Here is a 49,574-nt window from a genome sequence, read left to right on the forward strand (position 1 = left end):
ACCGAACATGGAGCCGCCGTAGCCGACGAGGGGGCTGTGGTCCCCGCGCAGGCGGGGGTGAACCATCGTCCACCCGCGCATCCTGAACTACCAGAGCGTGGTCCCCGCGCAGGCGGGGGTGAACCGGCCGGACTCAAGGGCACCCGCTGCTACCACCAGTGGTCCCCGCGCAGGCGGGGGTGAACCGCGTACGCCGAAGATGAAGAGCTTCAGCTGCACGTGGTCCCCGCGCAGGCGGGGGTGAACCGACTCCGTGGCATTGCGATCCGTGCGAGCAGGCGTGGTCCCGCGCAGGCGGGGGTGAACCGTTCCGCGCCAGCGCCATCAGACCCATGTGCGAGTGGTCCCCGCGCAGGCGGGGGTGAACCGACCGCCGGGTTCGTCCTCACCGAGGACGGGGGGTGGTCCCCGCGCAGGCGGGGGTGAACCGTCGATGGATGAGGTCACTGCGCTGCGCGACGTGTGGTCCCCGCGCAGGCGGGGGTGAACCGCCCTGGACCTGAGTGCCGGCGCCTCGGTCATGGTGGTCCCCGCGCAGGCGGGGGTGAACCGCAGTACGGAACCCCGGAGGCGACCTCATGACCGTGGTCCCCGCGCAGGCGGGGGTGAACCGAGATCGACCGGATCTCCGCCAATCCCGGGCGCGTGGTCCCCGCGCAGGCGGGGGTGAACCGGCGGCAGTTGGAGTGATCGACATGCCGAAGGGGTGGTCCCCGCGCAGGCGGGGGTGAACCGGACAGTTCCGTCAACGGCACTGCAACGGCACTGTGGTCCCCGCGCAGGCGGGGGTGAACCGGCCGCGACGGTCCTCGTGGCCGTGGCTTCCGGGTGGTCCCCGCGCAGGCGGGGGTGAACCGCGGATATCCACGGATTCCTGTCCTACGTCCTGGTGGTCCCCGCGCAGGCGGGGGTGAACCGCGTCCTGTGGGTGTTGGAGTACGGCCGCGCCCGTGGTCCCCGCGCAGGCGGGGGTGAACCGAACGCGATCAGCGCGGTCGCGGGCGCGGTGCTGTGGTCCCCGCGCAGGCGGGGGTGAACCGAACCGGATCGACCCCCGGGTCTACACGGCTCACCGCTCCCCGCGCAGGCGGGGGTGAAGCGGCCACATGGACGCTGCCCTGCACCACAACCCCCTGGTCCCCGCGCAGGCGGGGGTGAAGGGGGAAGCGTACTGGTTGGTGGCGGGGGCGTGGGCGTGAGGTTCTTGGGCTTGAACGGTCGGAGTATGCGCGTCAGTTGGTTTTTTCCATGTCTTGCAGCCGTTGGTGCGGAAGGCTTTGTTGGTGGCTGCGATGGTGACGGTCTCGGCTCCTTTGGATGCGTCGGCGCTGATCACGTCTTTGCCCTCGCCGCTGGTCTTGTTCAGTCGGGCCCAGGTGTAGTAGGTGATGGGGTCGCCCTGGGGGCCCTCGCTGTGGTAGGTGCCGGGCCGGATGTCCCGCCCGATGAGGGAAATGCCGTCACCCGGGATCTGCCCGGCCTTCGCGTGGCCTGTGTCCTCGGAGCGTGGCGGAGCTGCCGTCGGCGGCAGCGCGGCGGTCTCGGTGCGCGTGGCTGTCACCGTGGGGGAGGCGCCCCCGTCGGAGGAGGAGTGCCCGACCGAGCCGGCCAACGCTCCGATCAGCAGCCCCACCGCGGCCGCTGCTGTATGCGTCAGCCACGGCCGGATCCGCCTGCTCCTCGGCTGCCCGTCCTCGCCGTCGGGCCGCTGTATCGGTCCATGCGGAGGCCCTCCAGGCACTCGCCACTCCATCCCCACAGACTGAACCCGCCACCCCGCCCGCGCACGCCAACCCGCCGCAGCGCCACTACTGCTGGGTTCCTGTGAGGCAGGAAACAGCCATCCGGCGCAGCGAGGAGACGCGGGTGCGGTGACCAACATCCCGTCACAGGCTGGTGTTGAGACTGTCGAGGGGAGCAGGTATCGGTTCGGAGCCGAAAGCCTCTGCCAGGGGCAGCGCCGACACTGGCGTGAAGTCGGGGGACGGCGGGGTGCAGCATGGCTGGTGCCTGCGCGGTGAGAAGGATTTCCAGGCCACGCTCTGCATCGCGTCCGGCGGAGCTCCCGCGCCGGCTGGCCGTACGGTGTCTTCGGTACCCGCTCGGCAACGCTCCCCGGCACGGGTAGCCGTATGGACTTTTTGGCAGGTGATCCTGGCCCCCGCTGGGCCGTTCAACCGCGGGTCTTCGCCGTCGACCCTGAGGCCGGCGGGGGCTCTTCGGCGGCATGGCGGGCCCCCGGCTGCGGCAGTACCGGAGCCGGGAGATGTGCATCTTGTATTTCGTTACCGTGGTGTGCACCGGGGGCGTCGTCTACAGCGAGGTCTGGTCCTCACCGTTGAAGCGTTGGTCGCGGCAGCCATCTCGCATCGATCCCGTGATCTTTTGCGCACTCTCCTGCAATACCGCCCCACTGTGAGGCACGTGCGAGCAGCTTGGTCGGGCTTGGCCCGTACGGCTGGTGGGGAGGTGTCGAGTGCTGGCGGTGCTGAGCGCCGTTGGAGCGGAGGCTGTTGGCGATGTTCTGACGTCAGCGGTGATGGGTGAGATGGTGGGAGCCGTGGAGTGAGGGGGGAGATGTTCGATCCGGGACTTGCTGGCCAAGAAACGGCAAAGCGGTCTTGATGTAGCAGCTCAGGAAGCCTGATCCCCGCGCAGGCGGGGGTGAACCGGGCGAGTCGCCCGGGACCGCGCGGCGGAGGAGCTGATCCCCGCGCAGGCGGGGGTGAACCGGGGATCATCGCAGGCGCGCAGGCCTCGGGCGCCTGATCCCCGCGCAGGCGGGGGTGAACCAGGGCGATGATGTGCATCTACGGCGGCGCGGGCCTGATCCCCGCGCAGGCGGGGGTGAACCGCAGGTCTGACATGTCCTACACGGGCACGTGGACTGATCCCCGCGCAGGCGGGGGTGAACCGACCGCCGAGCGCGCCCGCAACCTCTACCTCCTCTGATCCCCGCGCAGGCGGGGGTGAACCGGCCGGCGGGACCGCGGCGGACTGGCGAGCCCTCTGATCCCCGCGCAGGCGGGGGTGAACCGCCCAGGAAATCCACGGAATTGGTGACCAGGACCTGATCCCCGCGCAGGCGGGGTGAACCGAACGTGGCAGAGCAGGCGTTGTGGACGCGGTGCTGATCCCGGGCGCCTGGGCTGTGCTGTTGAGCTCACATTCGCCGGCACCCTCGCGCCCCTTTTGCCTCTCTACAGGTATCCGCCGTTGGTGAGCGGTCGGCTGGGCTCGCGAGACTTCCTGTCTAAAATGCTGGAGCCTCGGTGCAGTTCGTCAGTGAGTGAGGAGATTCCAGTGGTCCCTAGTGGCACGCGTCAAGAACTTGCAAAGGGTCTTTAGCCTCGCAGGTCAGGAAGCCCCGCTCCCCGCGCAGGCGGGGGTGAACCGGTGATCCTGTGACCGGCCGCGAGTACGCACGCCCCGCTCCCCGCGCAGGCGGGGGTGAACCGCCGCACTGGGCGAAAAGCCTGCCCCAGGAGGGCCGCTCCCCGCGCAGGCGGGGGTGAACCGGGCCTGTACATGGTCGAGTCGGCCGGGTACCAGTGGTCCCCGCGCAGGCGGGGGTGAACCGGATCCGCTTTATCGTCCGAATCCCACGTCGTAGTGGTCCCCGCGCAGGCGGGGGGTGAACCGACGAACCCGCGGTTCAACGCGCCGAAGAACTTCCGCTCCCCGTGCAGGCGGGGGTGAACCGAACGCGACCGCGTCGGCGCCGGCCGACCACATCCGCTCCCCGCGCAGGCGGGGGTGAACCGGCGGCTTTAGCGTCATGGCGGCCCACTTTCCCCCGCTCCCCGCGCAGGCGGGGGTGAACCGGGCGTTACGGACTGGACCAAGGTCGCCCAGGGCTGCTCCCCGCGCAGGTGGGGGTGAGCCGGGTCGGGCCAGGCGCGGGCGCTTTGGCGGTGTTGTGGTAACGGCAGGCGGTAGTGGTTCGGGGCGGGATTGCGGTGAGCGGCTGTGTGGGGGAAGCGGCCGGTGTTCTCGTCAACATCCCTGGGGGCATGGCCTGTTGTGAGGCCGGGGGTCTGGCCTGGTGTGTTGTGGCGTTGTCAGTGGCGTGTGGTGGAGTACTGCCCTGCTGCTGGGCTCGGGTGGGGGAGTGATGGTCGATACACGCTTATGGGGAAAGTCTGATGGGCTGCCCATGCCGTATCCGTTGGTAGGGCATCTGGTGGACACGGCGGTGGTGTGCGGGACGGTGTGGGATTCGGTGCTCTCGGCCGCCCAGCAGCGTCGCATCGCCGAGGCGCTGAAGCTCGGGCCGGAACAGGCCCGTGGCGTGGTGATGTTCTGGGCGGGTCTGCACGATCTGGGGAAGATCACGCCGGGTTTCCAGCGGCTCGCGGCTCGGACCAGGCCGGCTGCCTGCGGCTTCCTCGACGAGGCGGCGTATGCGAACGGCGTGCTGTCCGGGGGTGGTTCGGGGGCTGTGCGGCATGAGTACGCCACCCACCGCGCCTTGCCGCAGCTGCTGGCACGGCTGGGATATCCGCAGTCGGGCGGGCGGCTCGCGCGGCTGCTGCTCGCGCAGGTGCCGCAGGTGCTGGGCGGGCATCACGGCCGTTACCCGCAGGGGATTGAGCTGCGTGATCTGCAGGACCCGCTGAGCGTGACACGGGAGCTGGGGGCTGGCGCGTGGGAGGGGCAGCGGTGGGAGCATGCGGCGGCGCTGCACGAGGTGCTGGGCCGGCCCGCGGTACCCGCCTGCGGGGCGTTGCCGGTGGAGGTGGCTGTGGTCATCGCCGGCATGGTGATCGTCTCGGACTGGATCGCCAGCCAGGAACATGTCATCCTCCGCCAGCAGAAGTGCCTTGCCGGCCGGGCGGATGTGGGATCCCGTGCATCACTGGCTGCCCATGCGCGCGCTCTGGTGGGCTCGGCGCCGGTCTTGTTGGAGGAAGCCGGCCTGGGGCGGGCGGCCCTGCGACGCGGCACCTTCGCTGAGCTGTTTCCGGAGATCGCGCGTCCGTACGGTTTGCAGAAGAGTGTGGAGGCCGGGCTGTCCGGGGCGATTGACGGCCCGGGGATTTTGCTGGTGACGGCGCCGACGGGGGAGGGGAAGACCGAGACGGCGTTTTATGCGGCGTCGTTGCTGAGCGCGGCGTGTGGAACGAGCGGGTTGTTTTTTGCCTTGCCCACGCAGGCCACGGCCAACCAGATGTACGGGCGCATGGCCGCTTTCGCGTCGGGCACCTTGCTGGAACCGGCGGCGTTGACCCTTCTGCACGGCGCTGCCGACTTGTATGAACCGTACGGCGATGCGGGCCAGGGCGGTAGCGAGCCGCGCGTGCTGTCCGAGCCCGAGGGGGCAGGCGGGGATGAGGGAGTCTCGGTCGAAGCCAGCCGGTGGCTGCGACGGCGGGGACGGGGCATCCTCGCGCCGCTGGCTGTCGCCACGATCGACCAGGCCCTGATGGCGGTGCTGCCGCTCAGGCGCAATGCCCTGCGCCACCTGGGGCTTTCGGGCAAGACGGTGGTCGTCGACGAGGCGCATGCCTTCGACGCCTATACGCACGCTTTGCTGCTGCGGTTGCTGGAGTGGCTGGGGGCGATGAGGGTGCCGGTGGTGCTGTTGTCGGCGACTCTCACCGGCCAGACCGCGCGCGGACTGGTGCAGGCCTACCTGACGGGCGCGGATCCGCGCGCGGTACGACGCGAGGTGCCCAGCCCCGCCTATCCCGGCTGGCTGTTCGCTTCCCTCAGCGGGCGTGTCATCGAACCCGCGCAGCCGGTGCGCAGCGAGCGAGAGCGCGAGCTGCACGTCGACGTCCGGCACGTCACCCACACCTACGATCCGTCCCTCCAGGAGGGCCGGCTCGTTGCCCTCCTGGAGGTGATCGAGGGCGTGGTGGCCGGTGGCGGCTGTGTCGCGGTCATCTGTACGACGGTCGCCGAGGCGCAGCAGACCTATCAGGCGCTGCGTGCGCATTTTCGGACACGTTTCGGCGAGGGGTATGCAGGCTGGGACGACGCGTCGGTGGGGGACCGCTCGCTCGGCGACGCGCAGGCGGGCCCCCGGCTGCGGCTGCTGCACGCGCGCTTCCCCGCCGGGCGCCGCTCTGAGCTCACGGCAGAGGTGGAGGCGTGGTTCGGCCGCACGGACAAGCCGCACGTGCGCCGCCCCCAGGGTCCGCGCGGGGCGGTGCTGGTCGCCACCCAGATCATCGAGCAGTCACTCGACATTGATTTTGACTTGGTGGTGTGCGACCTGGCTCCCATGGCCATGCTGCTGCAGCGAGCGGGCCGCGTCTGGCGTCACCACGCTCCGCAGCCTTGGCGTCCGGCCTGGGCGCATCGTCCTCGTCTCGTGGTGCTGGCACCCGTCGCAGGCGATCGGAAACTGGCGGTGCCCAAGGCGTGGGGGGATGTCTATGATCCGTCCTTGCTGCAGCGCACGCTGGAACTCCTGGAGCAGCGCAAGGGGACTGCCGTGGCTGTTCCGGGCGATGTGCAAGAGCTCATCGACGCGGTGTACGCGGAGGAGTTCGCCTCCAGTTCCCCAGAGCAGCTGTTCGAGCGTGACTGGAAGCGCCTGGCCGACGGCATGGCCCGCAGGGCGCTGGCGGACATGGTCATGCTGCCCGCCCCGCACAAGGTCTCGTCGCTGCATACCCTGACCACCAGCAATGCCGACGAGGACCTGGTGCGTACGCGTCTTGGGGTGGAGTCCGTGCAGGTCCTGCCGGTGTTCGACGATGGGCAGGAGCGGTGGCTGGACCAGGAGTGCACCGTGGAGTTCCCCATCGCCGGGAGCGGCCCCAACGGCCGCTTCACCACGGGGGACGTGCGTACCCTGCTCGGCTACGTGGCGCCGCTGGCGCACGGACGCTGGCGTGCCGCATGCGGTCCGGAGCACGCACCGCCCGTCTCCTGGCGTGACGAGCCGCGCCTGGCCCGGCTCATCCTGCTTCCCCACCGCATGGAACCCGGTGGCACGCTGCTGGGGGCCAGGCTGGGGGGCGACGAGATCACTTGCCACCGCGACCTGGGGCTGGTCCTGCAGCGGGATGCGTAGCCCGTGGAGCGGCGGCAGGAGCTGGTCAGCGCAACCTGTCACCTTCGGTGCAGCGCAACCTGTCACCTTCGGGAAAACGCGGCACGATCAAGGGAGTTGGGCATAGCGTCGGGACGTACTCCGGAGGCAGCCCGCCTGCCTGGCAAGCCATGCCAGGTGGGCGGGGCTGCTCGACCCCCGCCTGCGCGGGGACGGGCTGAGTAGGAACTTCCCAGCTCACCCGGTCACTGGTTCACCTCCGCCGAACGCTGCGGAGAGATGACCTCAGGGTACGACGGTCCCCGCCCGCTCTCGCGGACTCCGGAGGATCCGCGCGCCGGCCTGAACGTTCCGCATTCCCGTTTCATGATCGAGGTGTTGGCTCGTATGCCTCCCGATGACGGTGTCCCAGATCCCTTCCCCCTGGCCTTACGGCCGTGGGCGCCGGTGTTCGCCGGAGAGTCCACCCGGCGCGTCGGCCTGCTCGAACTCTTCCTTGACGCACACCGGTTCGACGGCCTTGCGGTGGCGATTCCTCCCGCAGCATCGGGCCTGATGCGCATGCTGTGCGCGATGGCCGCACGGATCACGGGCCTGCACGAGGCAACCGACAGCAGCGATTGGCTCGATCGCCGCTATGCCCTGCTGGAGGACTCCTGCGGCTTCGAACCCGACGCGGTCAAGCGCTACTTCGACACCCATGCTGTCGGCCTGCGTCTTTTTGATCCGCAGCGTCCCTTCCTCCAGGATCCCCGGCTAGACCAGGAGTGCTCTACCTCCTCGGGGGTGAACAAGCTGGTACTTGCCCGTCCGGCGGGCAACAACCAAGTGTTCTTCGGGCACTTCACCGACGCTGACCAGGTCGCGCTCGCCCCGGGTGAGGCGGTGCTGCATCTGATCGCCCAGTTGTATTACGGGCCGTCGGGGCAGTGCACACCGCGCACTGTCGACGGGCAGCGCTACGGCAACACCATGGCGGGGCCGCTGCGGCGGGTCCTGTCGTGCCATCCCCTGGGCCGGTCCCTGTTCGAGACCCTGGTGCTGGGTATTCCCGAACCCGGCACCTGGCCCCAGGCCGAGGGCGGGATGGTGGATGGCTGCCCTTGGGAGCGGGAGGTGCCTCCCGACCCCTTGGCCCCGCCCGAGTCGGCGGCGGGCCTGTTGTCCCTGCTGACCGAGCAGTACCAGCACGCGGTCCTGCTCCAGCCGTCCGAGGACGGACAGGGCGTGGTCGACGCCACCATCACCTGGGGCCTGCGGCACAACCGGCCCGCACACCGTGACCCCTACCTGATCTGGGACGAACGCAAGGACGGGCAGATCTATCCCCGCGACGCGGCGGCAGAGCGGGCCTTGTGGCGTGACCTCGACGCACTGGTGCTGCTGCGCCGCGGGGATAGCGGCCGAAGGCCACTGATCTTCGACGGGTTGGGCGGCGACCAGCTGCCACCTGCCGTGTTCCGGGAGCTGCGCGTGGTGGCCTACGGCTTCGACCAGGACGGTCAGACACGGGACCGGACCTACTTCAGCGCCACGACCCCCCGCCTGTTCGCTCTGCTGAACACCAGCGACAGCGACACGGACACGGCGTTGGCACACGGGGCCAAACAGGCGCGCGAAGCAGCCGAGAAAGCAGCCTGGCATCTGTCGACGGCGCTGCGCAGCGCGTGGCGCACCTACACCACCCCCTTCACCCAGGAGCACCCCACCCAGCAGGTGATGACCTCCGCCCAGCCCGCAACGGGCGGCGGAGCTAAGAAAACCAAGAGCACGGGGCCGTGGCCGGACCGGGCGCTGGCCGCATACTGGCCGGCCGCCGAGGAACTCTTCTGGAACCTGATGGAGGGCGCAGACTTCACCGCCGTCGTCCGCTTGTTCGGTGAGATCGCCCTGCACGTGTATGACGACACCACCGCCTCGGTGGCAGCGCAGCCGCGCGGCGCCCGAGCGCGTGAGTCGGCGCGAGGCCTGGTACGCACGCTGCTGGACCACGGCCGTGACCGATGATCCCGACTGCCATGCAGTGCGGCATGGACGTGGGCCCTCTCGGGCCACCGCATGCCCTGTTGTGGACACTGAACAGTTAAGGACTCGCCGATGAGCCTGAGTGACGACCAGCCTCCCCAGCCAGCGACCGACCACAGGCCCGCACCGCAACCGCGTGCGCCAGCCCTCGCCGACTGCGACACCTTCGTCACCAACGTCCGTGCTGCCTGCGCCAGCCCCGGCACCCAGCAGGCGCTCCGCCGCGCGCTGGCCAAACCCGTGGACGAAGTACCTGCCCGCACTCACGCGGCGCTGCTGCGGGGCGGCCTGATCCCCGACTCGGCCCGCGGAGCCAAAAAGCGCGCCTACTACGCAGTGGCCGCCCTGATCGCCGCACGCCCACGCGCCGAGCGCCAGACCGACACTGACACCGCTGCGCCTGCAGACCTGGGGGAGCCGGCACACGAGCAGCCTGCGCAGCCGTCCGCCACCACCGAACCCGTGCCCACTCCCGGCGCCCCGCCCACGGCGTGGGGGGCCAGCCTGGGGGCCAGCCTGGCCCAGGCCGTGACCCGGCACGGCCCGGAGGCCATCAAGGAAGACGGCGCCGAGGCGCGCCTGCACCTGATTGTGCGTCAGGACACCGACGGCCTGCACCGCATGCTGCCCGGCGTGCTGCGCCACCTCGGCTCCGCGGGCACACCGGTCGACTACGGCCGGCTCCTGCACGACCTGGGCCGCTGGCCCTACGCGCGGGAGGCGATCGCCACTCGATGGCTGGAGGACTACTACCGCACCCTGCGCCGCGCCCGCGAACCCCGGCCGTAACCGTGCCCCGTCCCGCTGCATCTCACCACCGCACAGACTGAGGAACCCGCGATGAGCACACACGACGCCCCCACGACAGCCCTGCCCGGCCTGGGCCGGCCGCGTTTCGTCGACATCCACATCCTGCAGACCCTGCCCTTCAGCAACGTCAACCGCGACGACCTCGGCTCACCCAAAACGGTCACCTTCGGCGGCACCACCCGCACCCGCGTCTCCAGCCAGGCGTGGAAGCGCCCCACCCGGCTGGCCGTGGAAGCACAGATCGGGCATCAGGCGCAGCGCACCCGGCGCCTGCCCGTGCAGATCGCCAAGATCCTCACAGCGCGGCAGTGGCCCACCGACCTCGCCGAGCTCGCCGGCGCCCAGATCATCCGCTCCACCGACTCCAAACTCGGCCTGGACAACGGCGACCGGACCACCACATCCCTGCTCTTCCTGCCCGACACCGCCGCCGAGATCCTGGCCGGCATCGCCGAAAAGCACCGTGATCAGCTGGAAGCGGCCCTGGGAACCAAAGCGGCAGCCAAGCCCCTGCTCCCCAAGGACGACATCCACGAGGTCCTGCGCTCCCGCAACGGCTCGATCGCCCTCTTCGGCCGCATGCTCGCCGAAATCCCCGGCGCGGGCGTCGACGGAGCCGTCCAAGTCGCCCACGCCTTCACCACCCACAGCACCTCGGTCCAGGCCGACTTCTTCACCGCCGTCGACGACATCGACCAATGGGCCACCGACGCGGGCAGCGCCCACATGAACACCAGCGAATACAGCAGCGGTGTCTTCTACCGCTACGCCACCCTCGACCTCGACGACCTCACGCGCAATCTCGCCGACGCCGCTCTGGCCCGCACCCTGGCCACCGCCTTCGTCCATGCCTTCATCCACAGCATGCCCAGCGCGAAGAAGACCTCCACCGCCCCGCACAGCATCCCCGACCTCGTCCACCTCGCCGTGCGCACGGACCGGCCCGTCTCACTGGCCTCGGCGTTCGAAAAGCCAGTCCAGGCCACTCGGGAAGGCTGGGGCCAGCCCTCCCGCGACGCCCTTGCCACCTACGCCAGCCGTCTGACACAGCTACTGGGAACGACCGCCGTGGCTCACCACGCCCACGCAGGCATCAACGAGGATCCACTGACAGGACTGGGCACTCACGTGCAGTCCTACACCGAACTCGTCGACCAGGCCCTCGACGCCGCCTACGCCACCAGCGAAGACACGGCCTCATGAGCGGGTTCCTGCTGCAACTGGGCGGCCCCCTGCAGGCATGGGGGGAACACAGCGCCTTCACCGACCGCGACACCGTCTCCCACCCCACCCGGTCCGGACTCATCGGCATGATCGCATCCGCCCTCGGCATCCCCCGCGCCCATGCCGTCGCCGATACCCCAGCAGACAGCCAACTGCCCATCGCCTTCACCCGGCTGAGCCATCTGCGCTTCGTGGTGCGCTGCGACCGCCCCGGAACCCGCCTGCGCGACTTCCACACCGTCGGAGGCGGCTACCCCGTCCACCGCACCGTCCCCACTGCCAAAGGCACCCGCAGGGCAGCCGCATTCGCCACCATCGTCTCCCAGCGCACCTACCTGGCCGACGCCGTCTTCACCATCGCTGTCACCGCCCCAGGCGACCCGGACCTCGCCGCTGCCTGCGCCCGCGCGCTGAGCGCCCCGCACTGGCCACTCCACCTCGGCCGCCGCTCCTGCCCGCCCAACCCCCAGCTGCTCCTGCGCAGCGACGTCCCCGACCCCGTCACCGAGTTGACCAAGGTGCCGCTGGCCCGCCCCGCCCCCGACGCCCGCCACGACACCACCGCCGGCCCCCCGCAAGGTCCTGCCACCGTCTCCGTACGGTTCACGGCAGACACCCCCCTGCCCCCCGGCCTCGCCCCCACCCTCACCACCAGATCGTCCACCACCACCCTCAACGACGATCCCGTACGCCTTCGCGTACACGACCGCGTCTACCGCAGCAGGCCCGCCTACTCTGCCCACTACCCTCTGCCCGCCACCTTGTGCCAGGGCTACGGCCTGGACTACCTCCAGGCCCTCATCACCTACCTGCACCCCGGCAACTCACCCGCACCGCACGAAACGAGCACCCCATGACACCCACAGCACCCCCCGCCACCACCCAGGCCTGGCTCACCCACATCAGCCTCAACCCCGCCAGCCGCGCCGTCCAGTACGACCTCGCGCACGCGGACGCGCTGCATCGCCGGGTCATGACGCTGCTGCCGCACCACCTCGGCGCCAGCCCGCGTGCCCACGCAGGGCTCCTCTTCCGCCTCGACACCGACGCCGCCCCCACCCTCCTCGTCCAAAGCCGCATCGCCCCCGACGCCAGCCGACTCCCGCACGGCTACGGACACACCCAAGTCCGCGAAATGCACGCCCTCTTCAGCGCCCTGCGCCCCGGCCTGAGCGTCTGCTACCGCATCCTGGGCAACACCGTGCGCCGATGCGGCCGCAACAGCACCGCAGGCCGTTTCAAGCAAGCCATCGCCCTCCACGGCGACGACGCAGCCCAGTGGTGGAGCGAACGCGCCACCGCCGCCGGACTCACCCTGAACACCCTCCTCGCCGAACCCGCCGAAACCCTCACCACCCGCCACCCCCAGAACACCACCCCCCACCCCAGCCGGCCGACAGCCCCGCTCCCCGCCACCACCGCACCACCACCCCACAAGGTGGTGGTACCCCATCAGGCCACCCTCTTCCAGGGCACAGCCACCATCCACGACCCCCAAACGGCCCAGGAAGCCCTGCTGCACGGCATCGGCCGCAGCAAGTCCTACGGATGCGGACTCCTCAGCCTCGCCCCCCACCACCCTCACGGATGACACCGCACACCATGGCCAATTCCAACCCGCCACACGACCACACAACGGCACGCCGCCGCATCGCCGCACCCACCCTCGCCATGCTGCCCCGCGTCGGCGACTCCCTCTCCTTTCTGTACGCGGACGTGGTCCGCATCGTCCAGGACGACACCGGCGTCTGCGCCGAAACCACCACCGTGGAAGGCGAGACCACCCGCGTCTATCTGCCCACCGCAGCACTCTCCTGTGTACTCCTGGGTCCCGGAACCTCCATCACCCAGCCAGCACTGGCAACCTTCGCCCGCCACGGCACCACCGTGGTCTGCAGCGGTTCCGGCGGCGTCCGCTGCTACTCCACCACCACCTCCGACGCCCTCACCACCCGCTGGGCTCGAACACCAAGTCCACCAATGGTCCGATCCCGAACGCCGTCTGGACGTCGCCCGGAACATGTACCTCAAACGATTCGACACCCCCGTCCCCGCCTCCACGCCCCTCAACACACTCCGCGGCCTGGAAGGACAGCGCGTCAAGACCCTCTACCGCCTCCTCGCCCAGCAGCACCGCATCGGCCGCTTCCGCCGCAACTACGACCCCGCCGCCTGGGACGACCAGGACCCCGTCAACCTGGCCCTGTCCTCCGCCAACACCTGCCTGTACGGCATCGTGCACGCAGCCCTCGTCGCCCTCGGATGCTCACCCGCCCTCGGCTTCGTCCACCAAGGCAAGCAGCACGCCCTGGTGTACGACATCGCTGACCTGTACAAAGCAGAACTCACCATCCCGCTCGCCTTCTCGCTGCATGACTCGCCCCACCCCGAAGCCATGGCCCGACGCAGCTTCCGCGAAGGACTGCGCCTGTACAAACTCCTGCCGAGAATCGTCGCCGACGTACAGTCACTCCTCGCTCCCGATGAAAGCCGCCCCGTCCCGGACGGCCACGAAGTTGACCTTGTCAATCTCTGGGATCCGGAAGCCGGTTCAGTTCCTGCAGGAGTCAACTATGCAAGGACCGCAGACGCATCGTTTGTTGCGTCTCCTGAACCCCCAGGAGCGTCGAACGAGCCGGACAGGCCGACAGGGGGATCACTGTGAGTCCCGGTAGCTGGGCATCGGCAACAGCCCAACCTGTCCTGAGAGGGAAGGCGGCTGGACAGTGCCGAACCTGACAGTCCTGTCCGCCACGGCGGTCCCCGACCATGTGCGCGGCGCGCTGACCCGTTGGATGATCGAACCCGCTCCAGGGCTCTATGTCGGAACGCTCTCCGCACGTGTGCGTGACGAGCTCTGGCGGGTCGTCAGCGCCTCCATCGGTGACGGAGCCGCTGTACTTGTTCATCCAGAGGCCAACGAGCAGGGGTTCACGGTGCAGACAGCCGGCGAACGGCGCCGCGTCCCTGTAGATCTTGACGGACTCACACTGATCGCGTTCCGCCCGGAGGAGTGTCAAGAAATAGCAAACCGAGGGTAGAAGCCCAGGTCGGCAAGGGTGGTCCCCGCGCAGGCGGGGGTGAACCGCAGCGTCACCGCGGCTCACCTCCCTTGGTGTCGTGGTCCCCGCGCAGGCGGGGGTGAACCGCACGGTCCGCACTACACGCGCAGCTCGACCGGGTGGTCCCCGCGCAGGCGGGGGTGAACCGCACTACATGGACGTGCTGGCCGACCTGGACCGGTGGTCCCCGCGCAGGCGGGGGTGAACCGGTGCGTTCGGACACGAACACGGGGTGGGAGTCGTGGTCCCCGCGCAGGCGGGGGTGAACCGTCGGCCTGTTCTCCGTGGGCCTGCGTGTGCGCGTGGTCCCCGCGCAGGCGGGGGTGAACCGGCGGCGGGCATCACCGTCGACGTCATCGTCGGGCCGCAGACCTGGCGTCTCATCGGCTGAACCCGCCGGATTGCGCCGCACTTGGCGCGGCGTGACGATGGAGGAAAGGGCCTGTTCCAGCGGCAGTCCGCTGCTTACCGGGTGTCGCGCCATGATCGCGGCGGACCGTCTGCTCCGAGCTTCCCCGAACCCCTGGACACGCAGGTCGGAGGACGACGGACATGGCGGAAGAAAAGCGCTTCACCGTGCAGGTGAGCAAGAGGGGAGACCTCGGAGCCCCGAGCGACCCCCAGGACCGCAGGACGAACGTCACGGTGCGCCGACCGTACCGGACGGCTCAGGCCGCCGACGTGCTCGTCGAACGCGAGGGCCGCGAGGGCGTGCGTCCGGCTCCTGGCCGGGCCACGGAGTCCGGGAAAGGCTGAGGACCGGAGGGAGAGGCACGATGCTGCAGTATCTGAACCGGTGCCCGTTCGTGGTCTCGGTGGCCATCATGCGGTACACCCCCGGCTGCCCGGACGGCGGAGACTGGACGAAGGAAGGCTGGTTTAACATCCCACCGGGCGGCACCGCGATCCCGTACGGCGACGATCTGGACGACGTAAACGCCTGGTGGTGCGACTTCATCACGGGCGGTGGGCTGGTGTGGCCGGGCTCGGGGATCATCCGCGCCCTGCCGTTGCGGGCGTTCGACTGGTGCGAATGGACGGCCAGCAGCGACTCCTTCGACGCCGACATGTTCCTGTTCAACGTGGACGACAACGAGGACCAGATCTTCGCCATCGTCCCCTGAGCCCTGAGCCCTGAGCCCTGAGCCCTGAGCCCTGAGCCCTGAGCCCTGAGCCAGGCGGTGCCGCGGTGCCGCGGGGTTTGGCATGCTGGGACGTCAGGGGCATTTAACCTTTGGGCAGTTGGCGTGATCACGGCTTAGAGGCAATACCGGTGATTTAGGTTCTTTTGGTGCGCCTGCTTGTGGGTTTGGTTGGTGGCGCCAGGGTGACGGTGTGGGTGTTGGCGGTAGCCGTCGTCGACCCAGACGTTGCGCAGGGTGGGGTGGGCGGCGGCGACCTGGTCGAGCAGGCGGGTGCCGGCCGCCGAGTCCTGCACGCTGGCGGCGGTGACCACCACCGCCAGCAGCAGGCCGAGGGTGTCGGTCACGATGCTGCGCTTGCGGCCCACGATCTTCTTGCCCGCGGCGGTGCCCTGGCTCGTGGCGGGGACGCTGGTGGAGGTTTTGACGCTCTGTGCGTCGATCACGCAGGCTGAAGGCTCGGGTGCACGGCCCTCCTGTCGTCGTACCAACTCTCGCAGCAGGCCGTTGAGCTGGGCGAAGATGCCTTCCTTCTGCCACCTGACGAAATATCCGTAGACCGTCTGGTGGGGCGGGAAGTCGTGCGGGAGATAGGCCCACTGGCATCCGGTGCGGTCCACGCGCAGGCGGGGGTGGCCCGGCCGAGGTCACCATCTTGGACTGGACGGTCACGTGGTCCCCGCGCAGGCCTGCTTACAGCTGCTGCAGCTGCGAGGGGGGATGTCCAACCAGTCGACTTGCTTGCCCGTTCGCGTGATGTCATGCCCGGCCATGGATTCCTCTGTGGTGAGGTCGGGTGTGCCTGTCCTGGTTTGCTGTGTTTGTGGTTCTCGGATCTGTGCGCGGTCGGCGGCTGTTTTTTGCTGGCCGGGGCGAGGGTGCTTCGGTCACGGTGTAGGTGTTGCCGGTGCACGTGTTTGCTCCGCTGTGTGTGATGTTGTCGGCGTGGCCGCGCGGTGAACACGGCTGTGGATTCCTGCCCGTTGAGGTTCGGTTTCGTGGTGTTGGTCGGTTGGGTGTGGGGTTTCCTGGCAGGTGTGAGTGGTGTGGGGTCTGCCGCACGATCGGGTGACATCTGAACTGGCTTGCCCTGTGGGGCGGGTGGGAAGGATGTCGCTGTGCCCAAGCCTTATCCGCAAGAGTTCCGCGAGGACGTCGTGCGGGTCGCGACGAACCGTGGCCCGGGCGTGACGGTCGAGCAGGTGGCCGCCGACTTCGGAGTGCATGCGATGACGCTGTGGAAATGGATGCGTCGCGCGGACATCGACGACGGGACCAAGCCCGGAACGACCAGCCAGGACAACGCGGAACTACGGGAAGCACGTCGGCGGATCAAGCTGCTGGAGCAGGAGAACGAGGTCCTGCGCCGGGCTGCGGCCTACCTGTCACAGGCACACCTGCCGGGAAAAGGATCTACCCGCTCGTGAAAGAGCTGGCCACGGGCGGAATTCCCGTCACGGTCACGTGCAGGGTTCTGAGACTTGCCCGCCAGCCCTACTACCGCTGGCTGGAGCGGCCGGTGACCGAGGCCGAGTTCGAGCAGGCCGCACGCGCGAACGCGTTGTTCGACGCTCACCGCGAGGATCCGGAGTTCGGCTACCGATTCCTGGCCGACGAAGCCCGCAGCGTGGGATCCGGCATGGCCGACCGGACCGCATGGCGGATCTGCCGGGACAACAACTGGTGGAGCGTGTTCGGCAAGAAGCGCGGCAGAAACAAGAAGGCCGGCCCGCCGGTGCACGACGACCTCGTCCGCCGTGACTTCACCGCGACCGGACCCAACCGGTTGTGGCTCACCGATATCACCGAACACGCCACCCGCGAAGGGAAGTTGTATCTCTGCGCGGTCAAGGACGTCTTCAGCAAGAGGATCGTGGGCTACTCGATCGATGAGCGGATGAAGTCCCGCCTGGCCGTCACAGCCCTCAACAACGCTGTCGCCCGGCGTGGACACGTCGACGGGTGCATTCTGCACAGCGATCGCGGGTCGCAGTTCCGGTCACGGAAGTTCGTCCGGGCCCTCGACCGGCACGGGATCGTCGGCTCGATAGGGAGGGTCGGGGCGGCAGGCGACAACGCGGCCATGGAGTCCTTCTTCAGCCTGCTACAGAAGAACGTCCTCGACCGCCGATCGTGGGCCACCCGCGAGGAACTGCGGATCGCGATCGTGACCTGGATCGAGAGGACCTACCACCGGCGCCGCAGACAAGCCTCGCTCGGCCGGCTGACCCCCGTCGAATTCGAGACCGTCATGACCCCACCGGCCCTTCAGGCCGCGTGACCGAACCTGTCACCCAAACCTGCACCAGACCCGTGTCCTGTCGGCTGTATTGGGTGGGGTGGTTCTTTGGAGGCGCCCTGGGTCGACGGACGCGTGGGTGTGGCCCAGCCGGTGTGTGCCTGTGGTGGTGGTGTGTGACTGCGTCGGGCCGTCAGCTGTAGCTGTTTGTTGTGCCACTGTGTGCGTTCAGTGTGGTGGTGTTGTCGTCTGCGGTCGCCGGTGCCGTCTACGCTCAGACGTTTTGCTACGTCGGTCCAGTCGGTGGCGGGGTGTTGGCAGTGGGGGCCGGGCTGGCCGGTTCCGGTGAGGGCTTTGGGTGTGAGGTGGAGGAGTTCGCCTTGGCGTTGGATGAGGCCGAGGTGGGTGAGTGTGGTGAGTTGGCGGTAGGCGGTGGCGCGGGAGATGGAGGCGGTTCCTTGGAGTTCGGCCAGTGTCTGCCCGTCTCGTTCGGCCAGTGCTGCCAGGATGGCGAGTCCGCTGCCGCCGAGTCCGTGGTGGGCGAAGGCGTCCAGGCTCATTAATCGTCGGGCGGTGTGGGTGTCGAGGTCGGCGTTGCTGTCGGTGTGCTGGGGTGGGTGGTGTCTCAGTATGAGTCCGCTCATGACCCCCCCCAGCCTGCGGCCGTTCGGGGGTGGGCTTGTGGTGAGACGGGTTCAGGGTTCTGGCGGGTTGGTGGTGGGGCGGGCTGAGGGGGGTGGTGGGGGAGAGGAGCATCCAGCGGGCGCCGTGGGTGGGGGTTCCGTGGTCGAGTTGGCGCAGGAGTCGGGCGTGGCGCAGGCGTTGGTTGGAGCGGCGGGCGGTGGTGCGGGCGCATCCCATGCGTTCGGCGAGGTCGCGTTCGGACAGGGTGTGGTCCCAGCTACCGGCTAGGGCGCAGATGTCGAGGCGGGCGATCAGGTTGCGTAAGTCGGTTTTGGCGGCGGTGCCCGGCCAGGGTGTGCGTTCGATGCGGGTGCGCAGGGCGGCCAGGGCGGCGTGGAAGTCCTGCCGGCCGCACAGCGGGTCAGTGCTCTGGATGTGCTGTTGTGCGCCGTCGAAGGCCCGGTGTAGCCAGGCGACAGCGGTGTCGTAGCCGCGGCGGTGCTGCAGGGCGCGGGCGGGCGCTCCGGCTGTGTAGGGGCCGTCCAGGAGGACTTGGACGAACGCGGCGCGGCTCCAGCCCGCGTGGGCGGCACTGGTGGCGAGGGCGCGGGTGGTGGCCCAGGCGTGGTCGGAGGCTGTGCTGTTGTGGCCGCCGCGCTGCAGGGTTGGGCGGGTGTAGGCGCCGTGCGGGTCGCCTTCGGTCAGGAGCTGGTGCATGCGCGGGGACAGCGGGCTCAGCGGATCGAGCAGACTCGCGGGCCGGGTGGAGGCCCGTTGTCCGGCGGGGGCTTGTGGCCGGGGGCGGCCGTGGGGGTCCTTGGGCGCGGCGGGGGTCTGCGGGGCGGGCATGTTGGCGCGGGTGGTCCGCTCGTGCAGGGGTGTGGGGGCGGCTGTCGCGGCTTCGGGCACCGTCATCGCGGCCGCCCAGAAGCCGTGCACCGGGTCCGTAAGCCGTCGGCAAGCGCGCTGCAGTCGTGGCCCGGACACGGGCCGTTGTGGCATCCGGGCATGCCAGGATCGCCGACAAATGCCGGTATTCTGGGCGGCGGTGAGCGGTAGAGGGCACCGTGGTGCAGCATGATGGTGATCCGTTCCTGGCGGGGTGGAACGTCAAGGCCCCTTCAGCGGGGCGTGAGGTCCGAACGGGAGTGGTCAACCGCTGTCCCGGGGCCGGGGGATGCAGGGCCCCGGGTTCTGACGGGGGGTGCGGGCCCAGGAGTTAGAGCCTTTCATGCCTGTCATGCGCGGCAACCGTATGCGCCCCGGCGGCGCTTCAGCTATTGCCCCTGTGCACCATCGAAGGCGGTTGCTCTGTCGCCTGTGCACGAGAGACGACGTTTCGTTTCCATCCACGCACCATGCACGACAGCCGGGTTGCCGTTGTGCACCACGACCCGCGCCGAGTGCCCGCCCGCCTCGCCGCCGCAGCCCCGGCGCACTCCTGCGGCGGACGCCCGCCGTGCGCGCGAGGGCGTGTATCGAAAGTATTTCCGGAGCGGTCGTCGGGCCGCTCCGCTACGGTGCGGCCATGGCGAACTTTGTGCTGATTGCAGGTGCGCGACTCGGATCGTGGGCGTGGGACGGGGTGGTGCCGCATTTGCGTGCGGCAGGCCATGGCGTCCACCCGCTGACGCTGTCCGGTCTTGCTGAAAAGCAAGGTGTGCCGGCTGGGCAGCAGACCCACGTTCAGGACATCGTTGAAGAGGCCGAGCACCAGGACCTGCGTGAAGTCATTCTGGTAGGTCACAGCTACTCGGGTGTCCCAAGCGGTCAGGCCGCCGGGCGGATCGGCGACCGGCTAGCGCACGTGGTCTTCCTTGACTCCAGTGTTCCGGCCGATGGTGAACCGTTCGTCTCCGCCTGGCCGGACGGCGGGGCGATGGTGAGGGCATCGATCGCCGAGAACGGAGGGTTCTGGCCGGTCGCGCCCGCGGCCCACTTCGAGGGCCACGGTCTCACCGATGAGCAGATCACACGGATCGTGGGCGGTTCCACGCCGCACCCGGGTGCCACGCTGACCGAACCCGCCATGCTGGAAGTGCCGCTCGGCGACCTCCCGGCGACCTACATCAAGTGCACGCTCGGTGACCCCGAGCCGAGCGACGACGTAGCCAAGCTGCTCACCAGTGGGCATTGGCGGCTTATCGAGATGGACACCGGCCACTGGCCGATGTTCTCCCAGCCACGTGAACTGGCGCAGGTCCTCCTCGACATAGCCGGGGCGTGACCGCAGGCCCATGCGGACTCCTTGCCATCCTTGTATCAACTGCCCTGATCACAGCCACTCGTTGATAGCCGTGACGAGGACAGTCGCCTCGTAGCGGACTGCGAGTTTGTCGTACCGCGTGGCTACGGCTCGGTGCCTTTTGAGGCGATTGATGCCGCACTCGACCGCGTGCCGAGCCTTGTAGTCCTGCGGGTCGAAATGCGGCGGCCGACCGCGCGAGCCGCGTTTCTTGCGGTTGCGGGCCTGGTCGGCCTTGTCGGGGATGGTGCAGCGGATCCCGCGGCGGCGCAGGTAGGCGCGGTTCTGGCGGGCGGCGTATGCCTAACGCGTGCTGTACCAGGAGCTCGTGCAAGCCCTGGTGGGCCTCGACCGCCCACATCGGTGGCTCGGCCAGGGCAGGCATCTCGGGCGCCCATCCACCGCGAAGAAGTGCTGGCGGGCCAGGTCCGCAAGCATCACGCAGAGCCGCAGGTCCTAGCCGCGCTCGTGACCGCTGCCGGGCTGGACGAAGACTGGTATCACGATGACGCAACTGCCTCAGCGGTGGGGGATTGCGGGAACGCCTGTGGTGTACCCGGTGGTTGAGGCACGATGCAGCGGTGAATCAGCCAAGTCCCGTGCCCGTCCCTCCGCCAGCGTCCCAGGCCGGCGTCGAGCACTGGTACAGCACCACCCTGAACGTATGGCAGACCGCGGCCATCGTCGGCGCAGTGATCGCCCTTGGTCCAGCCCTGCGGACCCTGTGGCGTACGACGATCGGCTGGCGCCGGTATCTGCTCAGCCGTCTGCGTCAGGTCGCCCCGGGCGTGCAGCAGATCTTCGTGGAGAACCTGTTCGGCGCCCCGACGTGGAAGCATCCGGTGGCCGCCGGTCTCACAGTGTACGTGTGGCCGCTGTCCGCAGTGGGCTATCTGACGACGTGGGCCAATGCGTCGGGCACGGTGGTGATGTACGGGATCACGACCCGTAGCCGCTGGCTGCGGCCCCGGATCCTCATCGCCGACGGCGCCCGGTTCCGCCTCGGGAAAACGCGGCTCTCCGCGGTGGACAGCCCTCAGAGGCCTCAGAGCGTTCATGCCTCTGTCGGTGCCCGACGGTTCACGTACTTCGAGGAACACTACTTCGGCAACATCTCGGGCTATCGGCACTGGTTTATCGGCGTGAACGCCGCCGGGTACCAGCCCGTCGCACCCGTGCAGGTCCCCGTGGACGAGGACACGGAGGCGAAGAAGGGGCCCGATCTGGAGCGGTTCCGAGCCCGAGCCCTGATCAACACAGTGGTCGTGGTGGGGATAGGCGCGCCCATCAATACGCCGACTATCTTCGTGGAGCACGGATTCGGGCCGGACCAGGACATGGTCCGGCTGACCCAACCTGGATACCACGCGGTCGAGAGCCGCCCGATCCGGGTGTTGGTGGCGGTACGGGACTGGCGTGCCCGGCGTTCGTGGAGACGCCAAGAGCGCCGTCTGGCTCGTAACACGGAGCCGACCTGACACGGGATTACTCGTGGTGGTCATGCAGAGGTGAGATGTGTACGACTCCAGGGCTCGCTGAGCCTGGTGAGGGGAGTAGCCCAGCTCCGGCCCGGAGCTGGGCTACTCCCCTCACTCAGACGTGGATGCGGGAAGGTCCTTCCACCGTTCACCTTTGCCAGCGGCGCGGCAGCAGGCTGCGCCAGCTGAACCGCAGGCGGGGTGAGGGGACGCGGGGGAGGGGTGCGTGCGGAGGCGGAGGCGGCAGGGTGGGGCGCGGAGGCAGCGGTGCGGGCGCGACGCTCTCCGCAGCGGTGGTGTCCGTCGGCGGTGCCAACGGGGCCCCGTCCCCCGCGACATCCTCCGGCTCAATGGGGAGCAGGGCGGGTGCGGCGCTTTGCTGCCCGTCCGCCAAGCGCTGGGCGTGTTCGCGGGCGAGGCGGCGGCGGTGTGCTTCACGGCCGTTCTGCGCGTTTTCCAGGGCGGTCATCAGGCCGAAGGAGGCGGTGGGACGGAAGCCGGTGTGCTGTCCCAAGGTGAGCAGGGGCAGGGGGATCAGGCCCCACCAGGCGGCGCCGTCGGCGGGGTAAGGGTGGGAGATCTTCCAGTCCCGCGACCAGGAGGCCATTTCCCCGCTCCAGTCCTCGCCTTCGAGGGCGGGATGGGTGCCGGGGTGGCCACCGTAGGGGATGAGGACGGTGTCCTTGGTGATCCAGCAGACCGCGCCGCCCGCCTGGATGAGCTGCCGCTGGACGGGGGTGGGTCGCACCTTGTGGTGGGTGTCCGGGGTGCCGTGGGGGCGGACTTTGACGGTTCCGGCGGCCATGTATTGCTGGGTGTCGTCGCGGTCGAAGAACCACCAGTGGGTGGCGTTCGGGCCGTACTGGGTTTGTACGGTATGCAGGCGGGCATCTGCCACGGCTTTGGTGAGCGGGCGGCGCGGCCGTTCGATGATGACCGCTTGGTCGCCGTGGTGGATGACGAGGGCGGGGGGCAGCTCCCAGCGCTGTCCGGCGAGGCGGGGGTCGATCTGGAGGCAGGCGGTCGCGCCAGGCAGGGCGTGCCCCAGCTGGTCGCGCAGGTCAAGGATGACGGTGAGGTCGGCCTGGACGTCGGCCTGGTGGGGGCCCGGGGCCGTGCACTGCTCGGTGCCAGGGGCGTTGTAGTCGTGGCGGAATCGGGGCGTGAAGCCGGAGTGGGGGGTGGCCGGGCCCGTGAACGTCAGCGTCGCTCCGCAGGCGCAGCACCGGTAGCGGCCGCCGGCCTTGCCGCGGGGCAGGCGGCCAGCGGCGCCCGGTTCCCGGCGCAGGTCGATGACCCTGCCGTCGTCGCCGGTGTCGATGGCGAGTTCGCTCATGCGGGGCAGTTTGCTGTGCGTACGCCCGCAGCGTGATCGTTTTGTGGGGATCGTCAGCTGCCCGGGACTGGCGGTGCGGGCGGAGACGCGGCGGGACCGGGTGGCGGCGGACGCGGTAGGACGGGTCATGCGGGGCAACTCCCAAGGGACGTAAGGCGGGTTGGGGGCCGAGCGGTTCTGGTCATGAGCCTTGCGCCCTGCTGTGTGTCCGGCACTTTGTCCGTATCCTTCGACCAGGTGAACTCCGGACAAGGACCTCTTTGTCCGGGACACGGCCGGACAATGCCGGGGGGCGTCATGGCGGGTGCGAAGGGCCGGGGCCGTGGCTGGCGGCCGTTGCGAGCGCAGACGCACCAGGCGGCGGAACTGGCCACGTTCCTGCGGGCGCTGATGGACGAGCACGGCATCACGGTGCGCGCGCTCGCGGAGGCGACCCGCTGGGGGAAGTCGACGATCAGCGACAACCTGGACGGGCGGGTGCCTTCCAAGCAGTTCGTCACCGGCCTGGTCCAGGCGGTGGTCCGCGAGCCCCGCAAGCGCGACATCGACCTCAAGCAGGCCTGGGCGCTGTGGGAGGCAGCGGACAAGCCGCCCGCGCCTCCGTCACCGCACTCGGGGGCCAGCGGCGGAGCGCTGGCGGTACGGGCCACCCAGGAGGAGCTGATCTCCCTCACCCGCCAGACCCTGGACTTGGAGCGGGAGCGGGCGGGCACCCACCAGCTGGTCCTGCTGCTGATGCGGCTGGTCTCCACCCTTCAGACCGAGGTTGCCCACGCCCGGGAAGTGCCTGACGCCCGCGCGAAGCTGAAGGCGTTAGAGGACCAGTTACATACCGCCCAAGTGGATCTGGAACGCGCCCGGCAGGCTCGGGAGGAGGCGGAACTCCTGGCCGACCGCGCCCAGCAGCAGAGCACCGCGCTCCAGGAGGAGCTCGCCCAGCTCCGCGCCGCCGCGCCGCCGATCACCATCGCTTTCCGCCTCGGTCCCCAGGACCTGCCTGCGGAACTGCAGGAGGAGTACTTCCTGGCCGATCCGGACCGGGCGCTGCGCACCGCCGAGGCGATGCTGGTGAAGGGAGCTGAACACCGTTCCGAGCTGGAGGGCTCCATCGCTCCGGCGGACCCGTGGCAGGCTCGGCAGGTGGGCGAGGGCTGGCTGCTGGTGGCGCTGGTGCTGGGCCGGGTCCTGGGCTGTCTGCTGATGATGGTGGGCGCCAGCCTGCACTATGCGCTCAAGACCTGGGTAACGTCGTCAACGGTCTGGCTGGGCTTCCCCGACCTGCTGGTGCTCGTCGGCATCGCGCTGCTGTACGACCCATGGGACATCGTCTGGGACACCGCGCGCCCGCTGCTGCTGCGGCTGATCGGCGACCGGGACGAGCCAGTGGTGTGGCCGCTGACGGTGGAAGAGGCGCTGACTCGGGCCTTGAGGCTGCCGTGGGCAGTGGCCGCGGCCACCGCCACGGTGCTGAGCCTGGCCACGGTCAGCTGGTGGTCCCTGTGGCTGCTGGCCGCCACCGTCCCGGCCGCCCTGGGGACCATGGCGTACACGGTGCTGGGGCGCAACCGGCCCGTGGTAGCGCTGGTCGCGCCGGTGTTGTCGAGCGGGCTGGCTGTGCTTCGGCCGTTGCTGCCAGGCCCGGCTGCGACCGGGGCTATGCCCTCCCAGACCACGGCGACGGAACGCTGACAACAACACGTCACCTGGGGCTCTCCAGCTCGCTGCCGGGAGGCCGTGTCATCCGATGGTCACCGTCACGTTGTACAAGCCGCTCGCGCCGACGGCCGTGGCGGTCGAGCACCGGCGAGGGGCGGGGAGGGCTGGCCTACTGCGTGCTCTTTGTCGTTCAGGGCCCTTGTCGACGTACGCGCGGACCAGACCGGCCACTTCGGCCGCGGTCAGTTCCCTGGTCCAGCGTCGGCTGCAGTGCGAGGTGCAGCTCAGCAAGAAGTACTGCGCCGAGCCGTCGGCGTACCGCGCGGCGACCGCGACCGACCATGCGCGGCTCGCGCGCTGTGCGCTGCGCAGCGTCGTCGCGGACGCGGGTGGTGGCTGCGCATCCGCTGCCGGGCCGGGCAACTCGGGCCCGGACCATCGGCTGCGCAAGTCGGACCTGCGCACTCGACACCTCGCCAGTGCCGCTGCGCAGCCACACGTTGGCGAACAGCTGCGCATAGCGCGCTGGATCGGCGGCTGCCGCACTGCGCATCGGCGGGGCCTGGCCGGGACGGCTGCCTGAACTGACGTCGGGCTGCAGATGAGGGCGACTGCCAGCGCGACGGGGTCCTGAGGCGACAATGGCCAGGGCGGCCAGGCGGGAGGGTCGGACGCGGTGCCGCAGCGCGACGGGGTGGCTCTGTGCAGCCTTGCCGGAGGGCATGGTCAAAGATCCAGGCTAGAACGTGTAGTTGCTGACGTCGAAGAAATCCGCTGCCCCCGACCACACCACCTGCCACCAGACCCCCACCACGGTCACGAAGAGGTCACAGGAGTCGTGGTCGAGGTCATGGTCGGCCCCACCATGGCCCCCACCACGGCCCGGGCCCGGGCCTACGGGAAGGTGTACCAGCAGCGCGCGGTCCCCAGGTCGGCCGCTGGGGGCGAACATATGCGGTGCCGCCACCGCATCCGCGTGCCCGCGCGCTGGTGGAAGCCAGCCAGACCGGCTGAACGGCCGTGCCGTGTGTCATGCGGAACTGCGCATCGGAAGATCAGGACTCTTCGACTGGTTGCGCAGCCATGACGTGCACGGTGACTGCGCAGACTCCATACCCGGTTGCACAGACTGATTGCGCAACGCCCCTCCGGAGCTGCGCAGTTGAGCTACGCCCAGGGCCGCGCAGCGAGGGGACGGTGGCGTGGTGGGCCCGACCATGAGCCCGGCCACGGCAAACAGAGGTTCCCGGTGGTGGCTCGTGACCATGGTCGGGGCCCGTGGCCCCAACGGGTGGAGCCAGCCCGCCGCGGTCTGCCACCGCCTCCACAGCCGTCCGCACGGCCTCCTGTTCCGGGTGGGAGTCGGCGTACCCGGGACTCTTACCCGTACCAGGGACGGCGGCTGCTGTCCGGCGGTGCCTGTCCTGTCAACGCAGCACGCGGCCCCGACCGGTTTGTCGACCAAGAGGGCCCGACCACGGTCACGAAAGGATTACACATGTCCTGGTCGGCCCGACCACGACATTTCGACTACGTGGAGTCGCCCCTGTGAATGCGGATCTTTCGGCCCGGGCCGCCGTGAGCGCATCGATCTGCCGTTTGGCTTCTGGTCGCTGGTGGACACGGGGGTACCCGATCGTCATCTCGGTGCGGATGAGCGGCTCGGCGAGGCACTGTCGCGTCCGCGCCTTCGGCCTCGACGGTGGTCGCCAGATCGCCGCCGGTGTGGGCGCAGGCGAGGGCGGCACGGTAGCCAGGCTGGTCCCGACATCGAACCGGGCGGCGCCGGGGCACCGTCGTCCGTGCCGCATCACGACCACCACGACACTCAGCAGGGTGCTGGGCAGCCTGGGGCGTCTGGTCACCAGCTGCTCGCCGACTGGTCGGCGGTCGCGTGGTCGGCGGGCAGGGAACCGACTGGGGTCGCCCCGGTCTGATCCGGGTTCGCGGCACGCAGCCAGGCAGCTTCGTCGGCGTCCCGGCCCTGGGCAGGCGGCCGTCTCTCCCCCCTTGCCGGTCGGTTTGAACGTGGCTGCTTGTGCTCATTCACCACACCCGCAGAACGATCGACAGCCTCGTGCACCGCCCTTCAGTCCGGGCGTTCACCGCCTTCCTGCCCCATCTATAAGGGCCTGCGGCCGCTTGTTGGGCGGGCGGGGAATCGGAACCTGGCGTGGGGGCGGTTGCCGAGCGCACGGCATCGGCTGATTGCTACGGTCCTGGCTATGACCGCGACTGTGTCCCGCGTAGTTGATCTCCGCAAAGAGCCGATCGAGGAAGCACTGGACCGTGTGGAAAGTGCTTTGCACGTGCGCCTTGACCGGGCGTCCGTCGTACGCAAGCGCCGGTCGGTGGGGGCGCGCACGGACCGGGAGAGCTGGGTACGTATCGAAAGGCGCGGGCTCGACCGGATCGGCTCGCAGGGCGGGGACGGGACCGCGGCTGCCGAAGCCCTGCACGGGGTCGCTAAACCTGCGTGGTACGGCAGCGTGGCGTGGCGGGATGCGGAGGAGCCAGTGATGTGGCGGGCCGATGAGACCGCGCTCCTTTCCGGGCAGCCTGTCGGTTCGGCGATCGCGAGTGAGGACCCGGAGCTGCCGGACGCATGGTGGGCGGCGCTGAACGCGTCCCTCGGTGCGCTGGCCGCGCAGCACACCTACCGCACTGCCACCCCTGACACCGAGGCCATCACGCAGGAACTGGTCACCCAGACCATCCACGGCGTGTTCGCCGGTGTCGACACCATGGTGGACGAGTGGACGCCTGCGCACGCGGATCTGAACTGGGCGAACATGACTGCGCCGACGTTCTGCCTGTTCGACTGGGAGGACTGGGGGCTTGCCCCACGAGGGCTGGACACGGCCACTCTGTGGGCTGCCTCCCTCGCGGTCCCGGCTCTGGCCGACTGCGTCCGCCAGGAGCGGCGTAGCGATCTGGAGAGCCGGGACGGCAAGCTCATGCTTCTTTTCGCCGCAGCGAAGATCCTTGGTCCACATGCCCACCCGGAGGACCCACGCCTGACAGCAGCCCGCGCCGTGGCAGAGCAAACGGTGCGGGAACTTCAGTCAGCCTGACGACTGCGCAGCAGGTCGCGGTACTGCCTGACCATCGCGTGATCGACCTCGTACGTCAGGCAGGAGGCCGATTCCTTGAGATGGCCGAGGTCGTCTGTCCCGAGGGCCACGGCATCCACCACCGGGAGCTCGAAGGCGGTACGAAGCGCAGCCTGCACCGGCGTGGCCGAGTCGGCCTCACGCAGGAAGGTCCGCGGGTCGAACGCCTTCCAGACCGGCGTGGCCGTACTCCCGCCGAGCGGGCTCATGCCCCAGACCGATGAGGGCTGCCATTGCTTGGCGAGGAGTTCGGCGGAATCCAGGATGTCGATCCCGACGAGCAGGCCGCAGCGCAGCATCAGTACCCCAGGGCTGGGAAGTGTGTTGACCTGGCCGAGGAGGGGGCGTGGGTCCCAGGTGGAGACGCCCCACCCTCCGCACCGGCCTGCGGCTGCGGCGTCGGCGAGCATGCCGCACGCCTCGGCCAGCGCATCGCCTGTCGGGGCGGAGTGCTCGGGGTTGTGCAAGAGCACCCACTCCGGCTCGCGTCCCAGATCCCGCACCGCCTCATCAACCGCTGTGCTCAGGCGGGCAGGGTCGAGTGAATGGCCATCGGGGAAGTAGCCGACCTTTGTAGACACCGAGAACCTCGGCAGCAGATCGCCCGCCACTCGGGCAAGAGTCTCGTGGGAGCGGAACTGGAAGTAGACGTAGGCGGTATCGAAGGCGGTGACGCCGAGATCCAGTGCACCCGTCAGCAGACGGCGTTCGTGACGAGACCGGTGTAACCCGAGGACAGTTCGTCGGTCAGTGGCGCGCACAGATCCTCCTTCACCAAGATTTCCGCTACGTCGTACGCCTCGGCACCGACGACGGCCGCGGCCTCGTCCAGCACGATGGGCTCCCCGCTGAGGAGCACCCGGATCGCGGGGAGCGCCTTGGCTGCCAGAGTGAGCCGCTTCCCGGCCGCGATGACGTGCACGGTATTGCCGCTGGTGTGGATCTGAGGAGGGAAGTGGGTGGCGCAGACCACGGTGTCGAGGGGCCCGAAGATGTCGAGGAACGGCACATGGCGGCCCGGGGCCGTGTTGTGTTCGTACGCCGTAAGGAAGTCTGCGGGCGGGCGCTCGACGACGAGCCGGGCAGCTGCCTCCATCAGGGAGGCATGGCCGGCTGCGTGCTGGCGGTCGAGGTCGTGGCGGAACACTTCGTGTTCACGGCACCAGTCGCCCAGCCAGGCGAGCCAGCTCGCGCCGGTGCGCTTCGTTATACCGAAGGTGACGTGAAGGCTGTATCCGCTGCCCTTCTCCGCGCGGGTGGCCTGATGCCAGTGGCCTCGCGGAATGTGCATGATGTCGCCGGCCCGGAGCACGCCATCGAAGAGCACGGTGTCGCTCGGGATGCTGTTGGGGTCGGCGTCCCGGTACATGGGAGCGGTACGGGTGGTCTCGCGGACCTGCCACTTCTTCTCGCCGGCGAGCTGGATAACGATTACGTCGTGGTCGTCCCAATGCAGCGGGAAGCCGGAAGCCTCATTCGTCGTCAGATACGCGTTGACCTGGACCCGCTCGTGTGACCACCACTGCAGGGCGCGGCAGGCCACCTCCATGGTCGGGTCGAAGACGTTGAGCTGGTCCAGGATGAGCGTGGCGCCCTCATCCAGCAGCCTGCCGAGCCGGTGCATGTTGACCATGGGAATGCTCTGCCCCCGCGGGCTGACGGTGTCGGTGACGTACACCGCCGGATGGACCTCTTCGCCCTTTTGGAAGACCCGGAATTGCGGACGGTTCAAACTGCGCCGCATCGCGATGTCCAGCAGCCGGTTGGGGGTCAGGACTCGTGACAGCAGCCCCGTGTCGTCGCAGCGCCCGCACACGAACGCCTTCCCGACCTGCTCGGCCCCCTTCCAGCCCAGCGCGCCTTCGATGGCATTGATCAACCGGTGCTCCATGACTACCTCCTTTTGATGGGACGGATCACCAGTGGAGGCCCGCCCAGGACGGGCCTCCACCTTCAGCGAGTTACTCGACGTCGGTCAGGTTGCCGTCGCCGCCCGGCCAGGGGGCATCCCCGGACGATCCGGCGTTGTCGGAACGGAGGCTGTCGTAGCGGTCCTGGACAGCGGCCAGTTCCTCAACGGCCAGCAGCAGACCGGTCTGAGTCGACTGTGACGGCTCGGTGTGCTCTGCCATGTGGTGCTCCTTCCATCTCGGTTCCTCCACCCGGATGCGGGCGAAGTTCTCAGTGAACTGCCCCCACTGCGCCGCGTGAGGACTGCTTCCGGTCAGCCATGCCGCCGGCGGCTCCCTTCTCCTTGCTGATGCAGCAAGGCCGCTGCGGTGCGGGTCAGCCGAAGGCCGTGTACAGAAACCACATGAAGAGGCCCCAGGCGGCGACGGCCAGGAGCGCGACTGCGCAACCGGTGAGGACCGCTATCGGCGAGAGAGGCGACTCTGGCTCGGGTTCCTCTGACAGGGGGGTGGCCTGCTGTGTGGGCGCGCGCCATGCACAGTGGGCAGTGCGGATGTGAGGTCATCGCGAGGTCACTCGCTCCTTGTCACTGGCTCGGCTCAGTGGGAGGGAGCACCGCAGGTCAGTTCAAGGGGGCCGGTGTTGTTCCACAGGGCGGTCACACAGGCGTCGAGGCGCCGGAGCAAAGGTTCGCTGACCAGCGCCGCGCTGTCGTCCACGCTGACCATGCGCCACGCTGCGTTCCGGTGGGGGACGAGCCGGATGCGGGCCAGATCATGCTCACCGAGGGTGGCGCTGTGGAACGTGTACGCGACACGGCTCAGCCATGGTGCGCCATGACTCCAGTCAACAGCCAGGAGTCGGCCAAGTGGGACGTCGAGACCGAGCTGGTCGCGCAGGGCCCGGCCTGCAGCCTCACGCGGCCCCTCCCCGGCGTCACTGTCGATGCCGCCACCGGGCAGCTCCCACAACTGGCTGCGGGAGGAGGTCGGCTGGAGCAGCAGAGCACGCCCGCCCGAATCGGTCAGCACAATGTTCACCTCAGCGAGCACCTTCGGACGATGGGCCTGGTAAAGATCCATGTCGACGGCGACACTCTGCTCCACAAACGAGCGCAGACCCCGCTGAAAGCCGGCGGGAGAGCCGGGCTGGACACGCCCACCCACCAGGTAGGCGATGGAGCCGGAGTGCCACGCGTCGACGGCCGCGCGCACCCGGTCGACGACAGCTTCGGGGAACAGAGGGATCGCATCCTTGGGCGCCAGCCACTGAGCGGTCACCGGTGGCGGGGTCTGCGTAGCGCGGCGGGCCTGGTGTTCATCGAGCGGACCGAACAAGTAGAGGTGGCACACGACCGACAGGACGGGAGACCACTGTTCGCAGTCGACGGCCAGCAGTCTCTTCGCCTGGTAGGGGTGTACGTCGAAGTGGCTGTACAAAGTGTTGGCCAGCTCTGCCTGCGGGGGATGAGCACCCGTGGACTGGACGACGGGAAGGCTCACCGCGGCTCCGCCGCTGGGCCGGGGATGCGTCAGCACGAGTATCCGCCCGCGAGTATCGGTGACCAGCGCGGAGGCAAGGACGGGCGGCGACGTTTCCCGAGCAGTGGGGTCAATGGCTGTCTCGACTGTCGAACGCTTTGTGGAAACAGGCTGGTAGGCGGACACGAGGACGACTCCTTGAATGGTTCAGCGAGCGGAGGGCAGAGCAGCCTTGGCCGAGGGGGCCAGGTGGTGACCGGCGCTGCCGCGGGAGGCGTTGAGGACGCCATAGGCCCAGCCGAGCGTGATCAGGTGACATTCGTTGGCTGCGTTCCACCGGGCACGTAAGCTCTGCAGCCTGCGCTGCAGGGCGGTCATCGACAGGTGGCAGTGCGCGGCGACTTCCAGGTGGCTGTCCCAGGGCGAGCCGCCACAAGATCGCCACCTCGTGCGGCTCGGCGCCGCTGTTGGGGGGTGCGGCGGGTACGGGTCGGGGCATGAGGTTGAGGACGTAGCAGGCGTGGATGAAGGCGTAGCGGTGGCGCACGCCGAGCCGGTGGTTGGCGGTGGACTGGGTGGTCGAGACGGTGCCCGTGGCCAGATCCAGGTCGGCGGCGGCTTCAGCAGTGTCCCGTCCTTGCGCGAGTACGGCGGCGATCCGCAGTTGTGCTGGTGTGGACAGCAGTTTGGATCGGAGATTTAACGTCATGCGGGCGGTTTCTTTCTCCTCGTGAGAGGTGGGCAGGGGCGTTCAGGCGCGGGTGAACCAGCGGGCCTGCTCTGCGTCGGTGACGGTGTGGCGCTGGTGGTCGATCTCGATTTGCGCCAGCTGCGCGTAGTGCTCCACCACCTCCTCGCCGAACGCCTCCCGGGTGATGGGGCTGTGGCGGAACGCGGAGCGCGCCTGCTCGAACGTGAGCGGCACCAGCGGTGCCTGGGAGGCTTCGAAGGCGTTGGAGACACACTGCCGGGGCGGGACGAGGTCGTGGCTGATCCCATGGACGATGCCGGCCACAGCGGCGGACAGCGCCAGATAGGGATTCGCGTCCGCCCCGCCCAGGCGCACCTCCAGGTGGAGCCCGTCGCTGTGTCCGACGATGCGCACCGCGCAGGTGCGGTTGTCGAACCCCCAGGCCATCCGGGTCGGGGCGAACGCCTCGCCCAGGTACCGCTTGTAGGAGTTCACGTTCGGCGCATAGAACGGGGCAAGCCCCGGCAGGGCCTCCAGCAGACCCGCCGCCGCGCTCTTGCCGATCGTTGAGAGTTCGCCGTCGGGGGTGGGGAGTATGGGGGTGCCGTTGCGGGTGAGGGACCGGTGGAGGTGCAGGCCGCTGCCGATGCCGGTCTCGGGCGCGGCCATGAACGTCGCCGTCATCCCCGCGCGGTCGGCCAGCGTGCGCGCGGCGTGCTTGAAGACGAGATGCTGATCGCAGGCGCTGAGCGCGCCGCTGTGGGGGAAGGTGACCTCGACCTGGCCGGGGGCGCTTTCGGTCTTGATGGCCTCCACCGGCATCCCCGCCTTCGCCAATGCGGTTTGGAGGCGGCGGAAGTAGCGGTCGAGACCAGGGGTGTGGTCGAGGGCGTAGTCCAGATTCACGTCCGCTGCCGGAACGAGTCCGCCGGGCCCGATGCCGGTGGTGGGGGTGTAGGTGCCTTGGTAGAGCAGGAACTCGGTCTCCAGGCCGACCTGGGCGTGCAGGCCGTGTGCGGCGAGCCGGGTGAGCTGGGTGCGCAGGACCTGCCGGGGAGCAACTTCGACCGGGGCGTCTGCTGCGTCTACCGCGTCTCCGAGGACGAGCACGGTGCGCGGCATCCAGGGCACGAGACGCAGGGTTGCGAGGTCCGGGACGACACCGGTGTCCTCGAAGCCGCTGTCCCACGAGGTGAGGTCGAAGCCGTGGCGCGGACTCATCTCGACATCGGTGGCCAGCAGGTAGGCGCACATGTCCGCGCCGTCGAGTGCGACCTTGTCCAGGAAGTGCCGGGCCCCGTACCGCTTGCCCTTCAACTGCCCTTGCGAGTTCGGCAACGCGTAGAAAACGGTGTCGATCAATTCGGCATCCACTGCATCCCGCAGATCGGGCAGTGTCAGCTTCCCGATGACCGCGCGCTTCCGCCGCGCACGAGCGGTATCAGCGGACGGGGCACTCAGACGGGGAACCTGTGAGAACGAGCGCGGAGTCGTGGGCATCAGACGATCTCCTGCTGGATCTTGGACAGTTCCTTGTCGGCGGCGACGGCCGGCACCTTGTAGTGGCGTCCGGCGATGCGCCACCACGCGGCGGCCAGCAGTAGGGCGGCGGCGAGGGCGATGGGGGCGTAGTTGAAGGTGTCCACCGTGACGAGCCCGCCGGTCGCGGGCTTCGATTGCGGCAGGCAGAACAACACCGTGACGACAGCGACCCACGCGACGGCGATGGTGCCGATGGGAATGCTCCAGCGGCCCAGGTTCCACGGGCCCGGGGTGAAGCGGTCGCGATGGCGGATCCGCAAGTAGATGGGAATCGCGTACGCCGGGGTGATCCCGATGACGTTGATTGCGACGACCGCCCCGAACGCGGTCGGACTGTAGAGCGAGGGCAGCGCCAGGACGGCGGCGACCGTGACCGACAGCCACACGGCTGCCCGTGGGGTGCGGCTGGCGTTGTCGGTACGCGTCCACCACTTCTGCCCGGGTAGGGCGCCGTCGCGGGAGAACGCGAACACCATCCGCGAACACGCCGCGGTCTCTGCATTCCCGCAGAACAACTGGGCGACAATCACGATCAGCAGCAGCGCCTTCGCGCCGCCGATGCCGAGCGCGTCGATGAAGATCTGCGCCGGGGGGACTCCGGTGCTGGTGTTCTGTGTGCCGGTGTAGTCCTGGATGGCGAACGTGAGCCCGACCAGCAGCACGAGACCGGCACCCCAGGACCAGACGATGGACCGCACGATGCCGCGCGGAGCCGCGATGGAGGCGTGGGTGGTCTCCTCCGACAGATGCGCCGAGGCGTCGTAGCCGGAGAATGTGTACTGCGCGACCAGCAGACCGATCGCCACCACATACAGACTGCTGGACCAGCCGGTGCCATTGACGAACCTCGTGAACACGAAATCAGCGGACTGATGATGGGCGGGGACGATCGTGAGGGCGCCGACGATGACGGCCACACCGACCAGGTGCCACCACACGCTCACCGCGTTTAACACGGCGACCAGGCGGACCCCGAACAGGTTCAGCACAGCGTGCAGGATCAGGACGCCGAAGAAGATCCACAGGGTCTTGCCGGGAGTGGGCTGGAAGCCGTACTGGAGGTCGAGGAAAGCGCCGGTGAACTGGGCGCACCCGTAGTCGATGCTGGCGATCCCGCCCAATAACCCGAGCAGGTTGAGCCAGCCCGTGTACCAGCCCCAGCGGCGTCCGCCGAGGCGGTCAGCCATGAAGAACAGGGCACCGCTGGTGGGGTAGGCGCTGGTGACCTCCGCCAGCGCCGCGCCGACGAACAGCACCATGCCGCCTACGACGATCCAGCCCCAGATCATCACCGAGGGGCCGCCGGTGGAGAGGCCGTAGCCGTACATGGTCATGCAGCCGGTGAGCACGCTGATCACGGAGAACGAGACGGCCGCGTTGCCGAACGCGCCCATCCGCCGGAACAACTGAGGCTTGTAGCCCAGGTCCCGCAGGTGTTCATCGTCGGCGTGCACACCGGGAGGTTGTTGATGTGTATATGACATGTTGGAGCCTCTGGTTCCTGATGTCGGAGGGATGAGGTGTCAGATGGGGCGGAGGCGGTGCTTCGGAGGGGCGGCTGTGCGGGTGCGGGTGGTGGTCAGGCATTGGGCGCGGGCGCGGACAAACTCCCGCACCGCCGACTCCGGACGGTCCGGATCGTCACAGACGTACGCCCACGGCAGCCGGGTGGCATACCGGTCGAGCGCCCGGAACGCCTTGGCCGCATCCGCGTACTGATGCCCCGCCCACAGCGCGTGCGCCAGATAGTTGAGATCCACCACCGACGTCGAAGGAGCGGGCTCTTCATTCCAGCGGTAGAAGGCGCGCCGCACATATTGGTTCACCGGCTCACGCGACCACTGGCGGTGCTGCAACGCATCCGCCGTCCCGTCCTTCCGGTGGCGCCAATAGCTCTCCATGTAGGCATACAGCGGCAGCATCCGCAGCGGCGAACCCGCAGGCTCCCTCGACACCGTCCACTGCGCAAAGTTGATCGCATCCGCCACCGACGTATGACGGCAGGCGTAGAAGAACTGCATCATCCGGTGGAACGCCTCCCGGTTACCTCCCGGATCCCGCTCCTCCACCCGCGCCAGCAGCCCCCACGGCCCAGCCGGAAGCATCTCCTCCCACGCCACACGCCAATGCTCCGAATACCGCAGACCCGTATCCGCCTGGGCCAATGCAAGCAACGCCACCCACGGCACCGGATCCGCAGGCACTCGACGCACCGCGACCAGACACGCATGCCGCGCCGCCTGCTCCAAAACGGGCGCCTTCGCGTCTCCGCCGCGATGAGCCTGCAATGCCCGCACCACCGCAACTCGGCCACGCATCACCAACGCATCCGCGCTGTCCGGCTCTTCCGCCCCCCACGCCTCGACGGCATCCGTACGGGCCGCGGTCGCCGCCAGCACCTGCATCCGTGACGTCCGCAATGCCCAGTCGCCCCCGGTCCGCGCGAGCAGATCCCGCACTGCTAGCCAGCGCCCCATTTGGAGATCCGCGAGCACGGCCCGCAGTTCTTGGTCGAAGCCCGCCGGGTGATAGACCGGGGTGAAGTCTTGCAGGCCCGTAGGCTCGCTGCGGTTTCGCATCACCTCACCCCGCCAGAGTGGCCGTAAGGCACGTCCGAAGAGAAGTGCGTGATGCAGCGGGACAGACCGTTGATCTCTACTTGTGTTGTGCGTGAGTGATCGCGCCACCGGGCGGCACCGATGACGTCCTCGTGGGTGTCATACGAGCGGCCGTCAACCGCGATGCGGTGGATGCCATTGGGCTGGTAGCCGAACTTGCGAGAGATGGCTCGGGAGGCGGCGTTGTCAGTGAACGCGGTGGAAGTGACGCGGGAGGCTTCGAGGCCGTCGAAGGCAAGGGTGAGGGCGGCGGCGCGCATCTGCGTGCCGTAGCCCTGCCCTTGGAACCGGCGGCTGAGCCAGAAGCCGGTGCGGGCTTCACCAGTGGTGGCGAAGTTGCGGGCAGAAAGGTTCTGCTGGCCGATGACCTGGTCGTTTCGGAAGACGGCCAGGAGCAGGCGCCAGTTGTCCTGTGTCCAGTCCCCTCTTGCCCACCAGTGGTTCTGGACGACGTTGCGGGCGCGTTCGGCCGGTGGGGCGGTGGCCCAGGGCTGCGGGAAGTAGACGGCGCCGTCCGGGACGACGCCGTCCGCCGTGACCTGGGCAAGGGCGTCGAGTTCGGAGTCTGAGGGAAGACGCAGGACGAGGTCGGGCGTGGTGAGTGTGAGAGCAGTGAGGGGCCAGTGGTGCACGGGGGCTCCGAAAGGGTCAGGGCCCGTCGAGTCCGAAGACGGTTCCGAAGGGGTCGACGAGTTGGCAGATACGTCGGCCGGGCTCGACGTCGAGGGGGCCGCGGTGGTGGGTGCAGCCGGCGTCGAGGAGACGCTGGCGGTCGGTGTCCAGGTTTTCAACTGACCAGTAAGGGACGGTGCTTCGTCCGTAGACGTTCGCCTTGGGGGAGGCGGGGTGGAAGCCGAATTCGAGTCCGTTGAGGTCGAGCCAGGCGTAGACGGAGGTGCCGTTGACGTCGAGCTCGACCTCGGAGTCGAAGATCTCGCCCCACCAGCGGGCGGCGGCTTCGGGGTCGTCGACGAAGACCATGACGGTGCGGATACCGTGCACTTGGGATTCTCCTTGGTTTGGGGAGTGGCACGGTACCGCCGTGGCGATTACTCGTGGACGCCGTGCAGGGAATGGAGGCCGGTCGCGGCGGCGAACGCCGTCAACGCGCGTGTCAGGCTCTGGTCGTTCCACTGAGCGCCGAGGTCCCGCACGTGGTGCAGGTAGGCCTGGCGTACCCAGCGCGGGGATCGGCAGCCCTGGCCGCGTGCGATGTAGGCGAGTGTGATCAGGTCGGGCAGGCCGGTGATGTCGGGACGCAGGGTTTCGGCATCGACCAGAGCCAGGTGCCCTTTGCCACGGCGCCGGACGTGATCCGGTTTGAGGTCCAGATGACCGAGCGGCACGTGTTCGGGGCCGTGGGCGTCGGTGACCAGTTGCAGGAGCCGGTGCCAGTCGTCAGGACGGGTGATCCACCCCGGGGGTGGGGCGTTGACGGCCTTCCCGGCCTGCCAGCGGGCCATGGCTTCGGTCATGGTGGGGTGCCAGCGGGCAGAGGAGGTGTGGATGACCGCGACCGCACGTACCAGCTCGCAGAAGGCATCAGTGGCGGCCAGGGCGACGGCCTGGTCGAGGTAATCGACCAGCAGCGTCTGCGACGTGTCGCAGGCCCGGTAGAGGTGCGGCAGAACGCATTCGTCGGCTAGGAGTTCGTAGGCGAGGACTTCGCCGAAATAACCGGCTTGGTCCGCGTGCCGCTTCAAGACCCGGTCGGGAGGATCGCCGAGGGCGAAGGCGGCTGTCCGGTAGCGGGCGGTGAGGCACCGCACCGGCCCCGGCGGGCTGCTGTAGCGGCGGGCCAGGATCACGTGTGCCTGCCGCTCGGCGGTGGCGGGGTCGGTGGCCAGAGGGTTGGGTAGCCAGCCCTGCGGCCGTGCCTTGGCGGCGCCGTCCAGCGGCCCGGCGTGGGCGGTGGTCACGCTGATATCTCCTGATGGATGCCGAGCGTGGCCAGGCTGCGGGCGTAGCAGCGGGCGGCCAGGTCGGGTCGCTGGTGCTCGCCGTAGATCGCGAAGAGGGCATAGACAGGGGAGTCGAGGTGCTCACCGATGTGCCATCCCTGGTACGAGCCCCCGACGATATCCCAGATCTGGGCACGTCCCAAGAACACGGCAGCGAGGTCCTGGAAGTAGATCTCGATACCGAAGGGGTAGGCGGCCATGGCCTCCTCCCGGTTGGTTGTCTCCACCTTGTCCCAGTGGGGACCGGTGATGTTCCAGGCGTAGGAGTCGACTTCGTCAGGTCGCCCGGGTGGGTCGAGCAGACGGAGAACAGCACGGTGAGCCTGGAGAGGCCCGCGAAGGTAGTCGTGGATGCTGGTGGCCAGGGCTCCCGTGCGCGTGGCGATCAACTCACGTGCCAGCCGGGGAAGTTCCTGCGCCACGAGATGTTCGGCCTTCCCCCACTCCTCCTTGTCCAGGCTCGGAGTGACCGGGGTGGGCTCGACGCGCTGTGGGGCGTCCAGGAAGGCCGACAGCGCGGCTAGTTCCGACTTCTCCGCCACGGGGTCAGGGGTGACCCAGAGCGCGCGCGAGACGGTGATGGAGCCGCCGCCCGCCGGGACGGTCAGGCGGTCGCCTGGACGGGGGCCATGGACGTGAAAGAGGTGCTGGAGGTCGTTGGCGGCGGCGGCCAGAGCCTTGTGATCGGCATAGAGGAAGGGGCCGTGAGGGCTGCGCGGTGCGGTGAAGCCGTTGCCGCACAGGGCGACGTCCCGCACCCCGTCGAGAGGCTTGAGGTAGTCGATGAGCAGGGCGTGCAGGATCTGGAGCCCAGTGGTGCGGTTGCGAGGGCCGTCCAGGCCGGGTAGAAGATTGTTGTCCGCGCCAAGGGCACCGTACGGGACGGTCTGGGCGTTGTTGGAGACGACGGCGAGACGTGGCGGGGCGAGGGTGCCCTGGGCCAGTTGCTCGATGTACAGGTCGGAGACGTCGGCGTCGACGCCGATGAAGACGTCGTTGCCGGTGGTTCCCGAGAGCCGGACCAGCGGCTGGGCCACGCGCTTCTCCCAGAAGAGAGTGTGAGCGCCGGCGGGGTAGAGGGTGATCTCGATGTCCCCGATGTCCAGCGGCTGGGTGTGGTCGACGCGGTGCACGGTCAAGCCCAGGGCTTCGATGGCGTCGGTGACCGCGGCGGGGGTGGAGATGCCGGTATAGATAGGGACCGTGCGCGGGAGGAGGCTGAGGGAGGGGAGGTGGAAGTGGTCCAGGTGCTCGTGGCTGAGGATCACGGCGTTGGGAGCGGGCATACCCTGCACGTCCACGCTACGGGGCGGCCAGATCTTGAACTCCAGGCTCCCGGCTCCGAAGGCGGGCGCAAGGATTGGATCGAGGAGGACCGAGGAGAGGCCGTCGCTGATGTGCCACGTCTGGTGACCGAGGAAGGTCAGTTCCAGGCCGACGGGAGTGGCTGTCATGTCGAACTCCTTTGCACGGGCGGAGAAGGTATGAGGTGATGCGGAGGGGGACACAGCAAGATCCCCCTCCGCGGCGGACTGTGAACAGGCCGGACTACCGGTGGTAGGTGACCGGGGAGTTGCTGGTGGTGCCGGTAGCAGCGAACGCCGTCACGCGCTTCTGCAGTCGGCGGACCGCCTCGGCCGTCACCGGCGCCGTGGGCTTGGCCTGGGACTTCGCCTGTTTCATCAGGTACCCCTCTCACTCGACGTCACAGCGGTGCGGGTGCAGCCGCTGGTTCCAGCTGCTGAGTCAACTCCGCTGACTGCAGCCCGAACAGGGCATTCCGCTGGGCAGGTTGTGGGCATCCAATAGGCAGATTCTCGGTAGGCTTTGCGCCGCCCAACTCGACCAGCGGACGGCGATGATGGCGAACAAGACCCTGCAAGGCCTCAGACGTGAGCGGCGGTGGACTCAGGCGGAGACCGCGAAGCGTGTGTGCGATCAGGTCGTGGTCGAGACCGGGCGTAGCCCTGGACTGGATGCGGCCTGGATCTCCCGGTTGGAGCGCGGAGTCATCTCCTGGCCGTCTGGCGACTATAGGGCAGCCCTGTGCAAGGTGTTCCAGGTCAACTGCGAAGCACAGCTGGGGCTCTACCCAAAGGCTGTCACCGAGGGACCAGGAACAGAGGCGCAGAGCGGTACGTCCTCCGCGCAGCTAGAGCTAGAGACGCTCGAATCTGATGCTGAGCTGTCCTCCCACATGGCCAGGTTGGCCGCTATAACCAACGTCAACGCTCTCGTACTCGAGCAGCTCGACGCCGACCTGGACCGGCTAGCCCGGGACTTCGTCAGCCGCCCACTTCCTCTCCTGGTTCCGGAGATCCGCCACCTGCGTCGGGAAGTCTTCCGATTAGTCGAAGGCCGCCAATACCCGAACCAGGCCCGCCATCTCTACGTAACGGCTGGATGGCTGTGTGGCTTGGCGGCCCACGTCTCGCTCGATCTCGGCCACCAGCCGTCCGCCGCCACCCACGCGCGCACCGCGGTCCAATGCGCGGACATCGCGGAGCACCACGCGCTACGGGCTTGGGCTCGGTCGTTTCAATCACTCGCCGCCTACTGGACCGGCGACTATCGCCGAGCCGCCGACCTCGCACACTCCGGCTACCAGGACGGAAGACCTGGACCAGGCACCATCAGAGCACGATTACTGAGTCTGGAGGCCCGCGCCCTGGCAGCCTGCGGAGACTGCCGTGCTGCACTGCGCGCTCTCTCACTGGCACAGGAGGCCCGCAGTGCCGCCGACGCGGACGAACTGCCTGGGGTATTCGCTTTTCCCGAGGCCAAGCAGTGGGCTTACACCGGCACCACGTTGCTGGCCGTCGACGGCACGCAGCAGGTAAGGCGAGCGATCGCGGCCTCCAACCACGCCGTTGAGCTCTACCAAGCGGGCCTGGAAGGAGAACGGTCACCAGGGGACCTGCACGCGGCCCATCTGGATCTCGCCACCGCCTACCTCACCGACGGAGAGATGGAAGGCGCCGCACATGAACTCGCTTCCGTCCTCGCCGCACCGAACTACACGGCCAGCATCGCGATCAGACTGCGCAATCTGTACGCACTGATGGGCAGCGAGCCCTACCGTGACTCACGGCGGGTAGTCGATCTCCGCGAGGACATCAGGGAAGCGACCACCCGGCCCGCTCTAGCCAGCAACCCCACGGAGCCGAGATGACTGCCCGCCCGACCAACGACTCTTCGGTGACCGACCGGCACCTGCTCTCGACTCAGGCGTACGGCACCGGTCAGCATCTCGCGGCACGGCAATCTCTGTACCAGTGGCAGGCCCCGCAGCACGACCTCCCTGGCATCATCGTGAACGAACTGGCCGATGTCCGAGGACCGGTCGCGGACGTGGGCTGCGGTAATGGAAAGTTCGTGCAGCGCCTCCGCACGGAACGGCCCGACCTGACCGTCGTGCCTATGGACATTTCGCCCGGCATCCTGACTGGGATCCCGGGGGCAATTGTCGCTGATGCCCAGCAGCTCCCTCTCGCGAATGGCGCGCTGAGCGCAGCCTTGGGCATGCACATGCTCTACCACGTCGAAGACCAGCAGCGAGCTGTCAGGGAGCTGGGTCGTGTCCTGGCCCCGGACGGCCTTGCTTTCATCTCCACCAACAGCCGCACCGACAAAGGCGAGCTGGAGAACCTGTGGCGGCGGGCTGCCGGAGACGTCCTGGGCATCCCGGAGGGCCCGGCCCGGGTGCAGCTCTCATCACGCTTCACTCTTGAAGAGGCGCCAGGTGTGCTGGGGGAGGTCTTCGCCGAGATCAGGACCATCCAGCTGCCGGGTGTGATCGACGTATCGGATGCGGCTCCGGTTGTGGCTCACCTCGCCTCCTACGAAGCCTGGGCAGGGAAGATGGGCGTTCCCTTCGCGGAGACAGTCGAGCGCGCTCGCGAGCGGGTTGAAGAAACCATCCGTGCAAAGGGAGCGTTCCGCATTACTTGCCTCGGTGGCATTCTCGTGTGCCGGAACACTGGCCTGACAACTACGCCGTCCTCGAGTGGGTTCGCGTAAGCCATGCACCCTGGCGTCGGCGCTGCCGCAGCCTCATTCAACCGTGTGCCGTCTCTCAGTGTGACTGCCAGTCGGAGCGGCGCCCAAGCCACGGTTTCGCCACTCTCCCCCGGCAGGAGCGCGGCAGCGAGGAGCCGGACAACGGGGCTGAGCGGCATCGGCCTGGCCGCCGGGCCCGTGGCCGGAGGCGTCCTGGCGCAGGCGTTCGACTGGCCCGCGATCTTCCTGGTCAACGTGCCCATCGGCGTGGTCCTGCTGGTGGCCGACCGACGTGTCCTGGCCGAGTCCCGCAACCCGAACGCGCGCGCCCTCGACATCCCCGGCACGATCCTGTCCGTCCTCGCAGTCGGCACCCTGGCCTACGCCCTGATCGAGGGCGGCTCGCGCGGCTGGACCTCACCGCTGATCCTCGGCGGCTTCACGGCGGCGGCCGTCCTGCTCGCCGCATTCGTGGCCGTCGAGCGGCGCCACCGCGCACCGATGCTGCCCCTGGGCCTGTTCGGCCGGTGGCTGTTCACCGTGTCCAACTCCGCCATGGTCGTGGTGGGGTTCGCGCTCATGGGTTCGTCGTTCTTCTTCTCCCAGTTCTTCGTGTACGTCCAGGGCAGCTCGATCCTGCGGGCCGGACTCCAGACCCTGCCCATGACTCTCGCCATGGTCCTCATCAGCCCCTTCGCGGGCCGCCTCGCCGCCAAATACGGCTAGCGGTCCGTCGTCACCAGCGGCCTGGCCCTGGCCGGCTTTGGCCTCCTCGCACTGGGAGGAGTACACGCCGACACCGGATACGCGAACGTGTGGTGGCGGCTCGCCACCGTCGGCGTCGGCTTCGCCCTGACCATGTCCCCACTGACCGGCGCCGCCATCCAGGCAGTCGACCCACAGGAGGGCGGCCTCGCCTCCGGCATCAGCAGCACCACCCGGCAGATCGGCGCGGTGCTCGGAGCCGTGGTCCGCACCCGGCAGTCCAGCGGCGCTCCTTCGAGACCGGCCTCGACACCGCCTTCACCGTGGCCGGAGCCGTCACCCTGGCCACCGCCGTGTGCACCGGCCTATGGCTGGTGCAGTCCCGGCCGACACCCGCACCCGCGCCGACGCCCACGCCCGTGCCTGAGCCGCAGCAGCGTCCCAACCTCAGCGCGCGGCGAACTCCGTGAACTGCCTCCAGGATATCCGCCGACAGTGCAGTGCCGACTGCGTGCCCGCCAGGCGCTCGGAGCCGCGTGGCGAGCCGGTGCGGAACTTCATGCAATCGCGTCGATCACCCGGCGATGATCCCGCCACCGGCCACCACGCTTCGGCGTCCGGTTCGCCAGCAACGGCTCAATCCGCGCTTCCTTCACCAGGTCTTCGAACTGGCCTGGCTCCAGGGCGTCGGGGACGAGGACGGTTCCGGCCTCCTCCCACGCCGTACGGGCGGCCGAGTGTTCGATGACGGGCTGTCCGGTATCCATGCTGATCTCCTGTTCCACGAAGGGGCATCGCCGGGTTCAAGGGGCCGTCCCCGCCCCGCGGCCCGAGCCGATGGGCGCGGCGGGGCGGGAACGGCGGGGCGGCCGAGCAGGGGCCGCCCGCGCCGCCCGCAAGGGCGGCGGTCTGGTGCTCCGGCACCCGGTGGCACATCCCCAGGCCGGGCGCCGGAGCGCTCTAGGTGCCGTCGCCCCCACTCTCCGGGGCGACGGTCACATCCGGCGCGGTCACAGCAGCCCGGCCGCCGGACGCGTCATGGCGCAGCTCCTGATCGGCGGAGAGGCCGACCAGCACGAGCCCGGTGAGGATCGCACCCCACCAGCCGACAGCGGCCACCACGTCCCCGTCGACCTGTAGCCGGCGGCGGGCCATCACTGGCCGCCGATCGAGCGGGCGGCCTCGCGAGCCCGGATGGCCCGGTGCAGCTTCGCGGAGGTCGCGTACATCTGGGACGGGTTCAGGACCAGCTCGGCCCGCTGGGTGTCGCCGTCGCCGAGCACGACGTCCACCCCGATCCGGGCCTGCTCCGCCCCGTGGTCATAGGCGATGTCCCGCTCCAGCAAGACCACCGAGCGCACGGGTACTCGCACTGCCGGGGCCGAGGTGACCTGGAGCGCCTGGCCGGCGCCGGCGCTTTCGGTCACCTTCGGGAGGAGGCTGCTTCTTCCTGTTCCATCGGCGTGCATCACGGGGTCACCGGCTCTCGGTTTCGGGGCGGCCGGACACAGCAACGAGGCGTTTTCGGCCGCCAGGCCAACGGGAAGCCCGGATCTCGACGTTCGACGTCGCGTAGACCGGGCAAGCACGTTCAGTTAAGGACGGCACACGCGGCGCGGTAACCCCATGTAAGGGACCCCCACGATGGGTACATTCCGTGGGGGGCGCCAACCGAGGGGGTAGGCATGGCACTTCGGAATCCGCCGGGAGCGCTGCCCGCAGCCCTGCGACGCGATCCCCGCTTCACCGAGGCCCTGGCCCGGCGCGACATCAGCACGGTCTTCGCCCTAGCCCACACCGAGGGCGAGATCAGCTTCAACAAGATCAGCGAAGCGTGCGGCATCCGCGCCGAACGCGTCAGCCAGATCGCGCGCGGAAACGCCGACGTCACCTCCCTGCCGGTCCTGGAGCGGATCGCGGACGGACTCAGAATCCCGGGCGCGGACTTAGGCTTGGCCGCAAGGCCATGGGAGGCCGTAGACCCGGTAACTCCCTTACAAGACCAAGGAGATGGAGACGATCAGATGAAGCGCCGCGATGTGATGCGCGGCGCGCTCGCTGCCGGTCTGGCAGGTACCGGGCTCGCCGCTTTAACGTCCACCCGTACCGACATCGACGCCGCCCTTGCCGCCGACCACACCCATCCCGATCTCGGCTACTGGGAGTCGACCGCCGAGCGGTACGGCTACGGTTACCACGGCCAGGCCCCGGCCGACGTCCTGGCGAACCTCCAGGACGACCTGGAGGAGATGAAGCCCCTCCTCTTCCAGGCCCAGACCGACAAGAGCCGCAGCCAGCTGTGCCACGTCACCGGGCAGATGGCGGGCATGCTCGCGATCGTCCTGCACGACCTCGGCAACCACCGCGAGGCCCACCGCTGGTTCGCCACCGCCGGACGGGCCGCCCAGCAGTCCGGAGACCAGCTCCTGCACGCCTGGGTGCTGGGCCGCGAGGCCATGGTGCCGCTGAACTACGGCGCCCCGGCCGCCGCAGCGAAACTCGCCGACCAGGCCCGGCACCTGGCCGGGGAAACCCCCAGCGCGGCCGCCGCCCTCGCGGCCGCCGTCGCATCGCGCGCCTACGCGATCGGCGGCGACCGCGACAAGGCCCTCGGCGCCGTCACGGACGTTGAGCGCCTCGCCGACCGGCTCAGCTCGCAACAGCACGCGGACACCTGGTTCGGCTACCCGATGCAAAAGCACCAAGTCCACATGAGTCAGGCCCTCACCCACCTGGGAGACACCCGCCGCGCGTACGAAGCGCAGGCTGCCGCCCTGGAGCTGTCGCGGGCGCCGTCGCTGATGACACGGGCGCTGATCGCCATCGACCAGGCGTCCTGCCTCGCCCACGACGGCGATCGGGAAGGGGCCGTGCACGTCGCGACACGCGCTTACGACGGCCTCCCGGCCTCCTACCGCAACGGACTCACCCAGACCCGAGCCCTGGCCCTGTACCAGGCCCTGCCGGACGACACCCCCGGCCGTGACGACCTCGCCGAACTCTTGAACGCCGCCTGACCGAGGAAACGCGGGGGCCACGGCCGCTGGCCAAGTGCCCCCTGCGGGCAACCCCGAGTGATCGGTGTCGATGACTTCGCTTCGCGCTGGCGACACCGCCATGCCACCGCGCTCCGTACGCCGTGGGGAACCACACCCGGCTGCGCCCGGCCCGTGGCAGGGTGATGCGCTCAACGAGGCCCTGGGTGCGCAGGCGGCCCAGGCGGCGTCGGATCTGCTCGATGCGCACCGGAAGTAGAAAGAAGCGGGTGGGTGGGACAGGTCCCCGGCGGTGGGCGAGGGGATCGGGGCGGTGCTGGTGGTGCTCGTGTGTCGGCGGGATGCGCGCGGTGGCGGGAGCCACGGGCTGTCGCAGACAGCCCAGGACGGCGCGATGGACCGAGGCCGTGGGGGACGACGCCTCGGGACATCTGGGTGCGTCTGGCTCTGCTCGACGAACCCAGCCGCCACCAGTCTTACCGACGCCCTCGGCTGGCAGCGTCAGATGCTCCTGGCGGGCCGGATCGTGTGGTCAGCCGCTGCATGGCGGCCGCAACACCGGGGAGGGGCAGCCATGGGGATGGAGAGCGTCCGGGTGGTCTGGGTGTGAGACGGTGTCGTGCGCGTTTTCCCGTCTGGGGCCTGCCCTTGCTGGGTGGTCGGCTCCCGTACCGGCCCAACTATCGCAACTATGATAGTTGCGGGGTAGGGTCGAGTCCATGGAGACGAGGACGTACACGACGATCGACCTGCGCAAGCAGATGGGCGAGATCCTCGACCGCACCCGGATCGCGGGCGAGCCCGCAGCGATCACCCGCAAGGGCAAGACCCTCGCCTACCTCGTGCCGGCCGAGTGGTTCGAGCAGTACACGGCCGCCCAGAACCCGCCGGCCCCCGCCGCCGGCCAGGACGCGGCCTGACCGCCCGGCCGCGCGAACAGGGAGCCCGCGTCATGACTGCCCAGCCCGCACACTTCGACGGCCCCGGCGGCGACAAGCCCCGCCGGGTACCACCGATGCCCGAACGCACCCCCCAAGCACTGCGCCTGGCCATCCAGGAGCACGCCCCCCACCTGCTGCCGGACTTCGAGGCCCACTGGCGCCGCGCGATCGGCGACGCCTTCAACCTCACCCCGGTCCCGGCGTTCATGCGCCTGTGGTGGACCCAGTACGCCATCGCCCGCGACCCCGGCCTGGAAGCCCACCTGCGCGACGTCGAGGCCCGCGCGGCGACGTCGAAGGATCCTGCCGAGTCGACCCGTCTGCTGGCCGAGTACAGCAGCCTGCGCCGCCAGGCGGGTGCCGTGGAGCCCGGCCGGTGACCGATGAGCTCCCCGGCCCGCCGTGGAAGATGGACTGGACGGCAGAGGCCCTTCAGGAGTTCGAGGGCATGCCCGAGGACGGCAAGCAGCTGGTCCTGTCAGCCCGCGCGGAGCTGATCACCGCCACCGACCCCTATTTCCGGGGCATCGACGCCGACCTCGGCCTGCCGCATTGGATCACCGTCCGCCCACTGGCCTCGACCAGCCCCGGCGGCCCGCACATCGCCGACCTCGCCGGTGGCCGCGGCTGGCTCATCTTCACCTTCACCCGCCGCCACGCCGACCCCCAGATCACCGTCACCGACGCCTTCTGGTCCTGACCCGCCGGTAGGCGCCGCAGGTTCTTCATGGGTCGGCGACAAGGGCGTACCCGGCGCGGAGCACGAGCGAGGCCTACCGGGAAGCCGAAGGTGAAGGCACTGTGGTGTAGATCGTGCCCGTCACGATTGCCGGTTCCGTACCGGAAGACATCCTGGGCGAGGTCAAGACCGAGTCCCTGACCCCGCCAGCCGCCTGACACCCGATCTGCTCACAGACGGACTGGACCCATGCCCGGCCCGCGCCAAAGTGGAGTGTGCACGACAGGCAAAAGCGTGGTGTCGCGCACGGAGACGGCGGGCTCCTGGAGGAGAGAACCAACGGCACCGCATCGTCGCTGACGGCGCGGAGAGCTGTCGATCGATTTGACGGCTTAACAGCATGAGGTGTCTTTCTCCGCGATAGCCGGAGGCAGAGGTGGACGCAGGGCGGGGCGGCGTGGCGTTTCCCTTGCGCCTCATCCCCTGCACGATCTCCTGAGCTGTCTGCTGAGTTGTCTCCTGACCTAGTCTTCCGGCACTCCCGTGAATGCTGCTGGTCACCACGGGTTTTGGTGTGGTGCGGGGCTGGACATCCCCTCCAGAGCCCCTCGCCCGCCCCAGACAAGAAAAAAGGGGAGGCAGGGAGGCGGGGGCGAGCGGCGCTGGAGGGGATCGGGGCGGCCGGTTTCCTGTTGCGCGGCGCCAGGGGGCTCCGCGCTGCGCCCGCTAATGGCGGGCAGGCGTCACGCGACCGCGTAAAGCACGCTGCACGGCCGCCTCCCGCGCTTCTGCCGTGCTCGGGCCTTCCTCTGCGTCCGCGTTGGGGATCGGCGCTCACAGAGACGGTGATGCGATTCACGGGTTGACGCGCTTGGCGAACGTGTAGATGACGGCCGTGATGCCGAAGCGTGCCGACGCCTCCGAGGGCGGGGAGGGCCGCGGGGTGTTCGAACAGGACGGTGAAGGCGAACGCGGCGCCCAGGACGAGGAGTACGACCACTACAGCCTGGAGCTGGCGACGCAGCGAGGCATCCGCCGGCACCGGCACCGGCGAGGGTGTGGGTGCGGCGGCCGGGGGCTGGGCCGGGCTGGGGGACGGTACCGGGTTCGGGGTCGGGTGGGTGTTCACGATGGTCCTCTCGATGGATGTGTGGGTGGAACGGGGGCAAGATTCGGCGCTGGACGACGGGCATTCAAGAGTTCGCGAAAATCCGTGAAGTCGCTGGTAGCGGGGCTCTTTCGCAGGGTTGGGCGAGGATTCGCGAACCCTTGAACGGGCCGTGGCGACCTGCTAGGGCAGCACGATGACGGACGGGCCGGTTAGCCACGCAAGTCCGGCTGAAGCCGGTGCCAGACGGCGGAGTGCGCACCGATGTTGCGTACGGGCGTTGCGCCCGCTGGCCGTCCGGCCGTGAAGCCGCCCTCCGGTGGGCCGGTCGCGCCTCGGGCGGGGCCTGCGCGCTGCGCCCGCTGTCGCGGGCCGGGGTATCGCGTGGGTGGGGCTGTCGGCGTGACAGATCCTCTGCGACCTGCGGGGCGCCTGGCCGACCCCCGTGGCTCAGTCCGACGCGACAGGTAACAGCACAAGCCGCGCGGTGGTGCTTACGCCGTAAGCGCCCGCAGTCCGTCACAGCCTGGCCAACGCGTGCCGCGCGTGCCGCGCGCGAAGGGCCCCGGGCTCAGGTGTCCGTGAGTGGGTGTCAGGCGCCCGAGGGGGCGGCCGGGGCCTGGGGCGCGGCGTGATGGTCACTCGCGCGGGGGGTTGCGGGGGTTGCCGGGTGTGTGCCACGGTGGGCACTCAATTCGAAAAGGGAAGCAAGTTGGGAATGTGCTGGATGGTGAATCCGGTATTCTGGTCCGAGAATTGACGGGTCCTCAGAAAACGGAAAGCAGAAAACCGTCCGACCCTGCCCCCAACCCTTAACCAGACCAATACAATTCGCGGAGCGAATTGTATTCCGGCCGGATCGCGAAGCGATTCGCGCCCAGGGCCAACGGAGTTGGCCCCTAAATTCCGGCGAAGCCGGAATTCAACCGCGCGGAGCGCGGTAATCCTCCCGCCGCGTAGCGGCGGCGCGTCGTGTCTGCGG

Annotated in this window: 38 protein-coding genes, 4 pseudogenes and 4 CRISPR repeat arrays; of the genes and pseudogenes, 23 read left to right on the plus strand and 19 right to left on the minus strand. The window is 69.0% G+C overall.

The genetic code is table 11. The features are described 5' to 3' along the window. Positions 1–36 precede the first annotated feature (36 nt). Positions 37–1,162: a CRISPR direct-repeat array (repeat unit 29 nt; unit sequence GTGGTCCCCGCGCAGGCGGGGGTGAACCG). Between the two features lie 1,481 nt (positions 1,163–2,643). Next, positions 2,644–3,099: direct repeats of the CRISPR family, unit length 29 nt; unit sequence CTGATCCCCGCGCAGGCGGGGGTGAACCG. 268 nt (positions 3,100–3,367) lie between these two features. After that, positions 3,368–3,886: direct repeats of the CRISPR family, unit length 25 nt; unit sequence TCCCCGCGCAGGCGGGGGTGAACCG. 228 nt (positions 3,887–4,114) lie between these two features. From cas3 to OG965_RS41040, 10 genes and pseudogenes are all read left to right on the plus strand, one after another. Continuing rightward, a complete protein-coding gene (cas3, locus tag OG965_RS40995; protein WP_371657230.1) occupies positions 4,115–7,027 on the plus strand; it encodes a CRISPR-associated helicase Cas3' in 2,913 nt (970 codons plus the stop codon). A gap of 258 nt (positions 7,028–7,285) precedes the next feature. Then, positions 7,286–9,013 carry a type I-E CRISPR-associated protein Cse1/CasA gene (casA, locus tag OG965_RS41000; protein WP_371657231.1) on the plus strand — a complete coding sequence of 576 codons (1,728 nt, stop codon included), beginning with the start codon at positions 7,286–7,288 and terminating at the stop codon, positions 9,011–9,013. 90 nt (positions 9,014–9,103) lie between these two features. Beyond that, positions 9,104–9,820, plus strand: a complete 717-nt coding sequence (gene casB, locus OG965_RS41005; RefSeq protein WP_371657232.1) for a type I-E CRISPR-associated protein Cse2/CasB — start codon at positions 9,104–9,106, stop codon at positions 9,818–9,820. A gap of 51 nt (positions 9,821–9,871) precedes the next feature. After that, positions 9,872–11,044, plus strand: a complete 1,173-nt coding sequence (gene cas7e, locus OG965_RS41010; RefSeq protein WP_371657233.1) for a type I-E CRISPR-associated protein Cas7/Cse4/CasC — start codon at positions 9,872–9,874, stop codon at positions 11,042–11,044. Then, positions 11,041–11,922 carry a type I-E CRISPR-associated protein Cas5/CasD gene (gene cas5e, locus OG965_RS41015; RefSeq protein WP_371657234.1) on the plus strand — a complete coding sequence of 294 codons (882 nt, stop codon included), beginning with the start codon at positions 11,041–11,043 and terminating at the stop codon, positions 11,920–11,922. The genes cas7e and cas5e overlap by 4 nt, the downstream gene beginning before the upstream one ends. After that, on the plus strand, positions 11,919–12,656 hold the full coding sequence (locus OG965_RS41020) for a type I-E CRISPR-associated protein Cas6/Cse3/CasE (RefSeq protein ID WP_371657235.1): 738 nt from the start codon (positions 11,919–11,921) through the stop codon (positions 12,654–12,656). Before cas5e ends, OG965_RS41020 begins: the two co-directional genes overlap by 4 nt. 80 nt (positions 12,657–12,736) lie before the next feature. Beyond that, positions 12,737–13,730 (plus strand): annotated as a pseudogene (cas1e, locus tag OG965_RS41025) (type I-E CRISPR-associated endonuclease Cas1e). Positions 13,731–13,791: 61 nt separating this feature from the next. Then, positions 13,792–14,106 (plus strand): type I-E CRISPR-associated endoribonuclease Cas2e, encoded by a 315-nt coding sequence (cas2e, locus tag OG965_RS41030; RefSeq protein ID WP_371657236.1) that lies wholly within the window; start codon positions 13,792–13,794, stop codon positions 14,104–14,106. Between the two features lie 18 nt (positions 14,107–14,124). Beyond that, a CRISPR array of direct repeats spans positions 14,125–14,458; the repeat unit is 29 nt; unit sequence GTGGTCCCCGCGCAGGCGGGGGTGAACCG. Between the two features lie 221 nt (positions 14,459–14,679). Then, the gene (locus OG965_RS41035; RefSeq protein ID WP_371657237.1) at positions 14,680–14,883 is read left to right on the plus strand and encodes a hypothetical protein; all 204 of its coding nucleotides are present in this window, start codon (positions 14,680–14,682) and stop codon (positions 14,881–14,883) included. Positions 14,884–14,903: 20 nt separating this feature from the next. Continuing rightward, on the plus strand, positions 14,904–15,251 hold the full coding sequence (locus OG965_RS41040) for a hypothetical protein (protein ID WP_371657238.1): 348 nt from the start codon (positions 14,904–14,906) through the stop codon (positions 15,249–15,251). 134 nt (positions 15,252–15,385) lie between these two features. Here OG965_RS41040 and OG965_RS41045 read toward each other — a convergent pair. After that, positions 15,386–15,895 (minus strand): annotated as a pseudogene (locus OG965_RS41045) (IS5 family transposase); the annotation flags it as partial. A 492-nt stretch (positions 15,896–16,387) separates the two neighbouring features. On the opposite strand from OG965_RS41045, the gene OG965_RS41050 reads away from it, so the two are divergent. Further along, positions 16,388–17,550, plus strand: a protein-coding gene (locus OG965_RS41050) for an IS3 family transposase (RefSeq protein ID WP_371657239.1) whose coding sequence is annotated in 2 segments (ribosomal slippage) — positions 16,388–16,672 and positions 16,675–17,550 — 1,161 coding nt in all. Because the reading frame shifts where the segments join, the coding sequence is not laid out codon by codon here. Here OG965_RS41050 and OG965_RS41055 read toward each other — a convergent pair. Next, positions 17,538–18,152: a helix-turn-helix domain-containing protein gene (locus OG965_RS41055; protein WP_371657240.1), complete on the minus strand. Its 615-nt coding sequence runs from the start codon at positions 18,150–18,152 to the stop codon at positions 17,538–17,540. The two genes, OG965_RS41050 and OG965_RS41055, sit on opposite strands and share 13 nt — an antisense overlap. A gap of 1,508 nt (positions 18,153–19,660) precedes the next feature. Between OG965_RS41055 and OG965_RS41060 the strand changes: the two genes are divergently transcribed. Continuing rightward, complete coding sequence (locus OG965_RS41060) at positions 19,661–20,359, plus strand: alpha/beta fold hydrolase (RefSeq protein ID WP_371657241.1); 699 nt, start codon at positions 19,661–19,663, stop codon at positions 20,357–20,359. Positions 20,360–20,407: 48 nt separating this feature from the next. Here OG965_RS41060 and OG965_RS41065 read toward each other — a convergent pair. Continuing rightward, positions 20,408–20,665: pseudogene (locus OG965_RS41065) on the minus strand (IS5/IS1182 family transposase); the annotation flags it as partial. Between the two features lie 311 nt (positions 20,666–20,976). Here OG965_RS41065 and OG965_RS41070 point away from each other — a divergent pair. Continuing rightward, positions 20,977–21,855 (plus strand): ETEC_3214 domain-containing protein, encoded by an 879-nt coding sequence (locus OG965_RS41070; protein WP_371657242.1) that lies wholly within the window; start codon positions 20,977–20,979, stop codon positions 21,853–21,855. 148 nt (positions 21,856–22,003) lie between these two features. On the opposite strand, the gene OG965_RS41075 is transcribed toward OG965_RS41070, so the two are convergent. Continuing rightward, complete coding sequence (locus OG965_RS41075; RefSeq protein WP_371657243.1) at positions 22,004–23,191, minus strand: hypothetical protein; 1,188 nt, start codon at positions 23,189–23,191, stop codon at positions 22,004–22,006. 297 nt (positions 23,192–23,488) lie between these two features. Between OG965_RS41075 and OG965_RS41080 the strand changes: the two genes are divergently transcribed. The 3 genes from OG965_RS41080 to OG965_RS41090 all read left to right on the plus strand — a co-directional run bounded on the left by OG965_RS41080 (position 23,489) and on the right by OG965_RS41090 (position 27,921). Continuing rightward, positions 23,489–24,880 (plus strand): helix-turn-helix domain-containing protein, encoded by a 1,392-nt coding sequence (locus tag OG965_RS41080; RefSeq protein WP_371657244.1) that lies wholly within the window; start codon positions 23,489–23,491, stop codon positions 24,878–24,880. A gap of 244 nt (positions 24,881–25,124) precedes the next feature. Further along, the gene (locus OG965_RS41085; protein ID WP_371657245.1) at positions 25,125–25,430 is read left to right on the plus strand and encodes a hypothetical protein; all 306 of its coding nucleotides are present in this window, start codon (positions 25,125–25,127) and stop codon (positions 25,428–25,430) included. Positions 25,431–27,072: 1,642 nt separating this feature from the next. Continuing rightward, positions 27,073–27,921: a hypothetical protein gene (locus OG965_RS41090; protein ID WP_371657246.1), complete on the plus strand. Its 849-nt coding sequence runs from the start codon at positions 27,073–27,075 to the stop codon at positions 27,919–27,921. Here the strand turns inward: OG965_RS41090 and OG965_RS41095 are convergent. From OG965_RS41095 to OG965_RS41150, 12 genes are all read right to left on the minus strand, one after another. Then, positions 27,909–28,721, minus strand: coding sequence for an aldo/keto reductase (locus OG965_RS41095; RefSeq protein WP_371657247.1), 813 nt, complete (start codon positions 28,719–28,721; stop codon positions 27,909–27,911). The two genes, OG965_RS41090 and OG965_RS41095, sit on opposite strands and share 13 nt — an antisense overlap. Then, the gene (locus tag OG965_RS41100) at positions 28,655–29,851 is read right to left on the minus strand and encodes a JmjC domain-containing protein (RefSeq protein ID WP_371657248.1); all 1,197 of its coding nucleotides are present in this window, start codon (positions 29,849–29,851) and stop codon (positions 28,655–28,657) included. Before OG965_RS41100 ends, OG965_RS41095 begins: the two co-directional genes overlap by 67 nt. 70 nt (positions 29,852–29,921) lie before the next feature. Further along, positions 29,922–30,092 carry a hypothetical protein gene (locus OG965_RS41105; RefSeq protein ID WP_371657249.1) on the minus strand — a complete coding sequence of 57 codons (171 nt, stop codon included), beginning with the start codon at positions 30,090–30,092 and terminating at the stop codon, positions 29,922–29,924. A 378-nt stretch (positions 30,093–30,470) separates the two neighbouring features. Next, positions 30,471–31,538: an NUDIX domain-containing protein gene (locus OG965_RS41110; RefSeq protein WP_371657250.1), complete on the minus strand. Its 1,068-nt coding sequence runs from the start codon at positions 31,536–31,538 to the stop codon at positions 30,471–30,473. Positions 31,539–32,103: 565 nt separating this feature from the next. After that, entirely contained in the window at positions 32,104–33,405 is a 1,302-nt protein-coding gene (locus OG965_RS41115; protein WP_371657251.1) for a glutamine synthetase family protein, read from the minus strand. Positions 33,406–33,542: 137 nt separating this feature from the next. Continuing rightward, the gene (locus OG965_RS41120; protein ID WP_371657252.1) at positions 33,543–35,069 is read right to left on the minus strand and encodes an amino acid permease; all 1,527 of its coding nucleotides are present in this window, start codon (positions 35,067–35,069) and stop codon (positions 33,543–33,545) included. Between the two features lie 39 nt (positions 35,070–35,108). After that, complete coding sequence (locus OG965_RS41125) at positions 35,109–36,164, minus strand: hypothetical protein (RefSeq protein ID WP_371657253.1); 1,056 nt, start codon at positions 36,162–36,164, stop codon at positions 35,109–35,111. Further along, positions 36,164–36,835 (minus strand): GNAT family N-acetyltransferase, encoded by a 672-nt coding sequence (locus OG965_RS41130; protein WP_371657254.1) that lies wholly within the window; start codon positions 36,833–36,835, stop codon positions 36,164–36,166. The genes OG965_RS41125 and OG965_RS41130 overlap by 1 nt, the downstream gene beginning before the upstream one ends. Before the next feature lie 16 nt (positions 36,836–36,851). After that, a complete protein-coding gene (locus tag OG965_RS41135; protein WP_371657255.1) occupies positions 36,852–37,205 on the minus strand; it encodes a VOC family protein in 354 nt (117 codons plus the stop codon). Positions 37,206–37,252: 47 nt separating this feature from the next. Then, the gene (locus tag OG965_RS41140) at positions 37,253–38,122 is read right to left on the minus strand and encodes a hypothetical protein (RefSeq protein ID WP_371657256.1); all 870 of its coding nucleotides are present in this window, start codon (positions 38,120–38,122) and stop codon (positions 37,253–37,255) included. After that, complete coding sequence (locus OG965_RS41145) at positions 38,119–39,618, minus strand: MBL fold metallo-hydrolase (RefSeq protein ID WP_371657257.1); 1,500 nt, start codon at positions 39,616–39,618, stop codon at positions 38,119–38,121. The genes OG965_RS41140 and OG965_RS41145 overlap by 4 nt, the downstream gene beginning before the upstream one ends. A 94-nt stretch (positions 39,619–39,712) precedes the next feature. Then, positions 39,713–39,847, minus strand: coding sequence for a hypothetical protein (locus OG965_RS41150; RefSeq protein WP_371657258.1), 135 nt, complete (start codon positions 39,845–39,847; stop codon positions 39,713–39,715). A 262-nt stretch (positions 39,848–40,109) separates the two neighbouring features. On the opposite strand from OG965_RS41150, the gene OG965_RS41155 reads away from it, so the two are divergent. The 3 genes and pseudogenes from OG965_RS41155 to OG965_RS41165 form a co-directional block, all read left to right on the plus strand. Continuing rightward, positions 40,110–41,336: an XRE family transcriptional regulator gene (locus tag OG965_RS41155; protein WP_371657259.1), complete on the plus strand. Its 1,227-nt coding sequence runs from the start codon at positions 40,110–40,112 to the stop codon at positions 41,334–41,336. Further along, positions 41,333–42,184 (plus strand): class I SAM-dependent methyltransferase, encoded by an 852-nt coding sequence (locus tag OG965_RS41160; RefSeq protein ID WP_371657260.1) that lies wholly within the window; start codon positions 41,333–41,335, stop codon positions 42,182–42,184. The genes OG965_RS41155 and OG965_RS41160 overlap by 4 nt, the downstream gene beginning before the upstream one ends. 144 nt (positions 42,185–42,328) lie before the next feature. Next, positions 42,329–43,338, plus strand: a pseudogene (locus tag OG965_RS41165) (MFS transporter); the annotation flags it as partial. Positions 43,339–43,425: 87 nt separating this feature from the next. Here OG965_RS41165 and OG965_RS41170 read toward each other — a convergent pair. The 3 genes from OG965_RS41170 to OG965_RS41180 form a co-directional block, all read right to left on the minus strand. Continuing rightward, positions 43,426–43,635: a hypothetical protein gene (locus OG965_RS41170; protein ID WP_371657261.1), complete on the minus strand. Its 210-nt coding sequence runs from the start codon at positions 43,633–43,635 to the stop codon at positions 43,426–43,428. Positions 43,636–43,828: 193 nt separating this feature from the next. Further along, positions 43,829–44,023 (minus strand): hypothetical protein, encoded by a 195-nt coding sequence (locus tag OG965_RS41175; RefSeq protein ID WP_371657262.1) that lies wholly within the window; start codon positions 44,021–44,023, stop codon positions 43,829–43,831. Next, a complete protein-coding gene (locus OG965_RS41180) occupies positions 44,023–44,295 on the minus strand; it encodes a hypothetical protein (RefSeq protein WP_371657263.1) in 273 nt (90 codons plus the stop codon). Before OG965_RS41180 ends, OG965_RS41175 begins: the two co-directional genes overlap by 1 nt. Before the next feature lie 258 nt (positions 44,296–44,553). Here OG965_RS41180 and OG965_RS41185 point away from each other — a divergent pair, with 258 nt between their 5' ends. The 4 genes from OG965_RS41185 to OG965_RS41200 all read left to right on the plus strand — a co-directional run bounded on the left by OG965_RS41185 (position 44,554) and on the right by OG965_RS41200 (position 47,505). Then, positions 44,554–45,885: a hypothetical protein gene (locus tag OG965_RS41185; RefSeq protein WP_371657264.1), complete on the plus strand. Its 1,332-nt coding sequence runs from the start codon at positions 44,554–44,556 to the stop codon at positions 45,883–45,885. Between the two features lie 698 nt (positions 45,886–46,583). After that, the gene (locus OG965_RS41190; RefSeq protein ID WP_371657265.1) at positions 46,584–46,784 is read left to right on the plus strand and encodes a type II toxin-antitoxin system prevent-host-death family antitoxin; all 201 of its coding nucleotides are present in this window, start codon (positions 46,584–46,586) and stop codon (positions 46,782–46,784) included. 32 nt (positions 46,785–46,816) lie between these two features. Then, positions 46,817–47,185 carry a DUF6247 family protein gene (locus OG965_RS41195; protein WP_371657266.1) on the plus strand — a complete coding sequence of 123 codons (369 nt, stop codon included), beginning with the start codon at positions 46,817–46,819 and terminating at the stop codon, positions 47,183–47,185. Continuing rightward, on the plus strand, positions 47,182–47,505 hold the full coding sequence (locus OG965_RS41200; RefSeq protein ID WP_371657267.1) for a hypothetical protein: 324 nt from the start codon (positions 47,182–47,184) through the stop codon (positions 47,503–47,505). Before OG965_RS41195 ends, OG965_RS41200 begins: the two co-directional genes overlap by 4 nt. Positions 47,506–49,574 lie beyond the last annotated feature (2,069 nt).

The sequence above is a fragment of the Streptomyces sp. NBC_00224 genome, assembly GCF_041435195.1.
Taxonomy (GTDB): domain Bacteria; phylum Actinomycetota; class Actinomycetes; order Streptomycetales; family Streptomycetaceae; genus Streptomyces.

Bases quoted from the DNA above. Each gene is read 5' to 3' on its own strand.
- OG965_RS41185 (WP_371657264.1), top strand. From the start codon at position 44,554: ATGGCACTTCGGAATCCGCCGGGAGCGCTGCCCGCAGCCCTGCGACGC.
- OG965_RS41040 (WP_371657238.1), top strand. From the start codon at position 14,904: ATGCTGCAGTATCTGAACCGGTGCCCGTTCGTGGTCTCGGTGGCCATC.
- OG965_RS41125 (WP_371657253.1), bottom strand. From the start codon at position 36,164: ATGCGAAACCGCAGCGAGCCTACGGGCCTGCAAGACTTCACCCCGGTC.
- OG965_RS41100 (WP_371657248.1), bottom strand. From the start codon at position 29,851: ATGGAGCACCGGTTGATCAATGCCATCGAAGGCGCGCTGGGCTGGAAG.
- cas7e (WP_371657233.1), top strand. From the start codon at position 9,872: ATGAGCACACACGACGCCCCCACGACAGCCCTGCCCGGCCTGGGCCGG.
- OG965_RS41120 (WP_371657252.1), bottom strand. From the start codon at position 35,069: ATGTCATATACACATCAACAACCTCCCGGTGTGCACGCCGACGATGAA.
- OG965_RS41105 (WP_371657249.1), bottom strand. From the start codon at position 30,092: ATGGCAGAGCACACCGAGCCGTCACAGTCGACTCAGACCGGTCTGCTG.
- casB (WP_371657232.1), top strand. From the start codon at position 9,104: ATGAGCCTGAGTGACGACCAGCCTCCCCAGCCAGCGACCGACCACAGG.
- OG965_RS41035 (WP_371657237.1), top strand. From the start codon at position 14,680: ATGGCGGAAGAAAAGCGCTTCACCGTGCAGGTGAGCAAGAGGGGAGAC.
- cas5e (WP_371657234.1), top strand. From the start codon at position 11,041: ATGAGCGGGTTCCTGCTGCAACTGGGCGGCCCCCTGCAGGCATGGGGG.
- OG965_RS41020 (WP_371657235.1), top strand. From the start codon at position 11,919: ATGACACCCACAGCACCCCCCGCCACCACCCAGGCCTGGCTCACCCAC.
- OG965_RS41060 (WP_371657241.1), top strand. From the start codon at position 19,661: ATGGCGAACTTTGTGCTGATTGCAGGTGCGCGACTCGGATCGTGGGCG.
- OG965_RS41190 (WP_371657265.1), top strand. From the start codon at position 46,584: ATGGAGACGAGGACGTACACGACGATCGACCTGCGCAAGCAGATGGGC.
- OG965_RS41055 (WP_371657240.1), bottom strand. From the start codon at position 18,152: ATGAGCGGACTCATACTGAGACACCACCCACCCCAGCACACCGACAGC.
- OG965_RS41195 (WP_371657266.1), top strand. From the start codon at position 46,817: ATGACTGCCCAGCCCGCACACTTCGACGGCCCCGGCGGCGACAAGCCC.
- cas3 (WP_371657230.1), top strand. From the start codon at position 4,115: ATGGTCGATACACGCTTATGGGGAAAGTCTGATGGGCTGCCCATGCCG.
- OG965_RS41080 (WP_371657244.1), top strand. From the start codon at position 23,489: ATGGCGGGTGCGAAGGGCCGGGGCCGTGGCTGGCGGCCGTTGCGAGCG.
- OG965_RS41150 (WP_371657258.1), bottom strand. From the start codon at position 39,847: ATGAAACAGGCGAAGTCCCAGGCCAAGCCCACGGCGCCGGTGACGGCC.
- OG965_RS41175 (WP_371657262.1), bottom strand. From the start codon at position 44,023: ATGGCCCGCCGCCGGCTACAGGTCGACGGGGACGTGGTGGCCGCTGTC.
- OG965_RS41170 (WP_371657261.1), bottom strand. From the start codon at position 43,635: ATGGATACCGGACAGCCCGTCATCGAACACTCGGCCGCCCGTACGGCG.
- casA (WP_371657231.1), top strand. From the start codon at position 7,286: ATGACCTCAGGGTACGACGGTCCCCGCCCGCTCTCGCGGACTCCGGAG.
- OG965_RS41160 (WP_371657260.1), top strand. From the start codon at position 41,333: ATGACTGCCCGCCCGACCAACGACTCTTCGGTGACCGACCGGCACCTG.
- OG965_RS41145 (WP_371657257.1), bottom strand. From the start codon at position 39,618: ATGACAGCCACTCCCGTCGGCCTGGAACTGACCTTCCTCGGTCACCAG.
- OG965_RS41075 (WP_371657243.1), bottom strand. From the start codon at position 23,191: ATGAGCGAACTCGCCATCGACACCGGCGACGACGGCAGGGTCATCGAC.
- OG965_RS41090 (WP_371657246.1), top strand. From the start codon at position 27,073: ATGACCGCGACTGTGTCCCGCGTAGTTGATCTCCGCAAAGAGCCGATC.